Below are 55,882 nucleotides of genomic sequence, written 5' to 3' on the forward strand. Positions count from 1 at the left end.
CATCAGCCGGGCGGTGATGCGGTTGCCGGCGAGCTTGTCGAGAAGCGCGAGCGGCTCGTGATCGGGCGCAAGCTTCAGGATGTGCTTGGTCAGGATCTTGTGGCGGAACTGGTCCCAATCCTCGGCGGTGACATCCTTGAGGATCCCCTGAAACGACCAGAGCGGCGCGCCGGGCGGCGGGCGGCCCGGCAGGGCCTGGCAGCTCAGATGCGTCTGGATCGCGCTCATGTGGAAGATGAGCGCCACATGCAGCACCCAGGAGAGCTGCGACTGGTTCACCGGATCGAGCCGCCGGAACGGGTGGACATCCTTGATGATCGCCCGCTTGCCCGGCCCCTTGAGAACGAAGAAATAGCCGCAAAGGCTGAGCTTTTGCAGGATCTCGAGCTTCAGGCGGCTCTCTGCGCGGCAGAGGTAGCGGTAATCCGCCATCTCGCCGCGGGGCGGGAAGACGGTCTCGGGCCAGGCCGGGTCGATCTCGAAGACGGAGAACCAGCTCGCCAGCCCGTCCTTCACGACGGAGCCGTAGCCGAGGCAGGGCAGCACGTCGAAGCCGGCCTCCGCCAGCTCGCGGCTCACCCGCCATTCGGTGGCGGCCTGCTGCAGCGAGGCGCCGCCGACATAGGCCCCGTCATGGCTGAGGCCGATATCCTCGATCATGCGGCCGTCGAAATCGAAGAGCGGCGCCAGGGGGCCGGTCCTGCGGTAGGTGCCGAAGCCGATGCCGCTGCCGGCGAGCCCCGCGCCCTTGATCTTCAAGGCCCTGTCCGGCTTGCCGGGAGCGGGCAGCAGCACCGAGCGCCCGCCGCTCCGCCGCAGCGGCTCCACGCGGCCGGCGAACCAGTCTTCGACAACGGCGGCGTCTTCCGGCGCCAGATGCCGGCAGGTGACCTCCATCGGGGGCTCCGGAATTGCAATCTCAAGCGAACTCTAGGGGGCAGGCAGGGGCTCCGCCAGCCTTTTCGCGCGGGGGGGGGCTGTGGGGCGTCAGCGGGCGGGGTCGAGCGGTCTGTCCCAGCGGCCCTCGAAATCCTGAGGCACGAGCAGGATGTCGCGCGTCACCTGCTCGAGCCGCCGATGGCCGCAGAAGGCCATGGATAGGTCGAGCTCCTTCCTGAGGATTTCCAGCGCCTTGGTCACGCCGGCCTCGCCCATGGCGCCGAGCCCGTAGACATAGGCGCGGCCGATCATCGTGGCGTCGGCGCCGAGCGCGATGGCCTTGAGGATGTCCTGGCCGGAGCGGATGCCGCTGTCGAGCCAGATCTCCGGCCGGTTGGGATGCCCCTCCAGCGCCCGCACGACCGAGGGCAGGATGCGGATCGACGAGAGCGCCCCGTCGAGCTGCCGCCCGCCGTGGTTCGACACGATGATCGCATCCGCACCCAGCTCCGCCGCCGCCAGCGCGTCGCCGGCATCGAGGATGCCCTTGAGCACGAAGGGCCCGCCCCATTTGTCCTTGATCCGCCGCACCTTTTCCCAATCGAGCGTCAGGTCGAATTGCTCGGCCGTCCAGTGCATGAGGTTGTTCATGCCGGTCACGCCTTCCGCATGGCCGACGATATTGCCGAAGCTGCGGCGCGGGGTGCCCAGCATCTCCAGCGCCCAGCGGGGCTTCGTGGCGATGTTGAGAAGGTTCTTCAGCGTCAGCCGCGGCGGGGCGGTCATGTCGTTCTTCAGATCCTTGTGGCGCTGGCCGAGCGCCTGCAGGTCGAGCGTCAGGACGAGGGCGGAGCAGCCCGCCCGCTTGGCCCGCTCGATGATGGCATCGACGAAGGCCTCGTCGGTCATCACATAGAGCTGGAACCAGAAGCCCGGGCCGGCATGTTCGGCCACATCCTCGATCGAGCTGATCGACATTGTGGAGAGCGTGTAGGGCACCCCGAAGGCCTTGGCGGCGCGGGCTGCCTTGATTTCGCCATCCGCCCTCTGCATGCCCATAAGGCCGACAGGCGCGAGCGCCACCGGCATCGCCACCTCCCGCCCCAGCATTCTGCCGGCGACCGAGCGGTTCGACATGTCGACCGCGACTTTCTGGCGGAAGCGTAATTGCGCGAAATCATTGGTATTCTCGCGGAAGGTCTGCTCCGTCCAGCTGCCGCTTTCGCAGTAATCGTAAAACATCCGCGGAGAGCGTCTCTCGTGCAGGCGCTTCAGATCGGCAATCTCGGTGATCACTGGCATCGCGGGTCTTTCCTCGAAAGGAGTCCTAGTCGCGGGCGGATGCATCGGCAAGCGACGCGAAACGGCCTCGCCTCTGCCCAAGTTTCGTTAGGATTGCCTTTACTTTAAACAGGCGAGTTTACGACTTTTTCGCTAGTTGGCTGTTTCTGTTTCAGGGCTGTAGGAGGGCCCAGATCGGTGTTCAAGTTCTTTCGTGATCCGTTCAACTTCGGCCTGCTGGGACTTGGGCTCGCTCTTTACTACCTGTCGCATCGGGGCGATGCGTTCGACGCCTTCTACGAAGCCACGCGCCACGTCGAACATTTCGAGATCGACGAACTCATCAACATCGTCTTCATTGCCGGCCTTCTGGCGCCGGCCTTTCTCGTGCGGCAGAACAATCAGCTCCGACGGGCCCTGTCCCGCCGCGCCGAGGCCGAAGCGGAGGCCAGCCGGATCGCGCTCCACGATCCGCTGACGGGCCTTCACAACCGCCGTTTTCTCAACGTCGCCATCGCCGAGCTCGGCCAGGACGGCTGGGCCGATCCGGCGCGCACCGAGATGACGGTGCTTCTGATCGACCTCGACAGGTTCAAGCCGATCAACGATCTGCGCGGCCACCATGCCGGCGACCAGCTCCTGCGTGCCGTGGCCGAGCGGCTGCAGTCGCTCTGCGGCCCGCATGACGAGCTGATGCGCATGGGCGGCGACGAATTCGCGATCCTCGTCAGCGAGGGGGACGGGCGCGCCGCGGCGCTCATGGCCCAGAAGGTGCTGAACGCCATCTCGCGCCCCTTCGATTTCGGCGACTGGACGGCGCATATCTCCGCCTCCATCGGGCTCGCCCAATGGCAGGAGGGGCTGACGGGCGCCGAGCTTCTGCGCAATGCCGACCAGGCGATGTACAAGGCCAAGGCCAATGGGCGGGACAATATCGTCCATTACGATCAGGAACTTGGCGAGCAATTGCGCGAGACGGCGCAATTGCAGGCCGATCTGAAGGAGGCGGTGGAGACGGAAGGCATCGTGCCCTACTTCCAGCCGATCTACGACATCCAGACCGGCGACATTCGCGCCTTCGAGGTGCTGGCCCGCTGGCGGCATGCCCGCCGCGGCTTCGTGCAGCCGGATCACTTCATCCCGCTCGCCGAGGATCTCGGGCTGATCGACAAGCTGTCGGAGTCGCTGCTCGACAAGGCCTGCGCCGAACTTCTCAAATGGCCGACCGATGCGGGCCTGTCCTTCAACATCTCGCCGACGCAGTTTTCCAACGCCGATCTGGCGCGGCGCATCGGGGCGATCCTGCGGCGGCACGACTTCCCCGGCTCGCGGCTCGAGATCGAGATCACCGAGCGTGCCGTGCTGCGCGACCTCAACAAGGCCCGCAATGTGATCGCCGAGCTTGCGGCGATGGGCGTGAAGATCGCGCTCGATGATTTCGGCACCGGCACCTCCTCGCTGTCGACGCTCACGCAGCTGCCCATCAGCCGCATCAAGATCGACAGGAGCTTCGTGACCGACATCGCCGAGGCCTCGCAGAACTCCAAGATCGTCTCGGGGGTGCTGGCGCTGGCGCAATCGCTGTCGCTCGACGTCACCGCCGAGGGGATCGAGCACGCGGAAGAGCTGGAGTTCCTCCGCCAGCACCATTGCGATTGCGGGCAGGGCTACTTCCTCTGTCGGCCGGTCCCCGCGGCCGATATCGCGCGCCTTCTGGCGCCGCAGGCGAAGGCACAGGCGGCGGGCTAGCCCGGCCCTCAGGCGCGGTGCGCGCCCTCGGCGAGGGAGGCGACGAAGGCCGCGACCTCGTCCGCGCTCTTGCCGGCCGCGATTTCCGACACGATGGCCGAGCCCACCACGGCGCCGTCCGCCACGCGGGCGATGGATTCCGCCGCCTCGGGCGAGCGGATGCCGAAGCCGACGATGACCGGCAGGTCGGTCTTCGCCTTGATGCGCGCCACGTCGGGGCCGACATCCGTGGCCTCCGCCGCGGCGGCGCCGGTGATGCCGGTGATCGAGACGTAATAGACGAAGCCCGAGGTGTTCTGCAGCACCTTCGGCAGGCGCGCGTCGTCCGTCGTGGGCGTCGCGAGGCGGATGAAGTTCAGCCCGGCCTTCTGGGCGGGGATGCAGAGCTCGTCATCCTCCTCCGGCGGCAGGTCGACGATGATGAGCCCGTCGATCCCGGCCTCCTTCGCCTCGGCGAGGAAGCGGTCGACCCCCCGGGAATAGATCGGGTTGTAGTAGCCCATCAGCACGACCGGGGTGGCATCGTCGGCGGCGCGGAGCTCGCGGACGATCTGCAGGGTCTTCTCGAGCGTCTGGCCGTTCTCCAGCGCGCGCTGGCCGGCCCGCTGGATGGTCGGGCCATCCGCCATCGGGTCGGTGAAGGGCAGGCCGAGCTCGATGATGTCGACCCCGGCGCCGGGGAGCTTCAGGATGATGTCGCGCGAGCGCTCGTAATCAGGGTCGCCCGCCATGACATAGGCGACGAAGGCCTTCTTGCCCTCGGCGTTCAGCCGTTCGAAGCAGGTGTCGATCCGTGTCATCCTGGGTTCCCCTATCGCCGTCCGCCGGTTTGCCAAGGGTAGGGCCAAAAGGCAATGGCGGCCGGGGGTCTGGCGGGGGATCAGGCGAAGCGGGCCGCCGCCAGGCAGGTGGCGACGGCCCGGGAGCCGGGCCGAGGGGCCCGGCCGAAGGGGGAAGGGCCTCAGCCGCCGATCTGGCTGGTGAAGGCCGCGTAGGTCATCGGCAGGCGCACCGGCTCGCCGGCCGCCGTGCCCGGGCTGACCCAGACCAGCGCCTCGGCCGGCGCGAGGCCGAGCGAGTCGTTGAGGTCGATCGTCAGCCCGACCGTGCCGTCGCCCGACTGGGCGCTTTCGATCATGCCCAGCATGTAGGAATCGCTGGAATAGACCTCAGTGCCGATCATGCCGTCGAGGGACATGGCGGAGGCCGGTTCGACCTCGCCGGTCACCGTACCGCCCGTCCCGCCCGTACCGTCGTCGCCGGTGCCGCCCGTGCCATCGGTGCCGCCCGTGCCATCGGTGCCGCCCGTGCCGTCGCCACCCGTGCCGTCGCCACCCGTGCCGTCGCCACCCGTGCCGTCGCCACCCGTGCCGTCGCCACCGGTGCCACCGTCGCCGCTGCCACCGTCGCCGCCGGAGCCGCCGGACCCACCGGATCCGCCGTTCGAGCCCGACCCGCCGGAGCCGTCAGACCCACCGGACCCGCCGGAACCACCGTCGCCGCCGGAGCCACCGGACCCGCTCGAGCCGCCGACGGAGACATCGGCATCGACGCCGCCGTCATCGCCGCCGACGTTCACATCGGCTTCGACCTCGTCGTCGCTGCCGACATCCACATCGGCGGAGGTGCCGTTGCCGTTGCCGGTCTCGACATCGGCGGTCACGTCGTCGTCGCCGACACCGACGTCGATATCGGCGCCATCGCCGCCGCCGAGATCGACATCCGCGGTGACATCGCCGAGGTCGGCATCCGCCTCGACACCGTCATCCGTGTCGAGCGTCACCTGGGCAAAGGAGAGGTTGGGAACGAGGGACATCGTACAAACAAGAGAGGTCGTCGCCATGAGCAGTCGCATTGGTGTTCCTCCATCTGTTTCAGCCGGATCCGAAAGGCGGCCATTGCCGCCCGCGGCCGGACGTTGCGGAAACAAGCGGCCTGTCGTTACCGCAGTTCCGAATTCGGAAGAATTGTAACCAACTGAATTTTCAGGAATTTGTAGGCGAATCCGGGAGTCGCGCTGGAAACGCGCGTTTCCACCCCGCACCCGCAAGGTGAAACGGAGCAAAAAAAAACGCCGGGCACGAAGCCCGGCGAAGTCCAACAGGGAGGTATGAGGAGGGGATGCGCAAGCGGATCGCCCGCCTCACCTATCCAGATAGAAGTGCCCTCATGGCCGGGCAAGAGGTTTTCGCAGCTGCAGCAACATTGCGGCCATGCACCTGTTGCAAGCCTGCACAATCTCGGGGCGAGTGGTCGCGGTCAGTCGCCAGCGGTGGTGGATGTCTGATCGGTGCCGGCAAGGCCCTCCACCGTCTCGCGCATCCGCCGCCGGTGGGCGATCACCTCTTCCTGCACAAAGTCGCGGAAGGCAGAGATGCGCTTCGATTGCCGGAGCTCCTCGGGATAGGCGAGGAAGACGGGCACCTCGCCCGATTCCACGTCCGGCAGCACCCGCACCAGATGCGGGAAATCCTCGACCACGTAATCGGGCAGCACGCCGATGCCGAGGTCGTTCAGCACCGCCTGCAGCGCGCCGAAGTAGTTGTTGACCGTCAGCAGCGAGGGCATCTCGTGCGCCATGAGCTGCTGCACCAGCATCTTGCCGGCCGAGACCTGCGGCGAGGAGGGCGAGAGCGAGATCAGCCGGTGGTTGGCGATATCCTCGATCGTCTCGGGCACGCCGCGCTCGTCGAGATACTCGCGCGAGGCGTAAAGCCGCATCCGGATCGACATGAGCTTCTTGCGGATGAGATCCGCCTGGCTCGGCTCCTTCATGCGGATGGCCACATCGGCCTCGCGCATCGGCAGGTCGAGCACGCGTTCCTCGAGCATGAGGTCGATCTTCATCTCGGGGTATTTCTTGTAGAGCTGCGTCAGCCGCGGGGCCAGCCAGAGCGTGCCGAAGCCCGTCGTCGTGGTGACGCGGAGCTGGCCGAACACCTCCTCCTCGCTGTCGCGGATGCGGGCCTCGGCGGTCTCTAGCCGCTTGTTCATGGCGCGCGTCGCCTCGAACAGAAGCTCGCCCTGCTCGGTCAGGATCAGCCCCCGCGCATGGCGGTGGAAGAGCGTGGTGTTGAGCGATTCCTCCAGCGCCCGGATCTGCCGCGACACGGCGGACTGGCTGAGATGGAGCGAGTCGCCGGCATGCGTCAGCGAGCCGGCATCGGCCACCGCGTGAAAGATGCGCAACTTATCCCAGTCCATCATGGGCGGGGCCTTTCGGTTCAAGGGCTGGCCCTTCTATGCGCGTTGGCGCGAATCAGGCAAGGGCGGCGGGGCCGTGCAGTGGCGTCAGAGCCATTCACACCTGCGCACGTTGCCCTGAAACCTCTCAATATTGCTTTTCTTTCACATGATCGCGCGTATATCGGCGCCGAAGCGCCCAAGCGGCGGCCGCCCGAAAGAGCCTCGATGGCTGAAAAGCAGATCGCGCGCGACATCACCTACGCCAGCTCCGCGCAGACGCGCGGCGGGCGGGCCGTGATCCGTGTGATGGAGAATGCCACGGGCCGGCTGAAGCTCATCCGCAAGGTCCGCGGCTATGCCGAGGAGGTCGAGAGCGGCGCCGATTTCTGGCAGGTCGTCCCCGAGCGCTACGGGCTGCGGCTGGAGGTCGTCGCCGGCGCGCTGGAGAACATCCCGGCCGAGGGGCCGCTCATCGTCGTCTCGAACCATCCCTACGGCATTCTCGACGGGCTGATGATGGGCCATATCCTGTCGTCCCGCCGCGGCGGCGCCTTCAAGGTTCTGGCCCACCGGATCTTCCGCAAGTCGCCGGACCTCGAGAAGGTGATCCTGCCCATCTCCTTCGACGAGACGAAGGAGGCGGCGCGCGCGAACCTCGAGACCCGGGCCGAGGCGCTGGCCTGGCTGGGGCAGGGCGGCGCCATCGGCATCTTCCCCGGGGGGACGGTCTCCACCGGCGCGGGGCCGTTCAAGCCGCCGCTCGACCCGATGTGGCGCAACTTCACCGCCAAGATGATCGCCCGTTCGGATGCCGTCGTCGTGCCGGTCTTCTTCGACGGGCACAATTCGCGGCTCTTCAACATCGCGAGCCATCTGCACACGACGTTGCGCATGGGGATGCTGATCCGCGAGTTCCGCGCGCGGCTCAATGCGCCGGTCCGCGTCGCCATCGGCCGGCCGATCCCGCGGGCGGAGCTCGATGCGCGGAAGGGCGACGCCAAGGCGATGATGGCATTCCTGCGCAAATCGACCTATGACCTTGCACCGAAAGCGGTTGACGCCAGCGGCTACGGGCGCGAATTCGAACGGAAGTACCAGGCGGGCAGGGGAAAGCGGGCAGATGGCGGTGGGGATCTTTGACAGCGGGCTCGGCGGGCTGACGGTGCTCGGCGCCATCAACCGCCGCCTGCCGGACTTGCCGCTCGTCTATTACGGCGACAATGCCAACGCGCCCTATGGCGTGCGCGATGCCGCCGACATCTTCGATCTGACGACCGCCGGCGTCTCGCGCCTCTTCGAGGCCGGCTGCGACCTCGTCATCCTCGCCTGCAACACCGCCTCCGCCGCCGCGCTCCGCAAGATGCAGGAATCCTGGGTGCCCGAGGGCAAGCGCGTCCTCGGCGTCTTCGTGCCGCTGATCGAGGCGCTGACCGAGCGGCAATGGGGGGACAATTCGCCCCCCCGCGAGGTCGGCGTGAAGCATGTGGCGCTCTTCGCCACCCCCGCGACCGTGCGGAGCCGCGCCTTCCAGCGCGAGCTGGCCTTCCGCGCCATCGGCGTCGATGTCGAGGCGCAGGCCTGCGGCGGCGTGGTGGACGCGATCGAGGAGGGCGACATGATCCTCGCCGAGGCGCTCGTCCGCTCCCATGTCGAGGCGCTCCTCAGGAAGATGCCCGAGCCCGATGCCGCCGTCCTCGGCTGCACGCATTATCCGCTGGTGGAAGAGATCTTCGCCGAGGCGCTCGGCCCCAAGGTGCAGGTCTTCTCGCAGCCGACGCTGGTGGCCGAGAGCCTTGCCGACTACCTGACCCGCCGGCCGGAGATGGCCGGGGCGGGGGCGGAGAGCCTCTTCCTCACCACCGGCAAGCCGGAGCGGGTGTCGAACCAGGCCACGCAGTTCCTGCGACGAAAGATCGAGTTCACGCCGGCCTGAATTGCGCCGGACCCCACCCGATCCTATGTCCTCCTCTCAGGGAGCTGAAATCATGACCCATTCCGTCGCCATTCTCGGCGCCTCCGGCTATACCGGGGCAGAGCTTGTCCGCCTCATCGCCACCCATGGCGACCTTGAGATCACCGCGCTCACCGCCGACCGCAAGGCGGGCCAGACCATGGCCTCCGTCTATCCGCACCTGCGCCATCTCGACCTGCCCGTGCTGACCACGGTGGAGGAGGTGGATTTCGGCGCGGTGGACCTCGTCTTCTGCGCCCTGCCGCACGGGCTCTCCCAGGCCATCGTCAAGACGCTGCCGGAGAGCGTGAAGGTCGTCGACCTCGGCGCCGACTTCCGGCTGCGTGACCCCGCCGCCTATGAATTCTGGTACAAGCGCCCGCATGACGCGCCGGAGCTGCAGCCCTCCGCCGTCTACGGGCTGACGGAATTCTACCGGGACGAGATCGCCGGCGCCCGGCTCGTCGCCGGCACGGGCTGCAACGCCGCCACCGTGCAATTCGCCCTGCGGCCGCTGATCTCCGCCGGGGTGATCGGGCTCGACGACATCGTCTGCGACCTGAAGAACGGCATCACCGGCGCGGGGCGGTCTCTCAAGGAGAACATGCTCTTCGCCGAGCGCTCGACCAACGTCACCACCTATTCCTTCGGCGGCACCCACCGGCATCTCGGCGAATTCGATCAGGAATTCAGTGCGCTCGCCGGGCGGGACGTGCGCATCCGCTTCACGCCGAGCCTCGTACCGGTCAACCGGGGCATCCTCGCCACCTGCTATGTGTCCGGCGATGCCGAGGCGATCCATGCGGCCTTCACCGAGGCCTATGGCAATGAGCCCTTCATCGAGCTCCTGCCCCTCGGCCAGATGCCGCAGATGGCCGACGTGACCGGCTCGAACTTCTGCCATATCGGCGTCGCGGCCGACCGGGTGGCCGGCTATGCGATGGTGACGGCGACGCTCGACAACCTTTGCAAGGGCTCCTCCGGTCAGGCGCTGCAGAACGCCAACCTGATGCTGGGGCTGCCCGAGACCCGAGGGCTCATGCTGGCCCCGGTCTTCCCGTGAGGCGCTGATGGCGGGGTTCAAGGGGCTCAAGAAGCGGCGGCGCGTGCAGGTGATCCTCGTCACCTTCGTGGCGCTCGCCGGCGCCACGGCGCTCGCGGGCTATGCCATGCGCGACGGCATCAACTACTTCCGCTCCCCCAGCCAGATCGCCGAGGCGCCCCCGGGGCCCGACGAGGTCTTCCGCCTCGGCGGTCTGGTGGAGGCGGGCAGCCTCACCCGCGGGCAGGGGACGGAGGTCTCTTTCCGCGTCACCGACGGCGCCTGGGAGATCCCGGTGGTTTTCGACGGCATCCTGCCCGATCTCTTCGCCGAGGAGCAGGGCATGATCGGCCAGGGCCGCTATGTCGACGGCACCTTCGTCGCCTCCGAGATCCTCGCCAAGCATGACGAGGATTACCGCCCCCGCGAGCTCGAGGATGCGCTCCGCGACGCGGGGCCCCTCGACCCCGCAACGGTCGGTGGCGCTCCGGCGGATTAACGCGCCTTCGCGAAGCTGGCCCCCTCAGGCGAGAGGGGGCCCCGATGCAGAGCGTCAGAGAGATTGCCGAAGAGATCGTCGCCCGGGAGGGCGGCTTCGTGAATGACCCGGACGATCCGGGCGGGGCGACCAAATACGGCGTCACCATCGGCACAATGCAGCGGCTGGGGCTCGACCTCGACCGCGACGGCCGCGTGACGGAGGCCGACGTCCGCAGGCTGACCCGCGCCCAGGCGGCCGACATCTTCGTCGAGCATTACTTCCGCCGCCCCCGCATCGCCGAATTGCCGGAGGCGGTGCAGCCGTCCGTCTTCGACATGTATGTGAATGCGGGCGCCAATGCGGTGCGCATCCTGCAGCGCCTCATCCGCGACATGCGGATCGATTGCGCGGTCGACGGGGTGATCGGGCCGCAGACCATCTCCGCCGCCCGCGCGGCGGCCGAGGCGGCGCCGCGCCACTTCGTTGATGCCTACGGCATCGCCCGGCGGAACTACTATTACGCCCTCGCCGACGCCCGCCCGGCGAGCCGCAAATACGCCCGCCGCCGCGACGGCGGCAAAGGCGGCTGGATCACCCGGGCCGAGGCCTTCATCGCGCCCCGCTTCCACCTGACGGAGGCCGAGCACCGCGCCCGGGTGGCGGCATGGGCTTGATCGGGAACCTTCTCGCGCCGCTGGTCGGCGCCGGGCCGAATGTGATCCGCGAGACGGCGGAGGTCTTCCGCGTGAACGCCGAGAATGCCGATGCGAGGGCGTCCGAGGGGAGGAATGCGGCGCTCCAGCAATTCGCGGCGGAATTTGCCCATGAGCGGCGCGGCTGGTTCGACCGGCTGATCGACGGGCTCAACCGCCTGCCGCGCCCGATGCTGGCCTTCGGCTGCATCTTCCTCCTCGTCTCCGCCATGGCCGCGCCGGAGTGGTTCGCAGCCCGGATGGGCGGCCTCGCGGCGGTGCCGGAGCCACTCTGGTGGCTGATGGGGGCGGTCGTCTCCTTCTATTTCGGCGCCCGCTACCAGACGAGCGCCCAGAACTTCCAGCGGGCGGTGGTCGGCACGCTGGCGGCGGCGGGGCCGTCGGCACCGGCGCCGGCGCGGGAGGCCGGTGCCGCCGAGCCGGACCTCTCCGGCGACAACCCAGCGCTGACCGAGTGGCGGGAAGGGTAGGGTGGGTTTCAACCCACCTTTCCCTGACCCGCGGGCCCGCCCGCAAGTGCGGGCCGAGCCGAGTCCTGACGGCGCCGCGCAGGGCGAGCGCCGGCCCGGGGGTTGGCGCTCCCGCCGGCGCCGCAACGCGCTTTATGTTGCCGAATACTCCGACCCATCCGCCGCCCCCGACCCCACCAGAGCGCCAGCCCGCGGGACGGGCCGGCGCTCGCCCTGCGCCGTACCGGCGCGCACCGGGCGGGGGCTCCGCATCAGCGTCGGTCCACCCCCCTCCCGCCTCCGTGACCATCCGCCGTGCCGCATCCCATTGGCCCGGCCTCGCGCCCGGCCTATAACGCCGGCATGACTGCCGAGCTCGGACATTTCGCCCTCATCCTCGCCCTCATCGTCGCCGTGCTGCAGACGGTCGTCCCTGCTGTGGGCCGGGCGAAGCTCTGGGAGGGATGGATGGCCTTTGCCGGGCCGGCCGCGCTCGCCCAGTTCCTCGTCACCGGGCTCGCCTTCGCCGCGCTGATGCGCGCCTTCATGACCTCGGATTTCTCGCTTGCCCTCGTCGCCGACAATTCGCATTCGGCCAAGCCGATGCTCTACAAGATCGCCGGCACCTGGGGGAACCACGAGGGCTCCATGCTCCTGTGGCTCCTGATCCTCGCGCTCTTCGGCGCCGCCGCCGCGGCCTTCGGGGGCAACCTGCCGCTCCGCCTCAAGGCGCTCGTCCTCGCCGTGCAGGGGGCCATCGGCGCGGCCTTCGCCGCCTTCATCCTCTTCACCTCCAACCCGTTCCTCCGCCTCGCCTCCCCGCCCTTCGACGGGGCCGACCTCAACCCGCTCCTGCAGGACCCCGGGCTCGCCTTCCATCCGCCCTTCCTCTACCTCGGCTATGTCGGGCTCTCGATGTCCTTCTCCTTCGCCATCGCGGCGCTGATCGAGGGCAAGGTCGATGCCGCCTGGGCGCGCTGGGTCCGGCCCTGGACGCTCGCCGCCTGGATCTTCCTGACCATCGGCATCGCCATGGGTTCGTGGTGGGCCTATTACGAGCTCGGCTGGGGCGGCTTCTGGTTCTGGGATCCGGTGGAGAACGCCTCCTTCATGCCCTGGCTGATCGCCGGGGCGCTCCTTCATTCCGCCATCGTCGCCGAGAAGCGCGAGGCGCTGAAGAGCTGGACGATCCTCCTCGCCATCCTCGCCTTCGGCTTCTCGCTTCTCGGCACCTTCCTCGTGCGCTCGGGCGTGATCACCTCCGTCCATGCCTTCGCGACGGACCCGACGCGCGGGGTGGCGATCCTCGTCCTCCTCGCGATCTTCGTGGGCGGCGGGCTGACGCTCTATGCCGCGCGGGCCGGGGCGATGCAGGCCAAGGGGGTCTTCGGGCTCGTCAGCCGCGAGAGCGCGCTCGTCGTCAACAACGTGCTCCTCGCCACCGCCTGCTTCATCGTCTTTCTCGGCACGCTCTGGCCGCTCTTCGCCGAGGTGGTGCTCGGCCGCGTCCTCTCCGTCGGGGCGCCCTTCTTCAACGCCGCCTTCGTGCCCGTCTTCCTCGGCCTCGCCGTCATCCTGCCCATCGGCTCCGTCCTCGCCTGGAAGCGGGGGCGCATCGGCCGGGCGGCGCGCGACATGGCGCCGGCGCTGGCGCTCGCGCTCGCCATCGGCGCGCTGGCCTATGCGCTGCTGACCGGCCGTTCGGCCGTCGGCGCGCTCGCCGCCGGCATCGGCGCCTTCGTGATCTTCGGCGCACTGACCGACGCCTGGCTCCGCGCCGGCCGCCAGCCGCGGCGGCTCCTGCGGCTGCCGCGCGCCGACTGGGGGCGCGTCATCGCCCATGGCGCGCTGGGCGTCACGATCCTCGGCATCGCCATCCTCTCCGCCGGCGCGGTGGAGGATATCCGCGTGGTGCAGGAGGGCGAGACCTTCCCCCTCGGCCGCTACGAGGTCACGCTCGCCGGGGTCGAGGAGGGGCGCGGCCCCAATTACCTGACGACCATGGCGGATATGGAGCTTAGCCGCGGCGGCCGGCTCCTCACCCATCTTTACCCCGAGAAGCGCGTCTACCCCGTCGCCGGGATGCCCACCACCGAGGCGGCCATCGACAGCGGGCTCTTCCGCGATGTCTACCTCGTCCTCGGCGACCCGCAGGAGAGCGGCGGCTGGGCCGTCCGCGCCTATATCAAGCCCTTCGCGGGCTGGATCTGGGGCGGCTCGCTCTTGATGGCGCTGGGCGGCCTCCTGTCGCTGACCGACCGGCGTCTGCGCGTCGCGGCGGGGGCGAAACCCGCCCGCCCGGCGCCGGTGGCGGCGGAATGAGGGCGCTCCTCCTCGCGCTTCTGCTGGCGCTGCCGCTCCCCGCGCTCGCCGTGCAGCCGGACGAGATGCTGGACAACCCGGCGCTCGAGGCGCGCGCTCGCGACATCTCGCAGGGCATCCGCTGCCCCGTCTGCCAGGGCGAGACGATAGACGATTCCAACGCCGACATCGCCCGGACGCTCCGGCTCATCATCCGCGAGCGGCTGGTGGCGGGGGACAGCGACGCCGAGGTCGTGACTTTCCTCACCGATCGCTTCGGCGAGTTCGTCCTCATGCGGCCGCCGGCGGAGGGCGCCAATCTGGCGCTCTGGCTCGGCGGGCCGCTCATGCTGCTCCTCGCCGGCGGCATCGGCCTCGCCGCCGTGCGCCGCCGCGCCGCCACGCCCGAGGCGGAGGGCCTGAGCGCGGAGGAGGAAGCGCGGCTCGCCGAGCTCCTCAAGGAATGACGCGCCGTTCCGCTTGGGCGGCGTGCCCACCCCGCGCAAGGGTAGCGCCATGAGCGAGATCGAGATCAGCGACGAGGGCGGTATCAGGGTCATCACGATGACCCGGCCGGAGGTCATGAACGCGCTCTCGTCCAGCCTGCGGCGGCGGCTTCTCGCGGCGCTCAACGCGCCCGACGGCATCCGCGTCATCGTCCTCACCGGCGCCGGCCGCGCCTTCTGCGCCGGGCAGGATCTGGCAGACGGGCAGGGGCTCACGCCGGAGGAGACGGAGCGCATCCTTGCGGAAGAATACGTGCCGCTTCTCATGGCCATCGCCGAGGCGCCCCAGCCGGTCATCGCCGCCGTGAACGGCCCGGCGGTGGGCGCCGGCGCCAATCTGGCGCTGGCCTGCGACGTGGTCATCGCCTCCGAGGCGGCGAGCTTCTCGCAGGCCTTCTCGTGCATCGGCCTGATCCCCGACGCCGGCGGCACCTGGCTTCTGCCGCGCCTCACCGGCTCCGCCCGCGCCATGGGGCTGGCGCTCTTCGGCGAGACGCTGCCCGCGGCCGAGGCCGCCCGCATCGGCCTCATCTGGGAGGCGGTGCCGGAGGAGACCTTCACCGCCCATTGGCAGGCCCGCGCCGCCCGTCTCGCCGCCGGCCCACCCGCCGCGCTCTCGCGCACAAAGGCCGCCCTCCGCGCCAGCCCGGGCCACGGGCTGGCCGAGCAACTGGCGCTGGAGGCAAGGTTGCAGGGCGAGTGTGTGGGGACGGAGGATTTCGCCGAGGGCGTCGCGGCTTTCCTCGAAAAACGCGCGCCGCGGTTCACGGGGCGCTAGGCCAGGACTTTCCTGAAAAGGATCGTGGTCGGCCGGTCGAAGCCCGCATGGGAGGTCCGCCCGACCTCCTCGAACCCCAGCGCCGCGAAGGTCGCGTGGTTCTCAGTGAGCTCCACCCGCGTCTGCAGCTCCAGCGCCGGCAGGCCCAGCGCCCGCGCCCGGGCCTCCGCCTGCTGCACAAGTGCCCGGGCGAGGCCCTGGCCCCGCGCCTCCGCCGCCACGGCGAGCTTGCCGAGGTAAAGCGCGGAGGCCCTCGGCGTGAGGATCACGCAGGCGCGGACCGGCGCGCCAATGACCCAGACCTCCGCCTCCGCCGCCTGAGCTTCCAGCGCCGCGGCATCGAGCCGATGCATCGAGGAGGGCGGATCGATCCGCCCCTCCATCCCCGCGAAGGCGGCGCGGATGAGCGCCAGCACCTCGGTGAGCGCCGGATCGCCGGGGCCGAGACGCCTCATTCCCGCGGGAGGCCATCGTGCATCGTCAGCCAGGGGAGCCGCTCCTCGGCATGGGCATGGGCGGCCATCGCGATGCCCGAGGGGTCGTCCACCAATGCGGCCATGAAGTGGATCTCCTCCGGATAGCGATCCGAATCGTAGGCGAGATGGCTGCCGCAGGTGGGGCAGAAGTGCCAGCGCTGGCCGGGGGAGCTCTCGTAGACCTTCGGCGCGGCGCCCGTCCAGCGCCATGACCCCGCCGGGGCGGCAATATAGGCGGCGACCGGCGCGGCGGTTGCGTGCCGGCAGCTTTCGCAATGGCAATAGGCCTGCCAGTTGGCGGGCCCGTCAAAGGCGAAGGCGCAGGCGCCGCAGAGGCAATGTCCGGTCGTCATGTGGCGATACTCCGGGCGCCGTCGGCGCCGTCAAGATGGGTCCGGCGGGAAATCGCCACCTGTGACGGAACCGATCGGCGGTCTTCCGCGCTGTTCCGGCAACCGGGCGCGCGGCGCCCCCTCAGATCGGACAGTAAATCATGGCCTATTTCTCGATTGCCCTTCTCTTCGCCTACGTCGGTGTCGCCGCGCTGGCGATGGCGTGACCCCTCAGCCCTGGCCAGGGCTCGACTGCGAGCTCTGGCCAGAGCGCCACGGCCCGGGCCGCCTTGGCCTCATGCGTGGCGCGGTTATCCATGACCGGATTGGGCGTCAGCCGGAAGGCGAAGATGTCCCCGAGCCCATAGGGCGCATAGATCTCGAAATCCCCTGACTCCAAGAGCTTCATGCCGACGCAATGCGTCCGGCAGGCGAAGTGGTCGATCGGCTGACGGCTGTTCCGGTAGGCGGGGCAGGGCCGGCCGAAATGCTGCTCGTACCAGAGGTGCACCCGCGCCTGATTGCGCACCTCCAGCGGCGGCTCCCCGGGGAAGCGGGCGGTGGCGGCGCGGATGACGCGATCCTCCGCCGCCCAGCTCGTGTCCGGGTCGAAATAGAAGAGGTCGATGTCCTTGACGCCGTAGAGCTCCGGCCGCCCAGTGAGGGCGTTCCACACCTGATTGTAGAGCGCGCCCGAGACGATCCACCAGTCGGGGAGGTCGAGATCCCGGGCCGCCTCGAAGGCGGCCATGAGGCGCGGGCTGGCGCGGACGATCTCCATGAGCGCGGCGCGCTGGGCGGCCTCGCCGGCGCCCTCGAGGCGGAGGTGGGTCACAGGAGCGCCGCGATGCGGGCGCGGGCGGAGTTGGAGCGGGGCGTCCAGAGCCCGCGGTCGATGGCCTCCTGCAGGCGGCGGGCGATCTCGGCGAGGGCGGGGGCGTTGGCCTCCTCGATGAAGGCGCGGGTCGCGTCATCGGCGAGGAAGGCGGCCTCCGTCAGGTCGAAATGATGGGGCTTCACGGCGCCGGTCGTGGCCGCGAAGGCGAAGAGGTAATCGACCGTCGCCGCGATCTCGAAGGCGCCTTTGTAGCCGTGGCGCTTCACGCCCTCGATCCATTTCGGGTTCACCACCCGGGCGCGCATGACGCGGGAGATCTCCTCCTCCAGCCGCCGGATCACCGGGCGTTCTGGGCGGGAATGATCGTTGTGATAGACGGGCCGGTCGCGGCCCTGCAGCGTTGCGACGGCGGCCGCGGCGCCGCCCTCGAACTGGTAGTAATCGTCTGAATCGAGGAGGTCGTGTTCGCGGTTGTCCTGGTTCTGGACGATGGCGTCGGTCTGTCTCAGCCGCGCCTCCAGCCCCGCCCGGTCCGGCGCGCCCTCCTGCCCGGCCTCGTAGGCGAAGCCGCCCCATTGGAGGTAGGCCTCGGCGAAATCGGCGCGGGTGGCCCAGCCGCCCTCGTCGATCAGCGCCTGAAGGCCCGCCCCATAGGCGCCGGGCTTGGCGCCGTAGACGCGAGGGCCGGGGCTTTGGCTGGCGGGGTTCTCCTCCGCCGGCTCGTCCAGCGCCTGCACCGCCTTGGCGGCGCTGCCGAAGAGCGCGATGAGCTGCGGGAAGGCGTCACGGAAGAAGCCCGATACGCGGAGCGTGACATCGACGCGGGGGCGGCCGAGGAGGCTGAGCGGCAGGATCTCGAAGCCGGTGACCCGGCGGTTCGCCGCATCCCACGTCGGCTTCACCCCCATGAGCGCGAGGCCCTGCGCGATGTCATCGCCGCCCGTGCGCATGTTCGCCGTGCCCCAGGCGGTCAGCAGCATGGCGCGCGGCCAGTCGCCATGCTCCTGGAGGTAGGTCTCGACCAGTAGTTCGGCGGAGCGGCGGCCGAGGCTGTAGGCGGTGGGCGTCGGCACGGCGCGAGCGTCGACGGAATAGAAGTTCCGGCCCGTGGGGAGGACGTCGGGGCGGCCACGCGTGGGGGCGCCGGAAGGGCCGGGCGGGATGGCGCGGCCGTCGAGGGCGGTGAGAAGGGCGGCGGCCTCCGCCGGGCCGCAGGCGGCGATGGCGGGGGCGAGCTCGGTCTGGAGCTCTTGCAGGACGGCCTCGCTCGCCGGCCCCGGGCAGCACGTCTCGCCATCCGCGAGGGCGATGGAGAGGGCCTCCAGCCTCTCGACCGTGTCGCCGGCCGTCCGCCAGGGGCCGGGGCCGAGCGCCTCGGGGAAGGGGCCGGCCCAGGGGTCGGAGAGCGTGGTGGTGAGCGGGTCGAAACCGAGGCCGAGGTCCTCCGCCAGCGCGCGGAGGAGGGACGGCCTGTCCCCGCGGGGCAGCCGGGCGAGGGCGAGGGCGAGGTCGCGCGCCTGCGGGCCGATGGGCGACTGGCCGAAGATGTGGAGGCCATCGCGGATCTGCGCCTCCTTGATCTCGCAGAGCCAGGCGTCGAGCCGGGTGAGGTCCTCCGCCGAGGTTAGGCCGGCATCGGCGGCGATGCCGGTGGTCTCGGCGAGGGAGAGGATGTCCTTCGAGAGGCGGGCCGCGCGGGTCGGGTCGAGGCTGGCGGCCTCGTAATATTCGTCGACCAGCGCCTCGAGCTCGGCGAGGGGGCCGTAGGTCTCCGCCCGGGTCATGGGCGGGGTCAGGTGATCGAGCACCACGGCGGCGGTGCGGCGCTTGGCCTGGCTCCCCTCGCCGGGGTCGTTGACGATGAAGGGGTAGAGGTTCGGCAGGGGGCCGAGCGCGATCTCGGGCCAGCAGGTCTCGGAGAGGGCGAGCCCCTTGCCCGGCAGCCATTCGAGATTGCCGTGCTTGCCCATGTGGACGACGGCGTCGGCGCCGAAGGTGTCGCGGAGCCAGAAATGGAAGGCGAGGTAGTGGTGCGGCGGGGGGAGGTCGGGCGAGTGGTAGGTCTCGTCGGGGTCGATGTTGTAGCCGCGGGCCGGCTGGATGGCGACCACGGTCTTGCCGAAGACATGGGCGGAGAGGGCGAAGGCGGGGGCGGGAGAAGAGGAGCCTTCGGCTGCCTCCGGCGGAGGTATTTCGGGCCAGATGAAGGGATCGGAGTCCGGGGGGCCCCAGCGGGTGAGGATCTGTTCCTTGGCGGCCCAGGGGAGGGCGGCGAAGGCCTGTTTGTAGGCGGAGAGGGGATAGCGGATGCCGCCTTGCCGCTCGGCGCGGTCGGTCAGCCAGTTGGTGGGGCAGGACATCAGGGTGGCCATGAGCTCGGCGGAGGTCTCGGGCGCGCCCGTGGTGTCGTAGCCGGTACCGGCCATGAGGCGGAGCGCCTCGGTGGTGGAGGCCGGGGTGTCGAGGCCGACGCCGTTGGCGAGGCGGCCGTCTTTGTTCGGGTAGTTGGCGAGGATGAGGGCGGTGCGGCGCTCTGCCGGCGGAGTGGCGCGGAGCCGCGCCCAGGCGGCGGCGAGGCGGGCGAGGAAGGTGATGCGGTCGCCCTTCGGCCCCCAGGTGGCGATCTCGCATTCGGTCGCCTCGTCGCGCCAGGCGGCATCCTTGAAGGCGATGGCCCGGGTGATGAGCCGGCCGTCGACCTCCGGCAGGGCGACGTTCATGGCGACATCGCGGGCGGAGAGGCCGGCGGCGGAGGCCTCCCAAGCCTCCTGGCTGCCGGCGGCGAGAATGGCCTGCAGGACGGGGGCGCCGTTGGCGGCAGGGGCGGCGAGCGGGTTGCGGCCAGTCTCGCCCGGGGCGGCGGTGGCGAAGGAGGTGAGGTTGAGGATCACCTCCGGCGGGGCCTCGGTGAAGAGGGATTGGAGCGTGGCGGCGGAAAGATCGTCCTTCAGCGAGGTGACGAAGACCGGGAGGGGGGCGAGGCCGGCGCGGAGGAGCGCCTTCGTCAGCCGGTCGACCGGCGCGAGGCCGCCGCCCTGGAGGATTGCGCGGTAGAAGACGATGGGAATGACGGGCGCGCCCGGCGCCCAGTGGGCGCGGAGGTCGGCGAGGGCGGGCTCCGGCTGGCCGGGCCAGTAGAGGCCGGCCTTGAGGAAGGGGCGCGCCGGCGCGGGGCGGGCGGCGCCCTGGATCATCGCCCGCGCATGGGCGAGGAAACCCGCGGCATTGGCCGGGCCGCCTTCGGTGAGGAAGGCGTGGAGGGCCGCGTAATCCTCCGGGGGCACGGTGGAGAGGGAGGCGAGCTCGGCATCGGGCTTGTCGTCGCCGGGGAGGGCGACGAAGGCGACGCCGGCCTCGGCGAGCCGGGCCGAATACTGGGCGAGCCCGTGGCTCCAGTAGGGCGCGCCGCCGAGGATACGGGCGATGACGAGGCGGGCGTGGGTGGCGCAGCTCTCGAGATGCAGATCGACGCTCATCGGATGGGCGAGATGCTGGAGGCGCATGAGGCGGAGGCCGGGCGGGGCGGGCATCTCCGCCCGCGCCATGGCGAGGGCGGCGAGCTCGGTATCGGCGGCGGAGATCACGACGAGCTCGGCGGGGGACTGGGTGGTGTCCACCGGCTGGGAGCCGTCGGCGATCTCTCCGGGGGTGGCGGCGATCAGATGCATGGTGTCGGGCCGATGAGAGGGGGGCGCTGCCCCCCGCTCCTTGAACGGGCGCCCGCGGGGCGACTCCCCCCGCGGGTATTTGGAGACAAGCGAGAGGGGGCGGAGGGGCGTTGGGACCGATCGTGGGGCGCAGTGAGGCGGGCGGTTTGGGGGCCGCTGCCGCCTGCGGTTGCCTGGACATGAGCGGAGGGGACGGGCCGGAGTTGGACCCGGTCAGCGTGCAGTGCGGCGGTCACGAGAGGGCCTTCTCGAAGAAGAGCGAGCCGGGGCTTTCCTCGTAGGCGCCGAAGGGGCCGCAGGGCGTGAAGCCGGCGCGGGTGTAGAGCCTGTGGGCGGCGTCGAGGCCGGGGCCGGTCTCGAGGCGGAGCCAGGGGAGGCTGGCGGCGCGGGCCTCGGCCTCCAGCGTGGCGAGAAGGGCGGCGGCGACGCCCCGGCCCCGGGCGGCCTCGGCGGTGAAGAGGGATTTCACCTCGCCATAGCCGGGGCGGAGGGCGAGGGCGCCGGTGCCGAGCGCGGTCGCCCCCTCCTCGGCGAGGAAGAAGAGGATGCCGGGCGCCGCGAGGGCGTCCAGCGATAGAAAGTGGTTCTGCTCCGGCGGGTAGAGCGCCTGCATCAGGGCGTGGCTCTGATGCAGGAGCGCGGCGGCGCCGGGCTCATGCGGGGAGGCGCGGCGGATCGTGAGCGCCGGATCGGGCGCGATCATGCCGGGACGGGCGCGGCGGCTGGGGCGGGGGCGGCGATGGAGGCGATGGCCGAGGTGATGGCGGCGCGGTCGAGCCCGGCGAGGCCGATGACGACGAGGCGGCCGGCGCGGGGATCGGTGCCGAAGGGCCGGTCGAAGTAGCTCTCCACCCGCGGCCCGACCGCCTGGACGGCGAGGCGCATCGGCTTGCCGGCGACCGCGGCGAAGCCCTTGAGGCGGAGGATGTCATGGGCGGTGATCACCTCGGCGAGGCGGCGGGTGAGGGCGGCGGGGTCGGGGACCTCGCCGAGGTCCACCGTGAAGCTCTCGAACTCGTCGTGGTCGTGCTCGTGGTGCTCGCCCTCATGGCCGTGGTGGACCTCGGCCCGCCCCTCCATGTCGGCCTCGGCCGCGGCACCGACGCCGAGGAGAACCTCCGCGGGCAGGGCCCCGTGCGAGGCCTTCACCACCTGCACCCCGGGGCGGGTGCCGGCGGCGAGGGTTTCGGCTAGGGCGGCGGCCTCTGCCTCGCCCATCAGATCGGATTTGGAGACGACGATCATGTCGGCGCAGGCGAGCTGATCCTCGAAGAGCTCCGAGAGCGGCGTCTCGTGGTCGATGCTGCCGTCCGCCTCGCGCTGCGCCTCGAGGGCGGCATGGTCATGGGCGAAGCGCCCGGCGGCCACCGCCGGCCCGTCGACGAGGACGACGACGCCGTCCACCGTCACCTTCGTGGCGATGCCCGGCCAGTTGAAGGCGCGCACCAGCGGCTGCGGCAGGGCGAGGCCGGAGGTCTCGATGACGATATGGTCGGGCCGGTCGGGCCGGGCGAGCAGCGTCTCCATCATCGGCAGGAAATCGTCGGCCACGGTGCAGCAGATGCAGCCGTTCGAGAGCTCGACGATATCCTCCTCGCGGCAGGTGGCATCGCCGCAGCCCTTCAGGATCTCGCCGTCGACGCCGAGATCGCCGAACTCGTTGATGATGAGGGCGATGCGCCGCTCGCCGGCATGGGCCAGCATGTGGCGGATGAGCGTGGTCTTTCCGGCGCCGAGAAAGCCGGTGACGATGGTTGCGGGGATGCGGCCCGCGCGCGGATTGGTCATCTCATGCTCCTTCCCGTCCCACCGACGGGGCTGATATGTCTGGCAAGGCCGGTCTCCTGGCTGGCGGGTCTGGGCGCCGCCCGGCCTTCCCGGGCCATCGGCCCAGTGGCGGGTGGGGGCGCTCGCCGCGGACAGTCGCGGGGGCGGCTGCATTCCGGACCCTCCTGGATGGATCGGGCCCGTCGCATTCCCGTTTCACCCCTGGCGGCCGCTTGGGCGGCCGCGCGTCGGGGAACCTTGCGGGGCTCATGCTGCGCCCGGCGCCGGGGGAGGTCAAGGCTGGGCGCGGCGTTTCGCGGGGCGAAAGCGGCAGGGCGGCGCCGGCTGCCGGGTTTCGCCGCGCTGGCGCGCGGCGACGGGGGGCGCGGGCCTGCGGCCCGCGCCGGGGGCGTGAGGGGGCGGGGCTGCGGCCTGCGTTAGGGAAAGGAGGGGTCTTCGCTTCCGAACTCACCAAAGCAGCAGCTTCGGAGCCGTCCATCGCTGAGGGGGCCTCGGCCACGGGGCCGGCCCGGTCAAGCAGAATGACGGTTTCCACCGCCCGTGCCGGGCGGCGGAGCCTCCGCAATTCCGCTTGACCGGGCCGCCCCCGCGGCCGGACGAGGCCCCAGCGATGGACGGCTCCGAAGCAGCGGCCTTGGTGGTGTGGGCGTGGAAGGCGGCTGGCGGCGTTGGGCGGGGCCAGATCTTGTGGATAAAGGGTGGCGGATGCCCCTATCTGGGATGCGGGGCGTTGACTCGTGGGGAAGGGAGGGACGAAGCTTCCTGCCAACCAAGAATCGCGAGCAGCGAAATCCAGATGCGCTTCACCCGGCTCCGCCTCAACGGCTTCAAGAGCTTTGTCGACCCGACGGACCTCGTGATCAACGAGGGCCTGACCGGGGTCGTGGGGCCGAACGGCTGCGGCAAGTCGAACCTGCTCGAGGCGCTCCGCTGGGTCATGGGCGAGACGCGGCCGACCGCGATGCGGGGCGGCGGCATGGAAGACGTGATCTTCGCCGGCGCCGCGACGCGGGCGGCGCGGAACCATGCCGAGGTGGCGCTGCATATCGACAATTCCGACCGGCTCGCCCCCGCCGCCTTCAACGAGCACGATCATATCGAGATCACCCGGCGCATCACCCGCGACGTGGGCAGCGCCTACCGGCTCTCCGGCAAGGAGGTGCGGGCGCGCGATGTGCAGATGCTCTTCGCCGATGCCTCCACGGGCGCGCATTCGCCGGCGCTCGTGCGGCAGGGGCAGATCAGCGAGCTGATCAACGCCCGGCCCGCCGCGCGGCGGCGGGTGCTGGAGGAGGCGGCCGGGATCTCGGGCCTCTACCAGCGGCGCCACGAGGCGGAGCTGAAGCTGAACGGCGCCGAGCAGAACCTCGCGCGGGTCGATGACGTGATCGAGCAGCTCGCCGGGCAGCTCGCCCAGCTCGCGCGCCAGGCCAAGGCGGCGGCGCGCTACCGCGAGATCGGGGCGAAGCTCCGCGAGGCGGAGGGGCTGCTGCTCTGGCGGCGCTGGCGCGAGGCGGGGGCGGCGCTGGAGGCGGCGGAGGCGGCGCTTCGCGAAAGGATGCTCGGCGCCTCGCAGGCCGAGAGCGCGGCGCGGGCGGCCGAGGCGGCGCGGGGCAAGGCCGAAGAGGCGATGCCGGCCCTCCGCGAGGAAGAGGCCATCGCTGCCGCCCTTGCCCAAAGGCTCGAGCTCGAGCGCGCGCAGCTCGAGGAGGAGGAGGCCCGCGCCCGCCGCGCCATCGAGCGGCTGCAATCCACCCTCGCCCAGCTCGCCCGCGATGCCGCCCGCGAGGCGGAGCTCGGCGGCGATGCCGAGGCGACGCTGGCGAAGCTGGCGGAGGAAGCGGCCGCCCTCACCGAGGCCGGCGAGGGCCATGAGGCGCGGCTGGCGGAGGAGGCGGAGGCCGCCCGCGCCGCCGCCGAGGCGCTGGCCGCCCGCGAGGGGGCGCTCTCCGAGGCGACCGAGGATGCCGCCCGCCTCGCCGCCCGCCACCAGTCGGCCCAGCGCCTGATCGAGGAGCGGCAGACGACGCGCAACCGCGCCGAGGAGGCCATGGGAAAGGCCAAGGCCGCCCGCGATGCCGCCGCCGAGGCGCTCACAAAGGCGGAGGCGGACCTCGCCGCCGCCCGCGCCGCGGAAGAGGCGGCCGCCGGGGCCTCCGCCAGCGCCGAGGCGGCGCTCACCGAGGCCGAGGCGGCCCGCGCGGCGACGCAAGGCGCGGAGGCGGAGGCCCGCGCTGCCCGCTCGGGCGTCGAGGGCGAGGCGAGCGCGCTCAAGGCCGAGGTCGCGGCGCTCCGCCGCCTCGTCGAGCGCGATGCGGCCGAAGGCGGGCAGGTGCTCGACCTCGTCTCCGTGGCGCCCGGCTTCGAGAAGGCGCTCGGCGCGGCGCTGGCCGACGATCTGAAGGCGCCCGTCCTCTCCGGCTCCGCCACCAGCGGCTGGGCGGAGCTCGGCCAGTATGCCGCGCCGCAGCCGCTGCCCGAGGGTGCCACCCCGCTGGCCGAGCGGATGGAGGTGCCCGCCGTCCTCGCCCGGCGCATCGCGCAGGTCGGGCTGGTGGCGGCGGGGGAGGGCGCGGCGCTGCAGCCGAAGCTCCTCCCCGGCCAGCGCCTCGTCTCGCCCGAGGGCGACCTCTGGCGGTGGGACGGGTTCACGGCCGGGGCCGAGGATGCGCCGACCGCCGCGGCGCTACGCCTGCAACAGCGCAACCGGCTCACCGAGTTGACGCGCGACCTGGCCGAGGTCGAGGCCCGCGCCGCCGCGGCGGCCGAGGCGCATGAGGCGCTGGCCACGCGCCTCAAGGCCGAGACGGAGGCCGAGAAGACCGCCCGTGCCGCCCGCCGCGATGCGGAGGGCGCCGTCGCCGAGGCGAGCCGCCGCGCCTCCCGCGCCGAGGCGGAGCGCAACATCGCCGAGGGCAAGCGCGAGAGCGCGGCCCTCGCCGAGACGCGCTTCAAGGCCGAGGCACGCGAGGCGGCGACGGCGCTGAAGGAGGCGGAGGCGGCGGCCATCCCCGAGGCGGAGCTCGCCGCCGCCCGCGCCTCCACCGCCGAGCTGCGCACCGGGGTCGAGGCGGCGCGGCTGGCGATGATCGCCCGGCGCACGGCGCATGATGAGCTTCGCCGCGAGGGCGAGGCGCGGGCCGCCCGTGCTGCCACGCTCGCCCGCGAGCGCAAGAGCTGGGAGGATCGTCTGGCCAGCGCCGGCACGCGCCGCGCCGACCTCACCGCCCGTCAGGAGCAGGCGGAGGCCGAGCTCGCCGCCGCCACGGGCGGGCCGGCGGAGATTGCGGGCAAGCGCGAGGCCCTCTCCGGCGCCATCGCCAAGGCCGGCGCGCGCAAGACTTCGGCCACCGAGGCGCTGGGCAAGGGCGAAGCGGCGCTTCGCGAGGCGACCGTCGCCGCCCGCGAGGCCGAGGCCGCCGCCGGCCAGGCCCGCGAGGCGCGCGCCGCCGCCGAGGCCCGCCGCGATGCCGCCCGCGAGGCGGTCGCCGGCGCCGAGGCCCGCATCGAGGAGGCGCTCGAGCAGAGCCCCGAGGAGCTCCGCGACTCCCTTGGCGAGGCCGTCGAAGGGCGCGCCAGCTCGGAGGAGATCGAGACGCAGATCTCGGCCCTCCGCCGGCAGCGCGACGCGCTCGGCGCGGTGAACCTCCGCGCCGAGGAGGACAGCCGCGAGGTCGCCGAGGAGCATGACACGCTCGTCAAGGAAAAGGCCGATCTCGAGGCGGCGATCCGCACGCTGCGCACCGGCATCGCCGCGCTCAACAAGGAGGGCCGCGAGCGGCTGCTGACCGCCTTCGAGCAGGTGAACGAGAATTTCACCATGCTCTTCAAGCATCTCTTCGGCGGCGGCGAGGCGCGGCTGGAGCTGGTCGAATCCGATGACCCGCTGGATGCCGGGCTCGAGATCCTCTGCCAGCCGCCCGGCAAGAAGCTCTCGACCCTGTCGCTCCTCTCCGGCGGCGAGCAGACGCTGACCGCGCTGGCGCTGATCTTCGCCGTGTTCCTCGCCAACCCGGCGCCGATCTGCGTCCTCGACGAGGTGGATGCCCCGCTCGACGACGCCAACGTCACCCGCTTCTGCGACATGCTCGACGAGATGACCCGGCGGACGGAGACGCGCTTCCTCGTCATCACCCACCATGCCGTAACCATGAGTCGGATGGACCGGCTCTTCGGCGTCACCATGGGCGAGCAGGGGGTGAGTCAACTGGTGTCGGTGGACCTCAAGAAGGCCGAAGCGCTGGTCGCCTGAAAACCTCGCCCCCCCATTTCATCTGGCCGAAAATACCTCGGGGGTGTGGGGCCAGAGCCCCCACGCCTCACTCCTCGACCTGCGCCGCCGCCGCCAGCTTCATCAGCGAGAGCTGCAGGCCCGGCAGGCCCATCTCTTCCTCCAGCGCCTTGTGCTCGCTCCGCCAGATCGGCAGCGCCCGGCCGAGCACCTCGCGGCCCGCCTCGGTCAGGCGCAGGCGCCGGGCGCGGCGGTCGGTGGCGTCGGGCTCGACGGCCAGATAGCCCCGCCGCTCCAGCGGCTTCAGCGCCGCCGTCAGCGTCGTGCGGTCCATCGCCAGAACCCAGGCGACATCGCCCATGCGGGGCGGCTCCGGCCGGTTCAGCGACATCAGCAGGGAAAATTGCCCGTTGGTCAGCCCCACCGGGCGGAAGGCGAGATCGAAGCGCCGCGCCAGCGCCCGCGCCGCCCGCTGGGCGTGCAGGCACAGGCAGGCGTCACGAACCTCGAGCGTATCGGCATGTGTGGGCAGACGGGTCATTGTCTCTAACTGTTTATATCAACGCATCCCGTCAATGGCCATGCTGTCACGACCCCGCGTATGGGGCCGATATGTCATCCCGCCGCAGGCCGGGCTTGTGCCCCCCCGGTGGGGCAGTATCCTGCCCCGACGGGGTTCAGACGGGGGAGAGCACTCATGAAGATCGGCGCACCGAAAGAGATCGAGCCGGGCGAGGCGCGGGTGGCGATGACGCCCGCCTCCGTCCGCGATCTCGCCAAGCTCGGCCATGCCGCGCTGATCGAGGCCGGCGCCGGGCGCGCCGCGGGCTTTGCGGATGCCGCCTATGAAGAGGCGGGGGCCGAGGTTCTGCCCGATGCCGCCGCGCTGTTTTCGGCCGCCGATGTGATCGTCAAGGTCCGCGCCCCGCAGGATGCGGAGGTCGACCGTCTTCACGAGGGGCAGCTTCTCATCTCGCTCTTCCAGCCGGCGCAGAACGAGGCGCTTATGGAGCGCGCCAAGGAGAAGGGCGCCGCGGTGATCGCCATGGACATGGTGCCCCGCATCTCCCGCGCCCAGAAGATGGACGCGCTCTCCTCCATGGCCAATATCGCCGGCTACCGGGCGGTGATCGAGGCGGGCAGCAACTTCGGCCGCTTCTTCACCGGCCAGGTGACGGCCGCCGGCAAGGTGCCGCCCGCCAGGGTGCTGGTGATCGGCGCCGGCGTCGCCGGGCTCGCCGCCATCGGCACCGCCACCTCGCTCGGCGCCGTGACGCTCGCCTTCGACGTGCGCCCGGAGGTCGCCGAGCAGATCGAGAGCATGGGCGCCGAGTTCGTCTATCTCGACTTCGAGGAGGCGGCGGACGGCGCCACTACGGGCGGCTATGCCGCGCCCTCCTCCCCCGAATTCCGCGAAAAGCAGCTCAAGAAGTTCCGCGAGCTGGCGCCGGAGGTGGACATCGTCATCACCACGGCGCTGATCCCCGGCCGCGACGCGCCGGTGCTCTGGACGGCGGACATGGTGGAGGCGATGAAGCCCGGATCGATCATCGTCGACCTCGCCGCCGAGCGCGGCGGCAATTGCGAGCTGACCGTCAGGGACGAAAAGATCACCAGCGAGAACGGCGTGATCATCGTCGGCTACACGGATTACCCGAGCCGAATGGCGGCGCAAGCGTCCACGCTCTACGCCACCAACATCCGCCACATGCTGACCGACCTCACGCCCGGCAAGGACGGCGCCATCGTGCAGGACATGGAGGATGACGTGATCCGCGGCGCCACCGTGGTGAAGGATCGCGCGATCACCTTCCCGCCGCCGCCCCCCAAGGTGCAGGCCATCGCCGCCCGCCCGAAGGAGAAGCCGAAGGAGCTGACGCCGGCGGAGAAGAAGGCCAAGGAGGTCGCCGCCTTCCGCAGCCAGACGAAGAGCCAGATCACCATCCTCGCCATCGGCGCGCTGGTGATGCTGCTCATCGGGGCCGTGGCGCCCGCGAGCTTCATGAGCCATTTCATCGTCTTCGCGCTCGCCTGCTTCGTCGGCTTCCAGGTGATCTGGGGGGTCTCCCACGCGCTCCACACGCCACTCATGGCGGTGACGAATGCCATCTCGGGCATCGTCATCCTGGGCGCGCTTCTGCAGATCGGGTCCGGCAACTGGATCGTCGTCATCCTCGCCTTCGTCTCGGTGCTGATCGCCTCGATCAACATCGTCGGCGGCTTCCTCGTCACCCGGCGCATGCTCGCCATGTTCCAGAAATCCTGAGGAGGGCGCCATGAGCATCGGTTTCGTTTCGGCCTGCTACATCGTCTCGGCCATCCTCTTCATCCTCGCCCTCGGCGGGCTCTCGAACCAGGAGAGCGCCAAGCGCGCCATCTGGTACGGGATCGCCGGCATGGGTGTGGCGGTCTTCGCCACGATCTTCGCGCCGGGGGTCTACAACCTTCTCTTCATCCTCGTCGCCATCGCCGCCGGCGCCTATGCCGGCTGGGTCGTGGCCGGCCGCGTGCAGATGACGGAGATGCCGCAGCTCGTCGCGGCGCTCCACAGTTTCGTCGGCCTCGCGGCCGTCTTCATCGGCCTCTCGGCCGACATCATGCTGACCCGGGTGGAGGGGCTGAAGGCCTCCGGCGCCGATCTCGACGCGCTGATCCTCGGCAAGGATCTCACCGCCTTCGGCGCGACGCTCTGGCTGAAGGACGGGATGGAGATCGGGATCTTCCATGTCGAGGTGGCGCTTGGCATCTTCATCGGCGCGGTGACCTTCACCGGCTCCGTCGTCGCCTTCGGCAAGCTGGCGGGGCGGGTCGACGGCAAGCCCACGAAGCTGCCGGGCGGCCATATGCTCAACCTCGGCGCGGCGGTGCTCTGCCTCCTTCTGCTGGTGCTCTACGCCGGCGGGGCGGGCATATGGACGATGCTGCTCATGGCGCTCGTCGCCGGCTTCATCGGCTGGCACCTGATCATGGGGATCGGCGGGGCGGACATGCCCGTCGTCGTCTCGATGCTGAACAGCTACTCCGGCTGGGCGGCGGCGGCGATCGGCTTCACGCTCGGCAATGACCTCCTGATCGTCACCGGGGCGCTCGTCGGCTCCTCCGGCGCGATCCTCAGCTACATCATGTGCAAGGCGATGAACCGGAAATTCGTCTCCGTCATCCTCGGCGGCTTCGGCGGCACCACGGGTCCCGCGCAGGAGGTCGAGGGCGAGATGGTGGCGACGGATGCCGCCGCCGTCGCGGCGCTTCTGGAGGAGGCGGACAGCGTGGTGATCGTGCCCGGTTACGGCATGGCCGTGGCACAGGCGCAGCAGCCGGTGGCCGAGCTGACACGGCGGCTTCGGGCCAAGGGCAAGGAGGTGCGCTTCGCCATCCACCCCGTCGCCGGGCGGCTGCCGGGGCACATGAATGTGCTCCTCGCCGAGGCGAAGGTGCCCTATGACATCGTGCTCGAGATGGACGAGATCAACGACGACTTCCCGCAGACGGACGTCGCCATCGTCATCGGCTCCAATGACATCGTGAACCCCGCGGCGCAGGACGACCCCAACTCCCCCATCGCCGGGATGCCGGTGCTGGAGGTCTGGAAGGCCAAGGAGGTCATCGTCTCGAAGCGCGGGCAGGGCACGGGCTACTCGGGCATCGAGAACCCGCTCTTCTACAAGGAGAACTGCCGGATGCTCTACGGCGACGCGAAGAAGAGCGTTGAGGAGCTGCTGACGCGGCTGGGGTAGGGCTGGCCGGATGGGGTCGGGCTGAGCGCCTTGCGCATCAGCGTAGGTTTCAGGGCAGGGGGATACAAACCCACCCTAGGCCGGAGGGGCGCGGTCAGGCGCAGAGCGGCGCCCCCTCAAACCCCCTCGCCGACGAACGCCTTCTCCACCACGAACTCGCGCGGCTCGGAATTGGCGCCCTCGTGGAGTCCGGCCTTCTCCAGGAGCGCCTTGAGGTCGACGTTGAAGGCGAGGCTGCCGCAAATCATCGCACGGTCGGTCGCGGGGTCGAGGGGGGGCACGCCGAGGTCGGAGAAGAGCTCGCCAGTCTCGATCAGCGTCGTGATGCGGCCCATCTTCGGGCTCTCCTCGCGGGTGGTCGTCGGGTAGTACTTGAGCTTGTCCAGCCCGTCGCCCAGCAGCTCGCGCATCATCTCGTCGCTCTTCAGCCCCTCGATCAGCTCGCGGCCGTAGGTCAGCTCCTCCACCTGGCGGCAGGTGTGGGTCATGATGACCTCCTCGAAGCGCTCGTAGGTCTCGGGATCGCGCAGGAGCGAGGCGAAGGGCGCGAAGCCCGTGCCGGTCGAGAAGAGATAGAGCCGCTTGCCGGGCAGGAGCGCGTCATGGACGAGCGTGCCCACCGGCTTCGGGCGCAGGATCACCTGATCGCCGAGCTGGATATGCTGGAGCTTCGAGGTGAGCGGCCCGTCGGGCACCTTGATCGAATAGAACTCCAGCTCCTCGTCCCAGCTCGGGCTGGCGATGGAATAGGCGCGCAGGAGCGGCTTGCCGTTGTCGCCCATGAGCCCGATCATCACGAACTCGCCGGAGCGGAACCGGAGCGAGGCGGGCCGCGTCACGCGGAAGGCGAAGAGCCTGTCGGTGTAGTGGCGCACCGAGGTGACGGTCTGGGCATCGGGCAGGGCCATCTTCGAGGCGGCTTGGGTCACGGCGGTCTGTTCGGTCATCGGATCTCTCGGCAATGGGTCGGGTCAGGCGGCGCGTCAGACAGCGCGTCAGGCGGCGGGGCGACGGCCGCGAAGGCGGGCCTGGTAATCATGCGCGCGCCAGTCGGCGCGGGCCAGCCATTGCGGCTCCGGCTGGCGCTCGGCGAGTTCGGGAGAGATCTCCACCTCGTCGAACCCCGCCCGGCGCGCCATGGCATATTGGTCGGCGATCACATGGCCCCGGGCCCTGAGCCGCCCCTCGAACCCCTTGGCGCGGAGCCCGGCGGCCAGCGTGAACCCCCGCCCGTCGTTGAAGCTGGGGAAGGCGATGCGGATCATCGCCGCATGTTCCCAGCCCTCGGGCAGGGCGCCGAGATCGGTGTCGGAGCCGAGGTCGAGCGGCTCGGCATTGAAATGGTCGGGGCCGAAGCCCCGATCCGTGACGATGACATTGTCGCGGGGCTCGGTCTCTTGCGTATCGGTCACTTGGGTCTCCTCGCTGGCCCCGGTCGGGGCGTCGGCTTCGGGGGCCTTGCTCTCAGGATCGGTGGTCAGCACCTCCACCCCTTCGGGGGAGAACTCGACCTCCGGCGTCTCCTTGCCACGCACCGGCTTGCCGCCGATGAAATGGATGCCGCATTCGTCCTTCTCCTGCCCGCGCCAGCGCCCGGCGCGCGGATCCTCGCCATCGGCGACGCGGCTGGTGCAGGGGGCACAGCCGATCGAGGGATAGCCCTGCGAGACCAGCGGATGCCGGGGCAGCCGGTTCTCGGCGATGTAATCCTGCACGTCGCGCGGCGCCCAATGGGCGAGCGGATTGATCTTGATGCGCTTGCCGGCCTCTTCCTCGAAGAACTGCAGCGCCACGCGCTGGCCGCCCTGATAGCGCTTCCGCCCGGTGATCCACGCGCTATAGGCCGAGAGGGCGTTCTCCAGCGGCTCGGTCTTTCTCAGATCGCAGCAGGCATCGGGATTACCCTTGTGGAGGAGCCCGAAGGGGTCGCGTTTCGCGATCTCCGCCTCCGCCGCCTTGATGATCTGCACATTGGTCAGATGCAGCCGCTCGGCCAGCTCCTGCTGGTAGGCGAGCGTTTCGGGGAAGAGCATCTCGGTGTCGATGAAGAGCACCGGCAGGTCGCGCCGATGGGTGGCGATCATGTGGAGGAGCACGACGGACTCTGCCCCGAAGGACGAGACCAGCGCCACCTCGCCCACCTGCGGATCCTGAAGCGCATGCTCCAGAACCGCCGTCGCCGAATGGTGCCGGTAGCGGGCGTTCAGCGCCGCCACGCGGTCGGAGATTGGGGCATCAAGCGGCATCTTGCTTGTCCGGATAGAGCGCGGCCTTGAAGGGCGCGGGGCCGAGGCGGCGGTAGGCTTGCAGGAAGGTCTCCTCCGGGCCGTCGCGGACCTCGAGATAGCCGAGGACGAGCCGCTCGATGGCGCCGGTGATCTCTTCGGCGGGGAAGCCGGGGCCGGCCCGCTCGCCGATGGCGGCGGTCTCGGTGGCATCGCCGCCGAGGGTGATCTGGTAATTCTCCACCCCCGCCCGGTCGAGCCCGAGAATGCCGATATGGCCCACGTGGTGGTGCCCGCAGGCGTTGATGCAGCCGGAAATCTTGAGCTTGAGCTCGCCTATTTCATGCTCGAGCTTCAGCTCCTCGAAGCGCTGGGCGATCTCCTGCGCGATGGGGATCGAGCGGGCGGTCGCGAGCGAGCAGTAATCCATCCCCGGGCAGGCGATGATGTCGCTGACGAGGCCGAGGTTCGCCGTGGCGAGGCCGATCTCCTTGAGCTTGGCATGCAGCGCCGGCAGGTCGCCCTTGGCGACATGTGGCAGGATGACGTTCTGCTCGTGGCTGATGCGGAGCTCTCCGTAGGAATAGGCGTCTGCCAGATCAGCCAGCGCCCGCATCTGCTCGGCCGTCGCGTCGCCGGGCGTGTCGCCGGGCTTCTTGAGGCTGACGGTGACGATGGCGTGGCCCTCGGCCTTGTGCTCGGCGAGGTTAGTATCCGCCCAGGCGCGGAAGACCGGGTCCGCCTCGCGGGCGGAGTCATAGGCCTCCTGCGAGACCGTCCGGAAGGACGGGGGAGCGAAGGCCGCCTCGATCTCGCGCAGCAGCTCCTGATCGGCGCCGGCGAAGGCTTGCCGGGTCTCGAGGAACTTGGCTTCCACCAGCTCGCGGATCTTGTCGATGCCGTTCTCGTGGACGGTGATCTTGATCCGCGCCTTGTACTTGTTGTCGCGCCGGCCGAGCAGGTTGTAGACGCTGACGATCGCCTCGCAATAGGGCAGAAGGTCCGCCTTCGGCAGGAACTCCCGCACTACTTGCCCGATCATCGGCGTCCGGCCGAGGCCGCCGCCGACCAGCACTTCGAAGCCGGGCTCGCCCGCCTCGTTGCGCACCATGCGGAGGCCGATGTCATGCGCCTTGGTCACGGCCCGGTCATGGGGGCTGCCGGTGATGGCGATCTTGAACTTCCGCGGCAGGAACTGGAATTCCGGGTGGTCGGTCGACCATTGGCGCAGGAGTTCGGCGATGGGCCGCGGATCCTCGATCTCGTCGGCCGCGGCGCCGGCGTAATGGTCGGCCGTCACGTTGCGGATCGTGTTGCCGGAGGTCTGGATGGCATGCATCTCGACATCGGCCAGCGCCTCGAGGATGTCGGGCACGTCCTTCAGCTTCGGCCAGTTGAACTGGATGTTCTGCCGCGTGGTGAAATGGCCGTAGCCCTCGTCCCAGCGCTCGGCGATCATGCCGAGCTGGCGCATCTGCTCCGACCGCAGCGTCCCGTAGGGGATGGCGATGCGGAGCATGTAGGCGTGCAGCTGCAGATAGAGCCCGTTCATCAGGCGCAGCGGCTTGAACTCGTCTTCTGTCAGCGAGCCGTCGATGCGCCGCTCGACCTGGCCGCGGAACTGCGCAACCCGGGAACGGACGAAGGCTTCGTCGAAGTCATTGTAGCGATACATGAATCAGGCCTCCGCCTGCTTGCCGTGATTGTAGTTCGAGGGGCCGCGGGTGCGGAACGCCTCGCGGAAATGCGTGGGCACGGGGCCCGTGGGGCCGGCCTCGGCATCCGCCAGATAGGCGCCGACGACGAGGTCGGGCTGGGCGAGCGCATGGGTCAGCGCCTCGGTCGCCAGCTCTTCCTCCTCGAAGAGCTGCGCCTCGTGCATGTCGCGGCTCCAGGAGCCGTCGGCGCGCAGCCAGACGGCATCGCCCTCGAGGAGGGCGTTGGCGGTGACGACCTTGGGGGTGAAGCGGCGGCTCATCTTGCGGTCTCTCTGTTGGTCGGGCTTGCCGGCGCATTGGCCGGGGTGGCGGCGCGGATCGGCGTGGCGATACCCGGAATATGCCGCATCGGCCAGCCGGTGGCCCTGAGGCGGCGGGCGAGTGCGCCCTCGCCGGAGCCCGGGACCAGCCAGACGACCTGCAGCCCCCGGGCTACGGCCTTGCCGGCGCGGGCGAGGGCCTTCTCCTCATCCGCCGCCTCGTGCTGCCAGGCCTCGCGGCGGGCCAGTTCGAGGATGGCGGCGGGGGTGCCGGGGGCATGGATCACCACGTCGGCGGCATCGAGTGCGCGGCGGGCGGCGAGCGTCATCAGCTCGGGATCGCCGGGGCCGACGCCCGCAAGGTCCAGATGGCCGGCCCGGGCGGTGCCGGAGAGGTGGCGGGCCAGAAGCCGGTCCAGCCCCGCTTCCAGCGCCGGGGCGCCGCCCTCGGCGAGGCGGGGGCCGGCGTCCTGGTAATATTCCGCCCAGAAGTCGCGCCGGGCACGGCCCATGGGCAGTTTCTCGGCAAAGCCGCGGAAGGCCTTGCCGACCCGGGCCATGAGGCCGAGCTCGGAGGGCAGGCGCGCCTCGAGGTCTTCCTTGATCATCCGGGCGAGCACCGGTGCGGCGCCCTCGGTGCCGATGGCGATGGTCACCGGATCGCGGTCGACGATGGCCGGCGTGATGAAATCGGAACCGTGGAGGTCATCGACGGTATTGACGAGAACGCCCGCGGCGCGGCCGAGCGCGGCGGTGCCGGCATCGAGCGCCGCATCATCCTCCGCGGCATAGACGAGCGCCGCGCCGGGAACGTCCGCCGCGTCCATCCGGCGGCGATGGAGCGTCAGCTTGCCGGCGCCCGCGAGCCGGGCGAGCTCGGCCTTCGGCGCCTCGGCGAAGACATGCACCTCGGCCCCGGTCTTGAGGATCAGCCGCAGCTTGGCGAGCGCCGTCTCGCCGCCGCCGGCAAGGAGCACGCGGCGCGCGTCGAGGTCGAGATAGATCGGGAAGTGCTGCATTGCGGCGTCTCCGTTCGTCTGGTCTCGAATATAGAACGCTGTTCCAATCGCGCGCCACGTCTGGCAGGAAATAAGAACGGATGTCCCCCAGCCCACCCGGGCCGGTGCGGATGTCCCAAACCGGAGGGCGAGCCGGAATGGCATTCCGCATTGACGAGACCGATAGGAAAATCCTTGCCGAATTGCAACGCGATGCGGCCCGGCCGCTGGAGGAGATCGCGAAGGCGGTGGGCTCCTCCAAGACCCCGGTCTGGAACCGGATCCGCAAGCTGAAGGAGGCGGGCGTCATCGGCGCGCAGGTGGCGCTTGTCGACCCCGAGGCGCTGGGCTTCGAGGCCTGCTTCTTCGTGCTGATCCGCACGGCGGAGCACGAGGCGGAATGGCAGCGGAAGTTCCTGAAAGCCTTGAGGGAAAGGCCGGAGGTGCAGGAGGCGCACCGGCTGGCCGGCGACATCGACTACATCCTGAAGGTGCGGGTGGCGAATGCGCGGGCCTATGACGCGTTTTATCAGGCGCTGATCTCGGAGGTGAAGATCCACAACGTCACCGCGCTCCTGTCGATGGAGGAGATCAAGTCGACGGTGGCGCTGCCGCTCTGAGGCGCGATTCTGGCTGAGAGGCCGGGGGGGCTGTCTGCCCCCGTCGCCATTGGTGCTTGAACCAATGGCGCACTCAATGGCGACCCCCCCGAAGGGTATTTGGAAAGGGGCAGAGGCAAGAGGGGAGCGGGGGTTTACCGTTCGCTAACCATGATGGGGGTAGCGTGGCCGCGCGGTACAGGCTGAGGAGCCGATGACCGCAAGGGGCACGCCCCGCTTCGGGGACCTGGTCGGGGCGGGCTTTGCCTCAGAGGCTGCGGGGCGCCTTGGTTGCGGGCGGCGGAGCATCGCCCGCGGCGAGGTGGCGCGCGCCGTCGAGGGCGAGGGGCGAGAGGCCGTCGCCGCCGCCGTCGACGATGGAGAAGAGATCGCGGCGCATCTGGGGAGACCAGAAGTCCTTCAGATGCCCGGCCACGCGCTCGGCCGCGTCTCCGCCGGGCTGCGAGGCGAAGAACGTGGCGATCTGGTTGGCCATGCGGACAATCTTGTCACTCTGCATGCTGGGCCTCCGTGAAACGGTTGGGATGCGAATAGGCCGTGAGCCGCCCGCCGGCGCGGCTGACGAGGGTGAGGCCGGCCTCCTCCGCCAGCCGCACCGCATGGGCCGTGGGGGCGGAGACGGAGAGGAGTATCGGCGCGCCGGCCATGACGGCCTTCTGCACCATCTCGACTGACAGCCGCGAGGTGACCACGAGCACGCCGGCCTCGGCGGGCAGGCGCGAGCGCAGGAGCCCGCCGATCAGCTTGTCGAGCGCGTTGTGGCGGCCGACATCCTCGCGGGCCTCCGTCACGCCGGAGCCCGGGAGCCAGAAGCCGGCTGCATGGACGGCGCGGGTCTCGTCATGAAGAGGCTGGAGCTGGCGGAGCGCATCGAGCGCGGCACCCGCCTCGGCCTCGCTGATCGAAAGCGGCGAGGCGGGCAGGCGGGGCAGGGGGCGGACGGCCTGATCGAGCGAATCGATGCCGCAGAGGCCGCAGCCGACCGGGCCGGCCATGGCGCGGCGGCGGGCGGCCATCGCCTCCGCCCGGTGCTCGGGCAGCCAGAGCCGCGCCTCGAGCCCGGCCTCCTGCGGCACCACCTCGACCTCGCCTATTTCCTCCGCCGTCGCCAGCCCCTCGGTCAAAGCGAAGCCGGTGGCGAAATCCTCGATATCGGCCGGGGTCGCCATCATCACCGCCTGGGTCGTGCCGTTGAAGACCAGCGCCACGGGCACCTCCTCGGCGAGGAGGCGCCCGGCATGGCGCTGGCTGACCGGCGGCAGGGCCATGCTACTCGGCGGCGGGCAGGATGCGGCGGGCGAGGGCGGCCTCCGCCTCATAGGCCTCCTGCCAGTCGGACGGGCCGTTGGAGGCGGCGACCTGCACGGCCGTCACCTTGTATTCCGGGCAGTTGGTGGCCCAGTCGGAATAGTCGGTCGTGACCACGTTGGCCTGGGTCGAGGGGTGGTGGAAGGTCGTATAGACGACGCCCGGCGCCACCCGATCCGTCACCAGCGCGCGGAGCGAGACCTCGCCCGAGCGCGAAGCCAGCCGCACCCAGTCGCCCGACTTGAGGCCGCGGTTCTCGGCATCGAAGGGATGGATCTCGAGCCGGTCCTCCTCGTGCCAGCGCACGTTCTCCGTCCGCCGCGTCTGGGCGCCGACGTTGTACTGGCTGAGGGTCCGCCCCGTGGTCAGGAGGAGCGGGAAGCGCGGCCCGGTCTTCTCGTCGGTCGCCACATATTCGGTGTGGATGAACTGCCCCTTGCCGCGCACGAAGCCATCGACATGCATGACCGGAGAGCCCTCGGGCGCCGCGTCGTTGCAGGGCCACTGGACGGAGCCGCGCTCCTCCAGCATCTCGTAGTTCACGCCCGCGAAGCCCGGGGTGGTCATGGCGATCTCGGCCATGATCTGCGCCGGATGCGTGTAGTGCCAGTTGCCGCCCATGGCATTGGCGAGGAGCTGGGTGACCTCCCAGTCGGCGTGGCCGTTCTTCGGCTTCATCACCTCGCGGACGCGGTTGATGCGGCGCTCGGCGTTGGTGAAGGTCCCGTCCTTCTCGAGGAAGGTGGAGCCGGGCAGGAAGACATGGGCGTGGTTGGCGGTCTCGTTGAGGAAGAGATCCTGCACGATGACGCAGTCCATCGCCTTGAGGCCGGCCGACACATGCTTGGTGTCGGGGTCGGATTGGAGGATATCCTCGCCCTGGATGTAGATGCCCTTGAAGCGGCCGTTCACCGCCTCGTCGAGCATGTTGGGGATGCGGAGCCCCGGCTCGGGGTCGATCTCGACGCCCCAGGCGCTCTCGAAGATGCCGCGGGCGCCGGCGTCGGAGACATGGCGGTAGCCGGGCAGCTCATGGGGGAAGCTCCCCATGTCGCAGGAGCCCTGGACGTTGTTCTGGCCGCGCAGCGGGTTCACGCCGACGCCGGGGCGGCCGATGTTGCCGGTCATCATCGCGAGATTGGCGATGGCCATGACGGTGGTGGAGCCCTGGGAATGCTCGGTGACGCCGAGCCCGTAGTAGATCGAGCCGTTGGGGGCGGCCGCGAACATGCGGGCAGCGGCGCGGAGCTCGCCGGCCGGCACGCCGGTCTGCGCCTCGGTCGCCTCGGGGGAATGGCGCTCCTCGCTGACGAACTCGGCATAGGCCAGGAACTCGTCCCAGTCGCAGCGCTCCTGGATGAACGCCCGGTCGACGAGGCCCTCGGTCACGATCACATGGGCGAGCGCCGTCATCACGGCGACATTCGTGCCGGGGCGGAGCGCGAGGTGATGGGCCGCCTTGATATGCGGGGTCCTGACGAGGTCGATCCGGCGCGGGTCGATGACGATGAGCCCGGCGCCCTGCCGGAGCCGCTTCTTCAGGCGCGAGGCGAAGACGGGGTGGCCGTCCGTCGGGTTGGCGCCGATGACGATGGCGACGTCGGTCTGCTCGACAGAGTCGAAGTTCTGCGTGCCGGCGGAGGTGCCGAAGGTGGTCTTCAGCCCATAGCCGGTCGGCGAATGGCAGACGCGGGCGCAGGTGTCGGTGTTGTTGTTGCGGAAGACGGCGCGGGCCAGTTTCTGGACGAGGTAGGTCTCCTCATTGGTGCAGCGGGACGAGGTGATGACGCCGATGGAATCCTTGCCATGCGCCTCCTGGATGCCGCGGAGCTTGCCGGCGGCGAAGCCGATGGCCTCGTCCCAGCTGACCACACGCCAGGGCTCGTCGATGCTGTCGCGGATCATCGGCTCGGTCATCCGTTCGTTGTGGTTGGCATAGCCCCAGGCAAAGCGGCCCTTGACGCAGCTATGGCCGCGGTTGGCCTCGCCGTGCTTCCAGGGCTCCATGCGCACGAGCTGGTCGCCGCGCATATGCGCCTCGAAGGAGCAGCCGACGCCGCAATAGGCGCAGGTGGTCACCACCTTGCGGTCGGGCGTGCCGAGTTCGGCGATGGACTTCTCCTGCAGGGTCGCCGTCGGGCAGGCCTGCACGCAAGCGCCGCAGGAGACGCAGGGGCTGGTGAAGGCATCGTCGTTCATGTCGCCGAAGGAGACGCGGCTGTCGAAGCCCCGGCCCTCGATGGTCAGCGCGAAGGTGCCCTGCACCTCCTCGCAAGCGCGGACGCAGCGCGAGCAGACGATGCATTTCGACGGGTCATAGGTGAAATAGGGGTTCGACTCGTCCTTCGGCAGGAAGTTGTCGTTGCCCGCGGCCATGGCGGCGAGGTCCGGCGCGCGCCACGCGGCCTCTGCCTGGCTGCGGGCGCCGATGCCGGCGGGGTCGTAATGGTTGGCGCCGGGCTTGTAGCGCACGTCGCGGAGGCCCACTTCGCCGGCGGCATCCTGCAGCTCGCAATCGCCGTTGGCCGAGCAGGTCAGGCAGTCGAGCGGGTGGTCGGAGATGTAGAGCTCCATGACCCCCTTGCGCAGCTTGCGGATCTCCGGCGTCTCGGTCTTGACCACCATGCCCTCGGCGACCGGGGTGGTGCAGGACGAGGGCGTGCCGCGCCGCCCCTCGATCTCGACGAGGCAGAGCCGGCAGGAGCCGAAGGCCTCGAGATTGTCGGAGGCGCAGAGCTTGGGAATGGAGATGCCCGCCAGCGCCGCGGCCCGCATGACGGAGGTCCCCTCGGGGACGGTCACCTCGAAGCCGTCGACCGTGAGCTTCACCGGGGCGCCCTGGCGGGCGGGGGTGCCGAGGTCGCGGGTGGAGAAGGGGCCGTCATCGGGGATGATGAAATCTTTCATCGGGCGCTCCTGTGAGATCGGGTCCACGGAAATCGCGCGATTTCCGTGCACGAATTTCGCGCGAAATTCGTGGGCGTAACGTCGGAGGGCGGAAACCATATGGTTTCCGCGGTGCGGGGCGCGGCGGGCATCACTTGCCCCCCTTGGCACGCCAGGCGGCGACGAGGGCGTTGGCATGGCCGTGGCCGAACCCATGCGCGCTCTTCAGCCAGGCGACATGTTCCATGTGTTTCTTCTCGCCGGCGCCATCCAGAAGCCCCATCCAATGCGCAATCGGCTGGCCGTATTTGGCCTCGATGGAGGGGAAATAGGAGGCCGGGCCCTTGACCGTGTCGCTCATGCCGTCTCCCTCCCCCGCGCATAGCGGGCGAGCCGCTCCTGCAGCGTGCCGGTGTGCAGCTCGAACAGGTGATTGTCGAAATCGTAGAAATAGAGCGAGCGGCCCTCGCCGGTGACGCGCGGGCGTTCGGGGCGGAAGGTGACGCCGAGGGCGGCGAGGCGCTCGCGGGCGGCGTCGAGCTCGCCCTCGCCGATCTGGAAGGCGACGTGGTTGTAGCTGCGGGTCGGCAGCGCCGCCCCCTCCATCACCGCGATCCAGAGCCCACCGAGGTCGAAGAAGGCCTCCGGGCTCTCCGAAAAGGTCTCCTCGCCCGAGGCATAGATCTGCCGCGCGCCGAGCCCTTCGGTCAGGAGCCGCGCCATCCGGGGGAGGTCGGAGCTGATGAAGGTGATATGGCTGAGGCCGGTGATCACTCGGCGGCCTCGCGGGCGGGCTGGAATTCCTCGGGGAAGTGCCGGACGGCGCTCATCACCGGATAGGGCGTGAAGCCGCCGAGCGCGCAGAGCGAGCCGAACTTCATCGTGTTGCAGAGGTCTTCGAGGAGCGGCAGGGCGGCGGCATCGCCGGCCGCGATGCGGTCGATCGTCTCGACCCCGCGCACGGCGCCGAGGCGGCAGGGCGTGCACTTGCCGCAGCTCTCGATGGCACAGAACTCCATGGCGAAGCGCGCCTGCGCGACCATGTCGGCGCTTTCGTCGAACACCGTGATCCCGGCATGGCCGATGAGCCCGCCAGCGGCGTCGAAATCCTCGTAGGTGAAGGGCGTGTCGAAGAGCGCGGGCGGGAAATAGGCCCCGAGCGGGCCGCCGACCTGCACGGCCTTCACCGGCGCCCCGGAGCGGGTGCCGCCGCCGACCTCGTTGACCAGCTCGCCGAGGGTCATGCCGAAGGGCGCCTCGAAGAGGCCGCCGCGCGCGACATTGCCGGCGATCTGGATCGGCATCGTGCCCTTGGAGCGCCCGGCGCCGTAGCCGGCATAGGCGGCGCCGCCCTCCGTCAGGATCGCCGGGACCGAGGCGAGCGTCAGCACGTTGTTGACCAGCGTCGGCTTGCCGAAGGCGCCCTCGAGCGCCGGCAACGGCGGCTTGGCGCGCACGACGCCGCGCTTGCCTTCGAGGCTGTTCAGGAGCGAGGTCTCCTCGCCGCAGACATAGGCGCCGGCGCCGATGCGCAGCTCGATGTCGAAGCCGTCGCCTAGAACCTTGGCGGCGCGCGCGATGCGCAGCGCCTCGGTCAGCGTGGCGATGGCATCGGGGTACTCGCTGCGGATGTAGATGAAGCCCTTGTGCGCCATGCAGGCGAGGCCGGCGATGGCCATGCCCTCGATGAGGCAGAAGGGGTCGCCCTCCATCAGCATCCGGTCGGCGAAGGTCCCCGAATCGCCCTCGTCGGCATTGCAGACGATGTACTTCCGGTCGGCGGAGGCTTTCGAGACGGTCGTCCACTTGATCCCCGCCGGGAAGCCGGCGCCGCCGCGGCCGCGGAGGCCCGAGGCGTTGAGCTCTTCGAGAATGCCGTCGGGCCCGAGGGCCCTGGCGCGCTCCAGCCCGGCAAGGCCGCCCTGGGCGCGGTAATCATCGAGCGAAAGCGGGTCGATCAGGCCGCAGCGGGCGAAGGTCAGGCGGGTCTGGGCGGCGAAGAAGGGGATCTCCTCCGTCGGGCCCTGGCCCTTGTCGCAGGTGCCTGCCAGGAGCGCGGTGGCATCGCCGGGCTCCAGCGGGCCGAAGGCATGGCGGGTGCCGTCCACCTCGACCTCGGCCATCGGCTCCAGCCAGTGCATGCCGCGCGAGCCGGTGCGGATGAGCGTGAGCTCCACGCCCTGGCGCTCCGCCTCGGCGGCCAGAGCCTCTGCGACCTCGTCGCCCCCGAGCGCGAGGGAGGCGGCATCCTTCGAAAGCCAGATCTTCACCGTTGCAGCTCCTCGATGAGGGCGAGAAAGCGGCTGCGGGTGAGGCTGCCCTTCACCTTGCCGTCGATCATGGCGGAGGGGCCGGAGGCGCAGAGGCCGAGGCAATAGACCGGCTCGAGCGTGATCGCCCCGTCTTCGGTGGTCTCGTGCCAGCCGATGCCGAGCCGATCCTGCGCCAGCTCGGCGATGCCGGCGCCGCCCTGCGCCTGGCAAGCCTCGGCGCGGCAAAGGCGAAGCACATGGGTGCCCGCGGGCGCCGCGCGGAAATCGTGGTAGAAGGAGACCACCCCATGCACCTCGGCGCGGCTGAGGTTGAGCGCCTCGGCGATCACCGGCACGGCGGCCTGGGGCACATGGCCCCATTCGGCCTGCACCGCATGCAGGATCGGCAGGAGCGGACCTTCCAGCTCCCGATGTGCGGCGAGGATCTCGGCCAGCCTCTCCTCGAGGCCGTCCGGCAAGGTCTGGTCGGTCACGGGGCCCTCCGACAATGGTGGGAAGAGGATGACGGGGGTCGATGCAGAAATCAATATCGTGGAATGGTTGGACGATAGGGGATGCCTATCGATTAGGTCTATTCCGCGAAGGCCTTCGCCTCGGCGAGAAAGGCCTTGAGGAGCGGCGGCAGCGGGTCGCGCGGCGGGTAGACGAGGCCGACCTGGTGGCGGGCATCGGGCGCGGTGAGCGGCGTCGCCGAAAGGGGGCCGGTGGCGAGGAAGGCCTCCGCCGCCCGGGAGGGCAGAATCGTCGCCCAGCCGCCGGAAAGGACGTGGGAGACGAGGGTGATCGTGGAGTTGGTCTCCACCTGCGGATGCGCCGTCACCCCCGCCTCGGCCAGATGGCCGTCGATGATCCGGCGGTTTTGCATCTCGGGCGTTAGAAGGCAGAGCGTCATCCCCTCGAGCGCCGCCCAGGGGAGCGTCTTGCTGCCCGGCGCCTCGTCGGCGCGGGTCACGAGCACATAGCGCTCGTCATAGAGCGGCTGGCTGCGGGCGCGGCCGAGGGGCTCGTTGTCCAGATAGGTGAGGCCGACGTCGATGGAGAGATCCTCGAGCCCGGCAAGGATCTCGGCGGAGGAGGCGGAGGTGATGGTGAGCCGGAGCCCCGGATGCCGCGCGGCGCTGGCGGCGGAGAGCCGTGCGGCGGCGGTGAGCGCCGTCGGGATCACGGCCAGATGCAGCCGGCCGGAGAGCCCCTCGCGCGCGGTGCGGAGCTCCTCCTTCATGGTGCGCACATCGGCGGTGAGGCGCCGGGCCCAGGCCAGCACCTGCTCCCCCTCCGGCGTCAGCCCCTGAAAGCGCGAGCCGCGGTTGACGAGGACGACGCCGAGCTGGTTCTCGAGCTGGCGGATGGCGGCGCTGAGGGAGGGCTGGGTGATGCCCGCCTCCTCCGCCGCCCGGCCGAAATGGCGGGTGCGGGCGAGGATGGTGAAGAGGTCGAGCCGGTCGAGCATGGGGGGAGGGTAGGGGCGCGGGGGCGCGAGGGGAAGGTGGGCCGGTCAGCGGAGCGCCTGCGGCGCGTTGTTCTTGGTGCGGTGGGGGCTTTGCCCCCACACCCCCAGGATTTTTGGGAGCAAAGACTGGGGGCGGGGGGGCGAGGGGACGGCGGGCGGCGGAGGATGGGCGGGTGATGGCGGGGAGAGCCTTCGCTCGAGGGGACGAGCGGTGGGAAGGGCGAGCGGCGGGCGGGGGGGCAGACCGAGCGGTCTAGTCGCCCTCGAAGGAGGTCAGCGCCTGGACCTTCATGCCGAGGCTCTCGAGATGCTTTCGGCCGCCGAGATCGGGCAGGTCGATGAGGAAGGCGCAGCCCACGACCTCGCCGCCCATCTTCTCGATGAGCCGGATGCCGGCCTCGGCGGTGCCGCCGGTGGCGAGGAGATCGTCGACGAGCAGCACCTTCTGGCCGGGCTGGACGGCATCGTCATGCACCTCCATCACCGCTTCCCCGTATTCCAGCTTGTAGCCCTGCGACAGGACGGCGCCCGGCAGCTTGCCGGCCTTGCGGATCGGGACGAAGCCCTTGCCGAGCTGATGCGCCATCGCGCCGCCGATGACGAAGCCGCGCGCCTCGAGCCCGGCGATGAGGTCGATCTTGGCGTCGCGCCAGGGGGCGACGAGGTCGTCCACCGCGCGGCGCATGCCTTCGGGATGCAGGAACAGCGTCGTCACGTCGCGGAACATGATCCCGGGCTTCGGGAAGTCGGGGATCGTGCGGATGTACTCCTTGATATCGCTCACGAAAGGACCCTCCCGGCGACGGCATCGAGCCTTGCGAGGCGCTGCGGGTCGCGGGCGCCGGGGGCGGTCATGATGGCATGTTCGAGCGCCCGGTCGCAGCCGCAGGGGCAGGGGGTCTCGTGGCCCAGATGCTCCGGCATCGCGGCGACGGTGGCGCGGGCATGGCCGGCATTGGCGGCGAGCGTCGCGAGGATGTCGCGGATGTCGACGCTGCCGTGATCGGGGTGCCAGCTGTCGTAATCGGTGACCATGCCGAGGGTGGCGAAGCAGATCTCCGCCTCCCGCGCCAGCTTCGCCTCTGGCATGTTGGTCATGCCGATGATGTCGGCGCCCCAGCTTTCGCGGTACATCCGGCTCTCGGCCAGGGAGGAGAATTGCGGCCCCTCCATCGCCAGATAGGTGCCGCCGTCATGGACGGTGGCGCCGGCCGCGCTTGCGGCGGCGATGGCGGCGCTGCGGAGACGATCGCAGACCGGATGGGCCATGGAGACATGGGCGACGCAGCCGGAGCCGAAGAAGCTGGAGGGGCGACCGACCGTTCTGTCTATGAACTGGTCCACGGCCACGAAATGGCCGGGGGCCATCCCCTCGCGGAAGCTGCCGCAGGCGGAGATGGAGAGGATATCCGTCACGCCGAGCCGCTTCATCGCGTCGATATTGGCGCGGTAGGGCACGTCCGACGGCGCATGGACATGGCCGCGGCCGTGGCGGGGCAGGAAGACCAGATCGAGCCCGCCGAGCCGGCCGGTGAAGAAGGCATCCGACGGTTTGCCCCAGGGGGTCTCGACCTCCTGCCAGGCGGCGTCCTCAAGGCCCTCGATCTCGTAAAGCCCCGATCCGCCGAGGATTCCCAGTTTGCGCGCCATGGCTGCCCCCCTTGCCCGGGATGGAGCCTAGGCCATCGCGGCGAGCGGCGAAAGCGGTGGCGTGGCGAGAGGGGGCCGCGCCGGAGCGGCTGCCGCGAAACGAGGCAGGTTGCGGAACAAAACGTAAACAAACGCTTGCGCGACCGGCCGGGCTCGGCGATCCTTTCCCGAAGATCCATGAGGGAGAATCGTCATGACCCATGTCACCGGGAGCTGCCAGTGCGGCGCCGTGAGCTTCGAGGCCGAGGTCGACCTGACCCATGCCGTCACCTGCAATTGCTCGCGCTGCCAGCGGCTCGGCATGGTTCTGACCTTCACGCCGCGGGAGCAGTTCAAGCTCCTCTCCGGCGAGGGGGCCACCGAGGAATATCTCTTCAACTCGAAGACCATCTCGCACCGGTTCTGCCGGACCTGCGGGGTGGAGGCCTTCGCCTATGGCCAGATGCCGGATGGGGCGGAGATGGCGGCGGTCAACCTCAACTGCGTCGAGGGGGTCGACCCGCGGGCGATCAAGGCCCGGCATTACGACGGGGCCTCCGCCTGAGGACGGCCGGCGCCGGCAGCGATGCCGGCGCTCAGGAGAGGCGGAGTGCGGCGCGGAGCGGCAGGTGATCGGAGGCGAGGCGGGCCTCGGGGCTCGTGACCGCCGAGACGGTGCCGGCCGTGAAATCCGGCGTATGGGCGATGCGGTCGAGCGGGAAGAGCGGCCGGCGCGCGTGATAGGTCGGCGTATCGGCGAGGATGGCGAAGCGGCGGGCCAGCCGGCCGAGGCCGACCGAGGTGCTCCGCTCGTTGAAATCGCCTAACACCAGCGTCGGCAGCTCCTCCGCCGAGGCGGCAAGAAGGTCGTTCAGATGGCTGAGCTGGGCGCGGCGGACGGGCCGGGCCAGCGCCAGGTGGATGGCGAAGACCCGGAAGCGCCGCCCGCCCTTCGCCAGCACCGCCTCCACGGCGCCGCGCGGCTCGAGGCTGCGCAGGTCATGGTGGCGGCGCGACTCGATCTCGATCTCCGGGCCGATCAGCAGGGCATTGCCATGCCAGCCGAGGCTGTCGCGGCCATGGGCGAAGTCGATGGCGCGCAGGCCCGTGCGCTGCAGGATCTCCTTGCGGTCGAGCGCCGGGCGGCGGGGCGGCAGGCGGAGGTCGGCCTCCTGCAGGGCGACGAGATCGGCGCCGAGCTCGCCGATCACCCGCAGGACCCGGTCGGGGTCGCGGCGCCGGTCGGTGCCGAGCGTCTTGCGGATGTTGTAGGTGGCGACGGTGAGGGCGGTCTGGCGGGGCTGGGCGGAAGGGGCGGTCACAGGAAGGGAGCTCCGAGGCGGAAGGCGCTTTCGACGAGGCGGCGGGCGAGGCCGGGCCGGGTGACGCCCTCTTCGGCCGCGCCCTGCGTGGCGCCATACCAGAGTTCGAGCGTGGCGACGCTTTCGGAATCGTAAAGGAAGAGCGCCATCTCGAAATTGAGAAGCATCGAGCGCACGTCGACATTGGCGGAGCCGAGCCAGCCGGCGCCGTCGATGAGGCCGGCCTTGGCATGGAGCATCCCCGGATGGAGGAACACCCGGGCGCCGGCCCGCTGGAGCTGCCTGAGATAGGCGCCGCGGGCGAGGTCGGTCGTGCGCTTGTTGGACTGTGCCGGCACGATGATGCGCACGTCGAGCCCGCGGCGGGCGGCGGTGACGAGCGCCTGGTGCAGGCTCTCGGTCGGCACGAAATAGGGGGTCGCGAGCCAGATGCGGGCCTCGGCGGCATGGATCGCCTGAACGAAGCCCTCGTGCAGCGCGTCGCCCGGATCGTCGGGCCCGGTGGGGACGAGCTGCAGGATCGCCTCGCCCTCGGCCTGATGCGGCGTGTCGGGGCGGGTCGCCGGGGCGCCGCCGGTCACGTCCCAGTCGGAATGGAAGAGGTCGCGGAGCTGCTGGACGATCGGGCCGGCGAGCGTGGCGCTCAGATCCGTCCAGCCGCCGGGGGCGAAGTAGACATCGCCGATGTTGCGCCCGCCGGTCCAGGCGCGGGTATCGTCGGCGATGGCGAGCTTGCGGTGGTTCCTGAGGTTCAGGTGCCCGTTGTCGGGCGGATGCAGGAAGGGCGAGAACCAGCGGAGCTCGCCGCCGGCGGCGCGGAAGGCCCGCAGCTCGCGGGCGGGCGGGCGGAGGGTGCCGAGCCGGTCGAGGACGAGCCGGATGCGCACCCCCTCCCGCGCACGCTCTGCCAGAAGCGACAGGAACGCCCGGCCCTCGGCATCGCGGTCGACGATGTAGAGAAGGATGTCGAGGCTCTCGCGCGCCTCGCGGATGAGGCTGTGCAGCGCCTCGCGCGCCTCCTCCGGGGTGGCCTGCAGCGAGATGGCATTGCCGGTGACGGCGGGCGGGGCGCCGAGGCGGCGGAAGGTCTCGGCGAGGCGCGGCGGGTCGGGCGCGAGCTCCTCCGCCGGCGGGCCGGTGAAGGCGAGGGGCGGGAAGCGGCTGCCCTGCTTGCGCACGCCGAGCATCACGAAGAGCGGCACGGCGAGATAGGGCAGGAGCAGGATGAAGAGGATCCAGGCGAGCGCCGATTGCGGGGTGCGCCGCTGCTGCAGGACGACGATGCCGCAAAGGCCGGCGGCGAGGATGCCGGCGACGACGAGGACATGGTCGTGAAGGAGGTTGAGCAAGGACGGCTCCGGCTGAGGCCAGCGTAAGGTGGGGCCGGGGGCCGGGGATGGCAAGCGGGGGGTGGGGGTGGAAACGCACCCTGCTCGGGGCCGAACGGTCCCGCTAATGCCCTCGCCCGATACGCGCCGCAGGCGCAGGGCGAGCGCCGGCCCGTCCCGCGGGTCGGCGCTCTCGTGGGGCAGCGCGCCCTGTCGAGCGAGGATGTGGCGGCGCCATAAAGGGCAATGCGGAACGGGCAGGAGCGCCAACCCACGGGCCGGCGCTCGCCCTGCGCGGCACCGTCCCTCCCGGTTGCGATGTGGCGGTGGGTTACAAACCCACCCTACGCCTGGTCCAACGGTCCCGCTTATCCCCCGCCCGGTGCGCGCCGCAGGCGCAGTGCGAGCGCCGGCCCGTCCCGCGGGTCGGCGCTCTCGTGGGGCAGCGCAGAGCTCTGAGCGGGGATGTGGCTGCGCCAAAAAGCGCTCTGCGGCGAGGGCAGGAGCGCCAACCCCCGGGCCGGCGCTCACCCTGCGCGGCACTGGTGGGAGATGCGGCGAGGGGGGGCGGTGGGTTGGAAACCCACCCTACGCCGGGTTGCGCGGTGCCGCGCCTTCCAACGCGCAGCGGGCGACCGGCCGGCGAGGGGGTGGCGGGCTGAAGCCCGCCCTACGGGGTGCGGCGGGAGGACCCACCCACCCGGCGTTCGCCTTCACGGCTTGCGGGCGCGGATATGCGTTGGGCGGTGTTCGCCGCTTTCGAGGACGGGGATCATCTTCTGCCAGATGGCGATGTTCTTCGCGACGAAATCGGGGCCGAGGCGGCGGGCGACCTCGTCGGCCCAGGGGCCCTGCATCCGCGAGAGCTCGGTGCGGGCGACTTCCAGATACCAGGGGTTCCGGTCGACGATCCCCACGTCTTCAAGCCCCGCGGCGGCGCAGGCGGCGCGGTAGCGATCCGGCGAGGCCATGCCGAAGTCGAGCTCCTCCGCCTCCATATAGGCGCGCATCGCGGGCGAGGGCGGGCCGTCATGGCCGATCAGCCAGTCGGAGGCGAGGAAGCGGCCGCCGGGCTTCAGGACCCGCGCCACCTCAGCCATCAGCGCCTCCTTGTCGGGGATATGGACGATGGAATCCTTCGAGAAGACCACGTCGAACGTTTCCGGCGGGAAGGGCAGGGGGCCGGGGGCGACCTTGATGAGGCCGATCCGCTCCGCGGCCCCGGCCGAGGCGACGAGCGCCCGGGCGCGGGTCAGGACGCCGTCCTCCACATCGAGCCCGGTGACATAGCCGGCGCCGTGGTTCCGCACCAGGGCGAGGTCTATCCCGCCGGCGCCGCAGCCGATGTCGAGCACCGAGGCGCCCCGGATGTCCTCGCCCTCGAGGACGCGCGCCACCTCCTCCGGCCCGCCGGGGGAGAGGAAGCCCTCGCCCCAGAGGCTCTCGAGGAGGTCCATGAGATCGGCGTGATAGAGCTCGTCGGTCATCGGTCAGCCTTCGTGATCGGCCCAGTCCGGGGCGGGCAGGATGGTGGAGGGCGCCTGGGGATCGGCGAGCCAGGCGTAGAGGCAGAGGAGAGGCACCTCGCCGGCGAGGATCGCATGGGGCGCGTCGGGCGCGTTCCAGACCGGCTCGAAGGCCTCGCGGCTGCTCATCGGCCCGCCGGGATGGAAGCGCCAGCCATGAGGGCCGGTGAAGGGCAGGTAGAGCTCGGGCGCCGGGTGGGAATGGTCGCGGTAGAAGGTGCGCGGCGCGACGAGGAAGAGGCCGACGTCGAGGCCCTGGGCGGGCCAGACGGCGCCGGTCTCGCCGGTCAGCACGCAATAGGCATGGGCCTCGGGGAAGCGGGGGCCGATCTCGGCGCCCGGCGGGTAGTCGTAGCTCATCCAGGGCAGATGCGGCGCCGCCTCGGCGAGGGCGGCGGCGGCGGCCGGCTCGGCCTCCGCCAGGGCGGCGAGGGCGGGGGGCAACTCGGCGGCGAGCACCCTTGCGGCGCGGGCGCCCGCCGGGCCGGCGAGGCGCGGCGGCCCGCCCGCGGCGGCGAGGGCGAAGCGGCTTTCGGGGATGCCCGGCCCCTCGCAGCGCTTGAGGAGCGCCAGAAGCTCACGGCGGAGCGCGGCCAGCGCCGCCTCCGGCCCCCGCTCGGGCGGCGCGGGGATCGCCTCTCCGGCGAGGAGCGGCACCGGGTCGTCGCCGTCGCGGGGGGAGACCATGCGATAGGCCTCCAGCGCCGCGGGGCTGAGCCGACCGGCGCCGTGGAACCACATGGCCGCCGCATAGCGCTGCCGGCCCGAACCCGGCAGGCCGAGCGGCAGGTGGAGCTGGCGCGCCATGTCCTCCGCAAGGTCGGTCACTTGTTCTCCCGGTAGGCCATGGCCATGTCGCGCTGCCGTCGCTTCTCGGCGCGGTTCATGACGATGCCGGCGATGAGAACGCCGATGCCGACGACCAGCACGGTGATCGTCGCCAGCGCGTTGATGTCGGGCGTCACCCCGAGCTTCACCTTCGACCAGATGAGGATCGGCAGCGTCGTGTTGCCGGGGCCGGTTGTGAAGTTGGTGATGACCACATCGTCGAGCGAGATGGTGAAGGCGAGGAGCCAGCCGGCGAGGATGGCGGGCGAGATGACGGGCAGCGTCACGTCCCAGAGCACCTGCCAGGGGCGGGAGCCGAGGTCGACCGCCGCCTCCTCGATCGAGGTGTCCATCGACAGGAGCCGGGCGCGGACGATGGTCGCCACGAAGACGAGGGAGAAGGTGATATGCGCGATGGTGATCGTGGTGAAGCCGCGGCGGAGCGGCCAGCCGATCCATTGCGCCATCAGGATGAAGAGCATGAGCGAGGCGATGCCGGTGATGACCTCCGGCATGACGAGGGGCGCGGTGACGAGGCCGGAGAAGAGCGTCCGCCCCCGGAAGCGCTTTACCCGGACGAGCGCCATGCCGGCCATGGTGCCGAGGATGGTGGCGACAGTCGCCGAGGTCACGGCGATCTTCAGCGACAGAAGCGCCGCCTCGAGCACCTGCTCGTTCTGGAAGAGCTCGCCGTACCACTTGGTCGACCAGCCGCCCCAGACGGTGGCGAGCCGGCTGGCGTTGAACGAATAGACGATCATCGACAGGATCGGCACGTAGAAGAAGACCATGCCGAAGGCGACCATCGCGTAGAGGAACCAGGGGCGGTGGGTCATTCCTCCTGCTCCCGCTTGAAGGCGCGTTCCTCCGCCCGCTGCTCGGCCCAAGTGTAGACCATGAGCGGCACGACGAGCAGCACGAGCAGCGCCACGGCGACGGTGGAGGCCATGGGCCAGTCGCGCGCGAAGCCGAACTCGTCTGAGATCACGCGCCCGATCATCGGCTGCGAGGCCGAGCCGACGAGCGAGGGGATGATGAACTCCCCGCAGGCGGGGATGAAGACGAGCATGCCGCCGGCGATGATGCCGGGCACCGACTGCGGCACGGTGATGTCCCAGAAGACCCGGGTGGGTTTGCTGCCGAGATCCATCGCCGCCTCGTCGAGCGCCAGGTCGAGCCGTTCGAGATTGGCGTAGAGCGGCAGGATCATGAAGGGCAGGTAGGAATAGAGCGTCACCAGGATCACGGCGGCATTGGTGTTCATCAGCGGCACATAGGCGACCTCCCAGGCCTCGGGCACGAGCCCGTTCCAGGCGCCGGTGATCATCTTGTTGAACCAGGCATTGGTGCCGATGAGGCCGATCCAGGCGTAGACGCGGAGGAGAAACGACGTCCAGAACGGCAGGATGACCAGCATGAGCAGGATCGACCGCCAGGAGCTGGAGGCGCGGGCGATGCCGAGCGCGATGGGATAGCCGATGATCAGGCAGAAGAACGTCGCCATCGTCGCGTTGAAGAGCGAGGTCAGATAGGCGCGGATGTAGAGGTCATCCGTGAAGAGCCGCCGGTAGTTCTCCCAGTTGAGGATCGGGTTCTCGCCGCCGAAGCCGAAGGGCGGGGCGGTGGGCGTGCGCGTGGCGACGCTCATGGCGAAGATGATGATGAAGGGGATGAGGAACCACAGGACCAGCCAGATGTAGGGGATCGCGATGATCCCCTGCAGATAGCCGCGCCGGTGGAACCAGCGGCCGATGCGGCGCGAGACAGACAGGTCTGTCTCGCTCGGGGCGGGGTCGGAGAAAGCGGCCATGGCGCTAATCCGTCAGGATGATCGCGGCGGAGGGATCGAAGGAGAGGAAGACCTCGTCCTCCCAATCCGCCACCCATTGCCCCTCGCCGCCCCGCCGGGCGTTGAGGGCATTGGCCGAGACGACGCGCCCCGAGGCGAGCCGCACCCGATAGAGCGAATCCTTGCCGAAATAGGCGAGGCTTGCGACCGTCCCGGCGATCTGGTTGCCGCCCTCGGGCGCCTGCCGCGCAAGGGCGATCTTTTCGGGGCGGATGGCCAGCGTCACTGCGTCGCCGGCCGCGATGTCGCGCTCGGTGGCCACCGTGACCTCGCCGAGGTCTTCCGCCTCGACACGGGCCGTCTCGCCGGTCACCGACAGGACGCGCCCCTCGAAGAGGTTGATCGAGCCGATGAAGTCGGCGACGAAGCGGTTCTTCGGATATTCATAGACATCGGTCGCCGTGCCGATCTGGCGGATGCGGCCCTTGTCCATCACCGCCATGCGGGAGGAGAGCGTCATCGCCTCTTCCTGGTCGTGGGTCACGACGATGAAGGTGACGCCCGTCTGCTCCTGGATCGACATGAGCTCGAACTGGGTGTGCTCGCGCAGCTTCTTGTCGAGCGCCGCGAGCGGCTCGTCGAGGAGCAGGAGCTTCGGCGCCCGCGCCAGCGCCCGCGCCAGCGCCACCCGCTGCCGCTGCCCGCCGGAGATCTGGTGGGGCTTGCGGCCCCGGAAATCCTGAAGCTGCACCAGCTCCAGCATCTCCGTCACCCGGTCGGCCCGCTCGCCCTTGCTGAGGGGCTCGTGCTTCAGGCCGTAGGCGACGTTCTTCTCGACACTCATGTGGGGGAAGAGCGCGTAGCTCTGGAACATCATGTTCACCGGCCGCTCGTAGGGCGGCTCGTCGGTGACGTCCTTTCCGTCGATGAAGATGCGGCCCTTCGTCGGCTCCTCGAAGCCGGCCAGCATCCGCAGCAGCGTCGTCTTCCCGCAGCCCGAGCCGCCGAGGAGCGAGAAGATCTCCCCCCGCTCGATGTCGAAGGAGACGTCGTCGACGGCGAGGAAGGTGCCGAATTTCTTCGTCACCCCCTTCACCGCCACGAAGGGGGCCCCGGTGGCCTCGGCCACCGGAGCCGCCCGTTCGGAACTCGGGCCGTCTGCCAATTGGCTCACCCCGCCTTGATGGCCTGCCAGGCCCGGTTGATCGCCCGGTCCTGATCTTCGCTGAAGGGCTGCGGTGCCCACATGCGGCTGATCGTTTCCTCGTCGGGATAGACCGCCGGATCGGCGAGGATGTCGGGGTCGACGAACTCGTTCGCCGCCGCATTGGCATTGGCATACCAGGTGTAGTTGGTGCAGGCGGCGATGACCTCCGGCCGCAGCATGTAGTTGATGAACGTATAGGCGTTCTCGACATTGTAGCTGTCGGAGGGGATCGCCATCACGTCGAACCACGCCGGCGCGCCGGTCCGCGGCACGTAATAGGCGAGGTTCATGTCGAGCCCCGCCTCGGCGGCCCGCCCGGCCGCGACGCCATAGTCGCCCGACCAGTTGTTGACGACGCAGAGCTCGCCGTTCGGGATCGCGTTCAGGTAGTTGGCATTGTCGAAGGTGCGGATATAGGGCCGGATCGGCGCGAAGGCCTCCACCACTTTGTCGTAGTCGGCGAGGTTCGTCGTATCCCCGTCGAGCCCGAGATATTTCAGCACCATCAGCATGATGTCGGTGGGGCTATCGAGGATCGAGATGCCGCAATCGGCGAGCTTGGCGGCGTTCTCGGGGTCGAAGATCAGATCCATGCTCTGCAGGTCGGCATCGGGGATGCGCTCGCGGACCATGTCGACGTTGAAGGTGAAGCCGGTCGAGCCCCACATGTAGGGCACCGAATAGGCGTTGCCCGGGTCCCAGCCGGCGAGGATCTCGAGAATGCCGGTGTCGAGATTGTCCCAGTTGGTCAGCTTCGACTTGTCGAGCGGCTGGTAGATGCCGGCCTCGATCGAGCGCGGCATGTCGATGCCGGCGTGGAACACGACGTCATAGCCGGTCATGCCGGCCAGCATCTTGGCCTGCATTTCCTCGGAGGAGGAATAGGTGTCGTAGACGGGTTCGATGCCGAACTCGGCCTCGAAATCTTCCAGCGTCGTCTCGCCGATGTAATCCGCCCAATTGTAGATGTTGACGGTGCCGCTCTGCGCCCAGGAGGGGCGGACGAAGGGGGCGGCGAGCCCGCCGCCCATGGCGAGAAGTGTCTTGCGTCGGTTGAGTTTCATGGAGGTCTCCCTGTCTCCTGTTGAAATCTTAACCGGCCCGGCCAAGCGCCAAAGCCAATTCTTCGTTCGATTGGTGGATCCTGTCCTCGGGCGGCGCCTCTGCCAGCCGGGTGACCGGCAGGATCTTGCGCAGCTCGTCGTGGTGGTTCTTCAGCCCGTATTCGAGGTCGGACAGGTGGAAATCCTCGAAGGCGGACGACTTCATCGATTCGTTGGACCAGATCGACAGCTGCTGGTCCTCCTCGCTTGTCTCGCGGTCGATGCGCTGGGCGAGGTAGCGGGCGGCGCGGGCCTGACGGTCCTCCGCCGGCATCCGGTAGGTGCGGCCCTTCAGCAGCGTCTCGCCGGCCGAGAGCGGGATGTCCTGGTAATAGTTCGCATATTCCGGCGTGAAGGCGATCACGCCGGTCGGGAAGAGCCCGTAATAGGTCCAGGCCTTCTGCAGATGCTCCGGCAGGTCGGGCCGCTCGGGGCTGAGCGCCACGTAGTTCTTCACAGACCAGAGCCGCGCCGGCTTGTCGCCGAAGAAGGCGTGGCTGTGGCTCACGCCGTTGGTATAGGCGTCGTCGCGATAGGTGCGGCCGTAGAGGTCCTGCAGGCCCGGATGGGCGAGGGCAACGTGGTAGCCCTCGTTGTCGACATCGCGGACGGACTTCCAGTTGACCGGCAGGGTCGATTCCCAAAGGACATTGCCCTCGGGCAGGAGCGTTTCAGAGCCGTAGGCGTCGAAATCGCCCTCGAACGGCGCGAAGAGCTCGGCGACGGAGGGCTGCGGCCCGGGCAGGAACCGCAGGAAGATGAAGCCCTTCCAGATCTCCATCTCCACCGGCTTCAGGCCGAACTTCTCCTTGTCGAACTCCCCGAAGCTCTCGGGGCGCGAGACGCCGCGGAGGCTCCCGTCGGTGTTGTAGACCCAGCCGTGGAAAGGGCAGACGAGCGCGCCGCGGCAATGGCCGCCGGTGCCGTCGACCACGCGGGCGCCCCGGTGGCGGCACAGGTTGTGGAAGGCGCGGATCTCGCCATCCTGCCCCCGCATCACGATGGCCCGTTCGCCCAGCATGTCGAAGG

At 70.1% G+C, this 55,882-nt stretch carries 51 protein-coding genes, 1 pseudogene and 1 riboswitch (2 of these 53 only partly in view); of the genes and pseudogenes, 15 read left to right on the top strand and 37 right to left on the bottom strand.

The genetic code is table 11. The annotated features are described in order from the left end of the window. Positions 1–897, bottom strand: the 5' portion of a protein-coding gene (locus ACAZ03_RS05460; RefSeq protein ID WP_373356382.1) for a hypothetical protein. Its footprint begins 36 nt before the window's first position; only the first 897 of its 933 coding nucleotides appear in the window; its start codon is at positions 895–897; the stop codon falls past the left edge of the window. Between the two features lie 90 nt (positions 898–987). Then, positions 988–2,181 (bottom strand): L-lactate dehydrogenase, encoded by a 1,194-nt coding sequence (locus ACAZ03_RS05465; RefSeq protein WP_373356383.1) that lies wholly within the window; start codon positions 2,179–2,181, stop codon positions 988–990. A 177-nt stretch (positions 2,182–2,358) separates the two neighbouring features. Between ACAZ03_RS05465 and ACAZ03_RS05470 the strand changes: the two genes are divergently transcribed. Then, positions 2,359–3,909 (top strand): putative bifunctional diguanylate cyclase/phosphodiesterase, encoded by a 1,551-nt coding sequence (locus ACAZ03_RS05470; protein ID WP_373356384.1) that lies wholly within the window; start codon positions 2,359–2,361, stop codon positions 3,907–3,909. 8 nt (positions 3,910–3,917) lie between these two features. On the opposite strand, the gene trpA is transcribed toward ACAZ03_RS05470, so the two are convergent. The 3 genes from trpA to ACAZ03_RS05485 form a co-directional block, all read right to left on the bottom strand. Continuing rightward, positions 3,918–4,709 (bottom strand): tryptophan synthase subunit alpha, encoded by a 792-nt coding sequence (gene trpA, locus ACAZ03_RS05475; RefSeq protein WP_373356385.1) that lies wholly within the window; start codon positions 4,707–4,709, stop codon positions 3,918–3,920. Positions 4,710–4,870: 161 nt separating this feature from the next. Further along, a complete protein-coding gene (locus ACAZ03_RS05480; RefSeq protein WP_373356386.1) occupies positions 4,871–5,725 on the bottom strand; it encodes a hypothetical protein in 855 nt (284 codons plus the stop codon). 443 nt (positions 5,726–6,168) lie between these two features. Further along, a complete protein-coding gene (locus tag ACAZ03_RS05485) occupies positions 6,169–7,113 on the bottom strand; it encodes a LysR family transcriptional regulator (protein WP_373357048.1) in 945 nt (314 codons plus the stop codon). 207 nt (positions 7,114–7,320) lie between these two features. Between ACAZ03_RS05485 and ACAZ03_RS05490 the strand changes: the two genes are divergently transcribed. From ACAZ03_RS05490 to ACAZ03_RS05530, 9 genes are all read left to right on the top strand, one after another. Next, positions 7,321–8,235 (top strand): lysophospholipid acyltransferase family protein, encoded by a 915-nt coding sequence (locus tag ACAZ03_RS05490; protein ID WP_373356388.1) that lies wholly within the window; start codon positions 7,321–7,323, stop codon positions 8,233–8,235. Continuing rightward, entirely contained in the window at positions 8,216–9,028 is an 813-nt protein-coding gene (locus ACAZ03_RS05495) for a glutamate racemase (RefSeq protein WP_373356389.1), read from the top strand. The genes ACAZ03_RS05490 and ACAZ03_RS05495 overlap by 20 nt, the downstream gene beginning before the upstream one ends. Before the next feature lie 52 nt (positions 9,029–9,080). Then, complete coding sequence (gene argC / locus ACAZ03_RS05500) at positions 9,081–10,109, top strand: N-acetyl-gamma-glutamyl-phosphate reductase (RefSeq protein WP_373356390.1); 1,029 nt, start codon at positions 9,081–9,083, stop codon at positions 10,107–10,109. Between the two features lie 7 nt (positions 10,110–10,116). Beyond that, positions 10,117–10,587, top strand: coding sequence for a cytochrome c maturation protein CcmE (gene ccmE / locus ACAZ03_RS05505; RefSeq protein ID WP_373356391.1), 471 nt, complete (start codon positions 10,117–10,119; stop codon positions 10,585–10,587). Between the two features lie 44 nt (positions 10,588–10,631). Then, a complete protein-coding gene (locus ACAZ03_RS05510; RefSeq protein WP_373356393.1) occupies positions 10,632–11,243 on the top strand; it encodes a holin-associated N-acetylmuramidase in 612 nt (203 codons plus the stop codon). After that, positions 11,234–11,752, top strand: a complete 519-nt coding sequence (locus ACAZ03_RS05515; RefSeq protein WP_373356394.1) for a holin family protein — start codon at positions 11,234–11,236, stop codon at positions 11,750–11,752. The genes ACAZ03_RS05510 and ACAZ03_RS05515 overlap by 10 nt, the downstream gene beginning before the upstream one ends. A gap of 342 nt (positions 11,753–12,094) precedes the next feature. Further along, positions 12,095–14,053 (top strand): heme lyase CcmF/NrfE family subunit, encoded by a 1,959-nt coding sequence (locus ACAZ03_RS05520; protein WP_373356395.1) that lies wholly within the window; start codon positions 12,095–12,097, stop codon positions 14,051–14,053. Continuing rightward, complete coding sequence (locus ACAZ03_RS05525) at positions 14,050–14,499, top strand: cytochrome c-type biogenesis protein CcmH (RefSeq protein WP_373356396.1); 450 nt, start codon at positions 14,050–14,052, stop codon at positions 14,497–14,499. The genes ACAZ03_RS05520 and ACAZ03_RS05525 overlap by 4 nt, the downstream gene beginning before the upstream one ends. A gap of 49 nt (positions 14,500–14,548) precedes the next feature. After that, complete coding sequence (locus ACAZ03_RS05530) at positions 14,549–15,316, top strand: enoyl-CoA hydratase-related protein (RefSeq protein WP_373356397.1); 768 nt, start codon at positions 14,549–14,551, stop codon at positions 15,314–15,316. Here the strand turns inward: ACAZ03_RS05530 and ACAZ03_RS05535 are convergent. The 6 genes from ACAZ03_RS05535 to cobW form a co-directional block, all read right to left on the bottom strand. Next, positions 15,313–15,771 carry a GNAT family N-acetyltransferase gene (locus tag ACAZ03_RS05535; protein ID WP_373356398.1) on the bottom strand — a complete coding sequence of 153 codons (459 nt, stop codon included), beginning with the start codon at positions 15,769–15,771 and terminating at the stop codon, positions 15,313–15,315. The two genes, ACAZ03_RS05530 and ACAZ03_RS05535, sit on opposite strands and share 4 nt — an antisense overlap. Further along, positions 15,768–16,145: a GFA family protein gene (locus ACAZ03_RS05540; RefSeq protein WP_373356399.1), complete on the bottom strand. Its 378-nt coding sequence runs from the start codon at positions 16,143–16,145 to the stop codon at positions 15,768–15,770. The genes ACAZ03_RS05535 and ACAZ03_RS05540 overlap by 4 nt, the downstream gene beginning before the upstream one ends. Before the next feature lie 172 nt (positions 16,146–16,317). Then, entirely contained in the window at positions 16,318–16,959 is a 642-nt protein-coding gene (locus tag ACAZ03_RS05545) for a nucleotidyltransferase family protein (RefSeq protein WP_373356400.1), read from the bottom strand. Next, the gene (gene cobN, locus ACAZ03_RS05550; RefSeq protein ID WP_373356401.1) at positions 16,956–20,630 is read right to left on the bottom strand and encodes a cobaltochelatase subunit CobN; all 3,675 of its coding nucleotides are present in this window, start codon (positions 20,628–20,630) and stop codon (positions 16,956–16,958) included. The genes ACAZ03_RS05545 and cobN overlap by 4 nt, the downstream gene beginning before the upstream one ends. A gap of 232 nt (positions 20,631–20,862) precedes the next feature. Further along, positions 20,863–21,333 carry a GNAT family N-acetyltransferase gene (locus ACAZ03_RS05555; RefSeq protein WP_373356402.1) on the bottom strand — a complete coding sequence of 157 codons (471 nt, stop codon included), beginning with the start codon at positions 21,331–21,333 and terminating at the stop codon, positions 20,863–20,865. Then, positions 21,330–22,418, bottom strand: coding sequence for a cobalamin biosynthesis protein CobW (cobW, locus tag ACAZ03_RS05560; RefSeq protein WP_373356403.1), 1,089 nt, complete (start codon positions 22,416–22,418; stop codon positions 21,330–21,332). Before cobW ends, ACAZ03_RS05555 begins: the two co-directional genes overlap by 4 nt. 28 nt (positions 22,419–22,446) lie before the next feature. After that, positions 22,447–22,673: riboswitch (cobalamin riboswitch) on the bottom strand. 541 nt (positions 22,674–23,214) lie between these two features. Between cobW and smc the strand changes: the two genes are divergently transcribed. Beyond that, positions 23,215–26,670, top strand: a complete 3,456-nt coding sequence (smc, locus tag ACAZ03_RS05565; RefSeq protein ID WP_373356404.1) for a chromosome segregation protein SMC — start codon at positions 23,215–23,217, stop codon at positions 26,668–26,670. 67 nt (positions 26,671–26,737) lie between these two features. On the opposite strand, the gene ACAZ03_RS05570 is transcribed toward smc, so the two are convergent. After that, positions 26,738–27,190 carry a MarR family winged helix-turn-helix transcriptional regulator gene (locus ACAZ03_RS05570; protein ID WP_373356405.1) on the bottom strand — a complete coding sequence of 151 codons (453 nt, stop codon included), beginning with the start codon at positions 27,188–27,190 and terminating at the stop codon, positions 26,738–26,740. Positions 27,191–27,346: 156 nt separating this feature from the next. On the opposite strand from ACAZ03_RS05570, the gene ACAZ03_RS05575 reads away from it, so the two are divergent. Both ACAZ03_RS05575 and ACAZ03_RS05580 read left to right on the top strand, forming a co-directional pair. Next, entirely contained in the window at positions 27,347–28,915 is a 1,569-nt protein-coding gene (locus ACAZ03_RS05575; protein WP_373356406.1) for a Re/Si-specific NAD(P)(+) transhydrogenase subunit alpha, read from the top strand. A gap of 10 nt (positions 28,916–28,925) precedes the next feature. After that, positions 28,926–30,383 carry an NAD(P)(+) transhydrogenase (Re/Si-specific) subunit beta gene (locus ACAZ03_RS05580; RefSeq protein ID WP_373356407.1) on the top strand — a complete coding sequence of 486 codons (1,458 nt, stop codon included), beginning with the start codon at positions 28,926–28,928 and terminating at the stop codon, positions 30,381–30,383. 116 nt (positions 30,384–30,499) lie between these two features. On the opposite strand, the gene ACAZ03_RS05585 is transcribed toward ACAZ03_RS05580, so the two are convergent. The 6 genes and pseudogenes from ACAZ03_RS05585 to ACAZ03_RS05610 all read right to left on the bottom strand — a co-directional run bounded on the left by ACAZ03_RS05585 (position 30,500) and on the right by ACAZ03_RS05610 (position 35,605). Then, positions 30,500–31,330 carry a ferredoxin--NADP reductase gene (locus ACAZ03_RS05585; RefSeq protein ID WP_373356408.1) on the bottom strand — a complete coding sequence of 277 codons (831 nt, stop codon included), beginning with the start codon at positions 31,328–31,330 and terminating at the stop codon, positions 30,500–30,502. Positions 31,331–31,378: 48 nt separating this feature from the next. Further along, positions 31,379–31,918, bottom strand: coding sequence for a DUF934 domain-containing protein (locus tag ACAZ03_RS05590; RefSeq protein ID WP_373357049.1), 540 nt, complete (start codon positions 31,916–31,918; stop codon positions 31,379–31,381). Next, a pseudogene (locus tag ACAZ03_RS05595) lies at positions 31,907–32,629 on the bottom strand (phosphoadenylyl-sulfate reductase); the annotation flags it as partial. The pseudogene ACAZ03_RS05595 and the gene ACAZ03_RS05590, both read right to left, overlap by 12 nt. Further along, positions 32,619–34,283: a nitrite/sulfite reductase gene (locus ACAZ03_RS05600; RefSeq protein WP_373356409.1), complete on the bottom strand. Its 1,665-nt coding sequence runs from the start codon at positions 34,281–34,283 to the stop codon at positions 32,619–32,621. The pseudogene ACAZ03_RS05595 and the gene ACAZ03_RS05600, both read right to left, overlap by 11 nt. A gap of 3 nt (positions 34,284–34,286) precedes the next feature. Further along, complete coding sequence (locus ACAZ03_RS05605) at positions 34,287–34,586, bottom strand: DUF2849 domain-containing protein (RefSeq protein WP_373356410.1); 300 nt, start codon at positions 34,584–34,586, stop codon at positions 34,287–34,289. Continuing rightward, positions 34,583–35,605, bottom strand: coding sequence for a siroheme synthase (locus ACAZ03_RS05610; RefSeq protein ID WP_373356411.1), 1,023 nt, complete (start codon positions 35,603–35,605; stop codon positions 34,583–34,585). The genes ACAZ03_RS05605 and ACAZ03_RS05610 overlap by 4 nt, the downstream gene beginning before the upstream one ends. Positions 35,606–35,742: 137 nt before the next feature. Here ACAZ03_RS05610 and ACAZ03_RS05615 point away from each other — a divergent pair, with 137 nt between their 5' ends. Beyond that, positions 35,743–36,204, top strand: a complete 462-nt coding sequence (locus ACAZ03_RS05615) for an Lrp/AsnC family transcriptional regulator (RefSeq protein WP_373356412.1) — start codon at positions 35,743–35,745, stop codon at positions 36,202–36,204. A gap of 247 nt (positions 36,205–36,451) precedes the next feature. Here the strand turns inward: ACAZ03_RS05615 and ACAZ03_RS05620 are convergent, their stop codons facing one another. The 10 genes from ACAZ03_RS05620 to ACAZ03_RS05665 form a co-directional block, all read right to left on the bottom strand. Next, positions 36,452–36,703 (bottom strand): formate dehydrogenase subunit delta, encoded by a 252-nt coding sequence (locus tag ACAZ03_RS05620; protein WP_373356413.1) that lies wholly within the window; start codon positions 36,701–36,703, stop codon positions 36,452–36,454. Continuing rightward, entirely contained in the window at positions 36,693–37,472 is a 780-nt protein-coding gene (gene fdhD / locus ACAZ03_RS05625; protein WP_373356414.1) for a formate dehydrogenase accessory sulfurtransferase FdhD, read from the bottom strand. Before fdhD ends, ACAZ03_RS05620 begins: the two co-directional genes overlap by 11 nt. Before the next feature lies 1 nt (position 37,473). Then, entirely contained in the window at positions 37,474–40,419 is a 2,946-nt protein-coding gene (fdhF, locus tag ACAZ03_RS05630; protein WP_373356415.1) for a formate dehydrogenase subunit alpha, read from the bottom strand. Between the two features lie 130 nt (positions 40,420–40,549). After that, positions 40,550–40,759, bottom strand: a complete 210-nt coding sequence (locus tag ACAZ03_RS05635; protein WP_373356416.1) for a DUF4287 domain-containing protein — start codon at positions 40,757–40,759, stop codon at positions 40,550–40,552. Next, complete coding sequence (gene fosX, locus ACAZ03_RS05640) at positions 40,756–41,172, bottom strand: FosX/FosE/FosI family fosfomycin resistance hydrolase (protein ID WP_373356417.1); 417 nt, start codon at positions 41,170–41,172, stop codon at positions 40,756–40,758. Before fosX ends, ACAZ03_RS05635 begins: the two co-directional genes overlap by 4 nt. After that, positions 41,169–42,668, bottom strand: coding sequence for an NADH-ubiquinone oxidoreductase-F iron-sulfur binding region domain-containing protein (locus ACAZ03_RS05645; RefSeq protein WP_373356418.1), 1,500 nt, complete (start codon positions 42,666–42,668; stop codon positions 41,169–41,171). Before ACAZ03_RS05645 ends, fosX begins: the two co-directional genes overlap by 4 nt. Then, on the bottom strand, positions 42,665–43,144 hold the full coding sequence (locus ACAZ03_RS05650) for a formate dehydrogenase subunit gamma (RefSeq protein ID WP_373356419.1): 480 nt from the start codon (positions 43,142–43,144) through the stop codon (positions 42,665–42,667). The genes ACAZ03_RS05645 and ACAZ03_RS05650 overlap by 4 nt, the downstream gene beginning before the upstream one ends. Before the next feature lie 98 nt (positions 43,145–43,242). Next, complete coding sequence (locus tag ACAZ03_RS05655; RefSeq protein WP_373356420.1) at positions 43,243–44,121, bottom strand: LysR family transcriptional regulator; 879 nt, start codon at positions 44,119–44,121, stop codon at positions 43,243–43,245. A 253-nt stretch (positions 44,122–44,374) separates the two neighbouring features. After that, positions 44,375–44,905 carry an adenine phosphoribosyltransferase gene (locus tag ACAZ03_RS05660; protein ID WP_373356421.1) on the bottom strand — a complete coding sequence of 177 codons (531 nt, stop codon included), beginning with the start codon at positions 44,903–44,905 and terminating at the stop codon, positions 44,375–44,377. Beyond that, the gene (locus ACAZ03_RS05665) at positions 44,902–45,771 is read right to left on the bottom strand and encodes an S-methyl-5'-thioadenosine phosphorylase (RefSeq protein WP_373356422.1); all 870 of its coding nucleotides are present in this window, start codon (positions 45,769–45,771) and stop codon (positions 44,902–44,904) included. Before ACAZ03_RS05665 ends, ACAZ03_RS05660 begins: the two co-directional genes overlap by 4 nt. 193 nt (positions 45,772–45,964) lie before the next feature. Here ACAZ03_RS05665 and ACAZ03_RS05670 point away from each other — a divergent pair, with 193 nt between their 5' ends. Further along, positions 45,965–46,315: a GFA family protein gene (locus ACAZ03_RS05670; RefSeq protein ID WP_373356423.1), complete on the top strand. Its 351-nt coding sequence runs from the start codon at positions 45,965–45,967 to the stop codon at positions 46,313–46,315. A gap of 31 nt (positions 46,316–46,346) precedes the next feature. On the opposite strand, the gene ACAZ03_RS05675 is transcribed toward ACAZ03_RS05670, so the two are convergent. The 9 genes from ACAZ03_RS05675 to ACAZ03_RS05715 all read right to left on the bottom strand — a co-directional run. Next, positions 46,347–47,072: an endonuclease/exonuclease/phosphatase family protein gene (locus ACAZ03_RS05675; RefSeq protein ID WP_373356424.1), complete on the bottom strand. Its 726-nt coding sequence runs from the start codon at positions 47,070–47,072 to the stop codon at positions 46,347–46,349. Further along, complete coding sequence (locus ACAZ03_RS05680) at positions 47,069–48,421, bottom strand: phospholipase D-like domain-containing protein (protein ID WP_373356425.1); 1,353 nt, start codon at positions 48,419–48,421, stop codon at positions 47,069–47,071. Before ACAZ03_RS05680 ends, ACAZ03_RS05675 begins: the two co-directional genes overlap by 4 nt. 692 nt (positions 48,422–49,113) lie before the next feature. Further along, positions 49,114–49,887 carry a class I SAM-dependent methyltransferase gene (locus ACAZ03_RS05685; protein WP_373356426.1) on the bottom strand — a complete coding sequence of 258 codons (774 nt, stop codon included), beginning with the start codon at positions 49,885–49,887 and terminating at the stop codon, positions 49,114–49,116. 3 nt (positions 49,888–49,890) lie between these two features. After that, positions 49,891–50,754, bottom strand: a complete 864-nt coding sequence (locus ACAZ03_RS05690) for a dimethylsulfonioproprionate lyase family protein (RefSeq protein ID WP_373356427.1) — start codon at positions 50,752–50,754, stop codon at positions 49,891–49,893. Next, a complete protein-coding gene (locus ACAZ03_RS05695) occupies positions 50,751–51,590 on the bottom strand; it encodes an ABC transporter permease (protein ID WP_373356428.1) in 840 nt (279 codons plus the stop codon). Before ACAZ03_RS05695 ends, ACAZ03_RS05690 begins: the two co-directional genes overlap by 4 nt. Next, entirely contained in the window at positions 51,587–52,564 is a 978-nt protein-coding gene (locus tag ACAZ03_RS05700; RefSeq protein WP_373356429.1) for an ABC transporter permease, read from the bottom strand. The genes ACAZ03_RS05695 and ACAZ03_RS05700 overlap by 4 nt, the downstream gene beginning before the upstream one ends. Positions 52,565–52,568: 4 nt before the next feature. Continuing rightward, a complete protein-coding gene (locus tag ACAZ03_RS05705; RefSeq protein WP_373356430.1) occupies positions 52,569–53,672 on the bottom strand; it encodes an ABC transporter ATP-binding protein in 1,104 nt (367 codons plus the stop codon). Positions 53,673–53,713: 41 nt separating this feature from the next. After that, complete coding sequence (locus ACAZ03_RS05710; protein WP_373356431.1) at positions 53,714–54,814, bottom strand: polyamine ABC transporter substrate-binding protein; 1,101 nt, start codon at positions 54,812–54,814, stop codon at positions 53,714–53,716. A gap of 28 nt (positions 54,815–54,842) precedes the next feature. Continuing rightward, positions 54,843–55,882 carry the 3' portion of an SRPBCC family protein gene (locus ACAZ03_RS05715; protein ID WP_373356432.1) on the bottom strand. It continues 175 nt past the right edge of the window, so 1,040 of the gene's 1,215 nt are visible here — the last part of the coding sequence; the start codon falls outside the window, past its right edge; its stop codon occupies positions 54,843–54,845.

It is taken from the genome of Pseudoroseicyclus sp. CXY001, assembly GCF_041714655.1.
Classification (GTDB): Bacteria; Pseudomonadota; Alphaproteobacteria; order Rhodobacterales; family Rhodobacteraceae; genus Pseudoroseicyclus_A.

Bases quoted from the DNA above. Each gene is read 5' to 3' on its own strand.
- ACAZ03_RS05465 (WP_373356383.1), bottom strand. From the start codon at position 2,181: ATGCCAGTGATCACCGAGATTGCCGATCTGAAGCGCCTGCACGAGAGA.
- trpA (WP_373356385.1), bottom strand. From the start codon at position 4,709: ATGACACGGATCGACACCTGCTTCGAACGGCTGAACGCCGAGGGCAAG.
- ACAZ03_RS05480 (WP_373356386.1), bottom strand. From the start codon at position 5,725: ATGTCCCTCGTTCCCAACCTCTCCTTTGCCCAGGTGACGCTCGACACG.
- ACAZ03_RS05485 (WP_373357048.1), bottom strand. From the start codon at position 7,113: ATGGACTGGGATAAGTTGCGCATCTTTCACGCGGTGGCCGATGCCGGC.
- ACAZ03_RS05490 (WP_373356388.1), top strand. From the start codon at position 7,321: ATGGCTGAAAAGCAGATCGCGCGCGACATCACCTACGCCAGCTCCGCG.
- ACAZ03_RS05495 (WP_373356389.1), top strand. From the start codon at position 8,216: ATGGCGGTGGGGATCTTTGACAGCGGGCTCGGCGGGCTGACGGTGCTC.
- argC (WP_373356390.1), top strand. From the start codon at position 9,081: ATGACCCATTCCGTCGCCATTCTCGGCGCCTCCGGCTATACCGGGGCA.
- ccmE (WP_373356391.1), top strand. From the start codon at position 10,117: ATGGCGGGGTTCAAGGGGCTCAAGAAGCGGCGGCGCGTGCAGGTGATC.
- ACAZ03_RS05510 (WP_373356393.1), top strand. From the start codon at position 10,632: ATGCAGAGCGTCAGAGAGATTGCCGAAGAGATCGTCGCCCGGGAGGGC.
- ACAZ03_RS05515 (WP_373356394.1), top strand. From the start codon at position 11,234: ATGGGCTTGATCGGGAACCTTCTCGCGCCGCTGGTCGGCGCCGGGCCG.
- ACAZ03_RS05520 (WP_373356395.1), top strand. From the start codon at position 12,095: ATGACTGCCGAGCTCGGACATTTCGCCCTCATCCTCGCCCTCATCGTC.
- ACAZ03_RS05525 (WP_373356396.1), top strand. From the start codon at position 14,050: ATGAGGGCGCTCCTCCTCGCGCTTCTGCTGGCGCTGCCGCTCCCCGCG.
- ACAZ03_RS05530 (WP_373356397.1), top strand. From the start codon at position 14,549: ATGAGCGAGATCGAGATCAGCGACGAGGGCGGTATCAGGGTCATCACG.
- ACAZ03_RS05535 (WP_373356398.1), bottom strand. From the start codon at position 15,771: ATGAGGCGTCTCGGCCCCGGCGATCCGGCGCTCACCGAGGTGCTGGCG.
- ACAZ03_RS05540 (WP_373356399.1), bottom strand. From the start codon at position 16,145: ATGACGACCGGACATTGCCTCTGCGGCGCCTGCGCCTTCGCCTTTGAC.
- cobN (WP_373356401.1), bottom strand. From the start codon at position 20,630: ATGCATCTGATCGCCGCCACCCCCGGAGAGATCGCCGACGGCTCCCAG.
- ACAZ03_RS05555 (WP_373356402.1), bottom strand. From the start codon at position 21,333: ATGATCGCGCCCGATCCGGCGCTCACGATCCGCCGCGCCTCCCCGCAT.
- cobW (WP_373356403.1), bottom strand. From the start codon at position 22,418: ATGACCAATCCGCGCGCGGGCCGCATCCCCGCAACCATCGTCACCGGC.
- smc (WP_373356404.1), top strand. From the start codon at position 23,215: ATGCGCTTCACCCGGCTCCGCCTCAACGGCTTCAAGAGCTTTGTCGAC.
- ACAZ03_RS05570 (WP_373356405.1), bottom strand. From the start codon at position 27,190: ATGACCCGTCTGCCCACACATGCCGATACGCTCGAGGTTCGTGACGCC.
- ACAZ03_RS05575 (WP_373356406.1), top strand. From the start codon at position 27,347: ATGAAGATCGGCGCACCGAAAGAGATCGAGCCGGGCGAGGCGCGGGTG.
- ACAZ03_RS05580 (WP_373356407.1), top strand. From the start codon at position 28,926: ATGAGCATCGGTTTCGTTTCGGCCTGCTACATCGTCTCGGCCATCCTC.
- ACAZ03_RS05585 (WP_373356408.1), bottom strand. From the start codon at position 31,330: ATGACCGAACAGACCGCCGTGACCCAAGCCGCCTCGAAGATGGCCCTG.
- ACAZ03_RS05600 (WP_373356409.1), bottom strand. From the start codon at position 34,283: ATGTATCGCTACAATGACTTCGACGAAGCCTTCGTCCGTTCCCGGGTT.
- ACAZ03_RS05605 (WP_373356410.1), bottom strand. From the start codon at position 34,586: ATGAGCCGCCGCTTCACCCCCAAGGTCGTCACCGCCAACGCCCTCCTC.
- ACAZ03_RS05610 (WP_373356411.1), bottom strand. From the start codon at position 35,605: ATGCAGCACTTCCCGATCTATCTCGACCTCGACGCGCGCCGCGTGCTC.
- ACAZ03_RS05615 (WP_373356412.1), top strand. From the start codon at position 35,743: ATGGCATTCCGCATTGACGAGACCGATAGGAAAATCCTTGCCGAATTG.
- ACAZ03_RS05620 (WP_373356413.1), bottom strand. From the start codon at position 36,703: ATGCAGAGTGACAAGATTGTCCGCATGGCCAACCAGATCGCCACGTTC.
- fdhD (WP_373356414.1), bottom strand. From the start codon at position 37,472: ATGGCCCTGCCGCCGGTCAGCCAGCGCCATGCCGGGCGCCTCCTCGCC.
- fdhF (WP_373356415.1), bottom strand. From the start codon at position 40,419: ATGAAAGATTTCATCATCCCCGATGACGGCCCCTTCTCCACCCGCGAC.
- ACAZ03_RS05635 (WP_373356416.1), bottom strand. From the start codon at position 40,759: ATGAGCGACACGGTCAAGGGCCCGGCCTCCTATTTCCCCTCCATCGAG.
- ACAZ03_RS05655 (WP_373356420.1), bottom strand. From the start codon at position 44,121: ATGCTCGACCGGCTCGACCTCTTCACCATCCTCGCCCGCACCCGCCAT.
- ACAZ03_RS05665 (WP_373356422.1), bottom strand. From the start codon at position 45,771: ATGGCGCGCAAACTGGGAATCCTCGGCGGATCGGGGCTTTACGAGATC.
- ACAZ03_RS05670 (WP_373356423.1), top strand. From the start codon at position 45,965: ATGACCCATGTCACCGGGAGCTGCCAGTGCGGCGCCGTGAGCTTCGAG.
- ACAZ03_RS05685 (WP_373356426.1), bottom strand. From the start codon at position 49,887: ATGACCGACGAGCTCTATCACGCCGATCTCATGGACCTCCTCGAGAGC.
- ACAZ03_RS05695 (WP_373356428.1), bottom strand. From the start codon at position 51,590: ATGACCCACCGCCCCTGGTTCCTCTACGCGATGGTCGCCTTCGGCATG.
- ACAZ03_RS05700 (WP_373356429.1), bottom strand. From the start codon at position 52,564: ATGGCCGCTTTCTCCGACCCCGCCCCGAGCGAGACAGACCTGTCTGTC.
- ACAZ03_RS05710 (WP_373356431.1), bottom strand. From the start codon at position 54,814: ATGAAACTCAACCGACGCAAGACACTTCTCGCCATGGGCGGCGGGCTC.